Here is a 55,485-nt window from a genome sequence, read left to right on the forward strand (position 1 = left end):
GCTTAAAGCTAATCTGAGCAGGGTTAGCCGGCCCCTAAGACGAGGCGGAAACGCGTAGTCGATGGGAACCACGTTAATATTCGTGGGCTTGGAGGTAGTGACGGATCATTGAGGTAGTCCAATCTTATCGGATTGAACGGGCTGCTGCGTGGTTCCAGGAAATAGCTCCTCCTTATAAACCGTACCCGAAACCGACACTGGTGGTCTGGTAGAGTATACCAAGGCGCTTGAGAGAACTATGCTGAAGGAACTCGGCAAATTGCACGCGTAACTTCGGAAGAAGCGTGACCCTTTTCCACGCAAGTGGAGGAGGGTGGCACAGACCAGGGGGTAGCGACTGTTTATCAAAAACACAGGGCTCTGCGAAGTCGCAAGACGACGTATAGGGTCTGACGCCTGCCCGGTGCTGGAAGGTTAAGAGGAGGGGTGCAAGCTCTGAATCGAAGCCCCAGTAAACGGCGGCCGTAACTATAACGGTCCTAAGGTAGCGAAATTCCTTGTCGGGTAAGTTCCGACCTGCACGAATGGCGTAACGACTTCCCCGCTGTCTCCAGCATAGACTCAGTGAAATTGAATTCCCCGTGAAGATGCGGGGTTCCTGCGGTTAGACGGAAAGACCCCGTGCACCTTTACTATAGCTTTACATTGGCATTCGTAGTGGCATGTGTAGGATAGGTGGTAGGCTTTGAAACCTGGGCGCCAGCTCAGGTGGAGCCACCCTTGAAATACCACCCTTATTACTATGGATGTCTAACCGCGGCCCGTTATCCGGGTCCGGGACAATGTATGGTGGGTAGTTTGACTGGGGCGGTCGCCTCCTAAAGAGTAACGGAGGCGCGCGATGGTGGGCTCAGAACGGTCGGAAATCGTTCGCTGAGTGCAATGGCATAAGCCTGCCTGACTGCGAGACTGACAAGTCGAGCAGAGACGAAAGTCGGTCATAGTGATCCGGTGGTCCCGCGTGGAAGGGCCATCGCTCAACGGATAAAAGGTACGCCGGGGATAACAGGCTGATGACCCCCAAGAGTCCATATCGACGGGGTTGTTTGGCACCTCGATGTCGACTCATCGCATCCTGGGGCTGGAGCAGGTCCCAAGGGTATGGCTGTTCGCCATTTAAAGCGGTACGTGAGTTGGGTTCAGAACGTCGTGAGACAGTTCGGTCCCTATCTGCCGTGGGTGTAGGAATATTGAAAGGATCTGTCCCTAGTACGAGAGGACCGGGATGGACGGATCTCTGGTGGACCTGTTGTGGCGCCAGCCGCATAGCAGGGTAGCTATATCCGGACGGGATAACCGCTGAAGGCATCTAAGCGGGAAACCCACCTTAAAACGAGTATTCCCTGAGAACCGTGGAAGACGACCACGTTGATAGGCCGGGTGTGGAAGAGCGGCAACGCTTGAAGCTTACCGGTACTAATAGTTCGATCGGCTTGATCGTTCTCATTCCTTATGCCCATCGTGTAACACGATGGTCTGACCAGCGCTCACGCATGAGCGGCCCTTACGGGCCTATGCTCCGCGAGGGCGCCGGAAAACCGGCGACGCGCAGTCGCGCTTGCGGGCTTACGCCCGAAAGCCACAAACGTCGCCTTGGCACAAAAAACAGCTTCTCGAACAACGTGCGTTTTGCCGACCTGGTGGTTATGGCGGAGCGGCTGCACCCGATCCCATTCCGAACTCGGCCGTGAAACGCTCCAGCGCTGATGGTACTTCGTCTCAAGACGCGGGAGAGTAGGTCGCTGCCAGGTCTGCTAAACGCACGTTGAACTCACATCCAACCGGATCGAGTGAAATCTTCTCTCTACGAAAATGGCCCGCCAAGGGACCACGGGCCGCGTAAGCGGCCCTTTCATTTGGTGAGCCATATACCTATCTGTAGGCCAGCCTAGTCGTAGGCTTGCGCTTACATCCTAAGCAAGCTCGCTTAGTGGTGACGCGGGGTGGAGCAGCCCGGTAGCTCGTCAGGCTCATAACCTGAAGGTCACAGGTTCAAATCCTGTCCCCGCAACCAAATCACAAAACGGCCCGCCTGGCTCAAACCAGCGGGCCGTTTTTGGTTTTTAGGGCAACGATCGCCGACGACTGCCTCCCGCCCAGCGGTCCGCAAGCAGGCAAAGCCGAGGCGCCCCGATGTAAGTCTCCACTGACATTGCGAGCTGTGTGCCGCGTCACCCCCTGGCCTTGCCGCGTGCTCGCTTTCTCTCGGCGGCGACGAGCAATTCGACGAAGGCGCGCACCTTGGCAGGCCGGAAGCGGGCCGGCGGGAACACCGCGTGGATGCCGCCGGTCGGCAAGGCCCACTGCGCGAATATCCGCACAAGCCGACCCCCGACGATATCCTCATCGACCGCATAGTCGGGAAATATACCCAGACCGATACCTGCAAGCACGCAGGCATAGGCCGCCGGGCTTTTGTCGCAGACGACGACGGGATTGAGTTCGGTCAGCACCGTCTCGCCTTCTCTGGAAAACAGCCATTGGCCGACGCCGCGCAGCTGGGCATTGCCGACCCAGGCCAGCGATCGTGCCTGGTTCGGGTTCGCATCCGCGGGCAGGCTTGCCGCGAAGGCCGGGCTCGCAACGACGATCTGCCTAATCGTGCCCAGTCGCCGCGCCTGGTTGGAGGAATCGGTAAGCCAGCCAACGCGGATGCCGAGATCGATCTGCTCATCGACCAGATTGCTCACCGCGTCGTCGAAGATCGCTTCGACGCGCATTTGCGGATAGGCCTTCAGATATGCCGCCATGACCGGCGCCACCACTCTGGTGCCGTAGTCGAGCGGCGCGGTCAGCTTCAGAGTTCCGCTCGGCTCGACCGCGCCGTGCGAGATCTCGCCATAGGCCGCCTCCGCCTCGCGCAGGATGATCATCGCGCGATCATAAAAGAGGCGACCGTCTTCCGTCGGGGTGACGCGTCGTGTCGTGCGCTGCAGCAGCGTTGCGCCCAGTTCCTCCTCGAGCCTCCCGACCTGATGGCTGACCACGGCCTTGGCGACGCCAAGCCGGTCCGCGGCTGATGTGAACGAGCCGGTTTCCATCACGGTGGTGAAGTAGACGAGCCGATTGAGGTTCAGAAGGTCGGCCATGGCGACTGCTTTTGTCTGATCTGATCGGACAGTTTGTATTATTGGGTGGCATTTATCGCAAGGCCTCCGTCTGCCACATACGGCCAAGACTTTTGGCGGCTCGTCAGCCGACAATCCGTACCGAGGATGGCAGCGATCGTGAGCAATTCAGATGTAACTTACCTTTTCGATCCGCTCTGCGGCTGGTGTTACGGCGCCACGCCGATGCTGGACAGGCTCTTGGCCAGCGGCTCGCGCATCGAGCTGCTGCCGACCGGCCTGTTCTCCGGTGCCGGGGCGCGGCCGATGGATGAAGGCTTTGCCGCCCATGCCTGGGCGAATGACCAGCGCATCGAGCGTCTGACCGGACAGAAGTTCACGCAGGCGTACCGAAACAATGTCCTCAATATTCGTGGCACCTTGCTCGACTCGCATGCCGCCACGCTCGGCATCAGCGCTGCCGGCCTCGAGGACCCCAACCGTCGGCTGAGCGCTCTGAAGGCTATCCAGCGCGCGCGTTATGTCGATGGCCGGGATATCGTGACTGTCGGAGGCGTGGCCGCCGTGCTCGCCGATGCCGGCATGGCCGATGCAGCAGCAATGTTGAAGGCGCCGACCGAAACCTTGCTGACGGCTCACGGCGAGCTGGTTGGTCGAGGCCGCACGCTGTTCCAGCGCCTGCACGCCAATGGCGTGCCTTCCCTCGCAATTATCCGCAACGATGCACCGCGCCTCATCGGCTCGAACGCGCTGTTCGGCAGCTTCGACAATCTCGTCGCCCATATCGCGGCGGCGTGATCCCCCAACTGACCCCAACAAGGACTGGAAAAGGACATGGCAAAAGTCGCTCTCATCGGTGCATCAGGCGCCGTCGGTTCGCGCCTGCTCAAGGAACTCTCCGACCGTGGCCATACTGTCACCGGTATTGCCCGCAACCCCGAAAAGATTGCCGCGCTGCCCGGCGTGACTGCGAGGAAGGGCGATGTCTTCGACAGGCAAGGTCTCGCCGACCTGATCCGTGGCCATGATTTGGTGATCAGCGCAGTGCATTTCCTGGACAGCGATTCCGACACGCTGATTGCCGCAGTGCGCGCTTCCGGCGTGAAGCGCTACCTCATCGTCGGCGGCGCCGGCAGCCTTGAGGTCGCGCCCGGTAAAAGGCTGGTCGACACCCCCGAATTCCCCGCCATCTACAAGGCCGAGGCACAGAAGGGCGCCGACTTCCTCGACAGGCTGAAAGCCGTCGGCGACCTCGATTGGACGTTCCTGTCGCCCTCCGCCATGTTCGTCCCGGGCGAGCGCACCGGCAAATTCCGCCTGGGCAAGGACACGCTACTGGCCTCTGACAAGGGCAGCAGCATCTCTTTCGAGGACTACGCCATCGTCATGGTCGACGAGATCGAGAAGCCTGCCCACATCAGGCAGCGTTTTACCGTCGGCTATTGATCAACCGGCGGCGGCCGTGTCTCGATCGAGGCCGGCCGACGCCAGCCGCATCAGGGCCAGCCGGCATCCCCGCTTCAATCGTTCGAATCAAGGCAGCCCAGCCGGGTCTTGCGAGACTCCTTCCCCACCAGCGTCGGCATGGATAATACTGTCGGCTTCGCGGAGGGCAGATCATGGAACAGAGCCGGCTGTCGAAGAAGGAGCGGCATGAGCTCATCCTGTCGGAAGTGCGCCGCTCGGCCTCGATCCGTGTTTCCAGGCTCGCTTTGCGCCTGGGTGTCGCCGGCGAAACGATCCGGCGCGACCTTATCGAGCTTGGCGATGCGGGGTTGCTCAACCGAACCTATGGCGGCGCGACGATCTCGCTGGTGACATCCGAGCCGGTGATCGCCGAGCGTAGCCAGACCATGATCGAGGAGCGGGCGCAGATCGGGCGCGGCGCGGCCGGACTGGTCGAGAAAGGCCAGATCGTGATGATCGATGGCGGCTCGACGACCTATGAGGTGGCGCGCAGTCTCTCGCAGCTGAAGCGGGAGCTGACCATCATCACCAACTCTATCGGCGTGGCCTCGGTGGCCGGCGCCAATCCGAGCTTTCGGGTTATCCTGTGCCCCGGCACCTATGACAGCCGAGAAGCCAGCGTGGTCGGTGAGGATACGGTGGAATTCGTCAGGCGCTACAATGCCGACATTGCCATCATCGGAGCGTCGAGCCTGTCCGCGGACGGACCCAGCGACATGATCTCGGGAGCGGCGGCGGTCAAGCGGGCCATGATCGCTCGCGCGCTGTCCACAGCGCTTGTGGTGACCAACGACAAGTTCGGCCGCAACAGCCTCGAACGGATCTGCACGCTCAGCGCGCTTTCCGACATCGTCACGGATCGTGCACCGCAACCGGCACTACGCGCGGTCATCGAAGCGGCCGGAACGGAACTTCACGTCTGTAGCGGCGACTGAACGGGTCTTCCGACTGTCTATGCGCCGCCGGCCATCGTCGCCCGCAACCAGGCCGTGATGGCATCGAAGTCGATGAGCTTCGTCGTGTCGACGTCGAAGAGCGGCCCGCGCCGCAGCGGTTCGGCGCGCTTGGCGAGCTCGATCAGTTCGGGAACATAGGCGGCACCGGGATGGCCGGCGGGGCGCTGGTCGAGGCGGGCGCTATAGCGCTCGGCAAGGACCTCGCCGGGCGCGTGGCACCAGATTTCGAAAGTCTGCTCGACGCCGGCCTTTCGCAGATGATCCTCGAGGACCTCGCGCGGCTGGAAGCCGAACCAGGCATCGACGATGAAGGTGGTGCCGGCAGGCGCTTCGCCGACCACCGACCAGATCGCCTGGTAGCTGGCGCGGCCGAGCGTGCGGTTGAACAGGCGGTCGCCGCCACCGAGCACTTCGAGAAAAGGGTTTTTGATCGTGTCGAGCGCCAGCAGCGGCCAGCCCATGCGATCAGCGATACCGCGCGAGACGCTGCTCTTGCCGCTGGCGGGGATGCCGTTGACGAGCACAGCGCGCCGCGAGCGGCTGGGCTGGGTCGAGGGCGACGTGTGCAACTCCCCCGCCAGCGCCTGGAGGCCGGCGCCGATCACCCCGGCGTCGTCGCCGAGTTGTGCCGGTTCGACCTGGCATTGATACCAGGGCGCCAGAGCCGGCGCGCGGCCGAGTGCTGCGTGGGCCGCCCGGCCAAGCCCGCCGCCAAGCAGCACCAGGTCGGGAGCGAGCATGGCAACGGCGGTGTCGATGGCGGCCCGCAGCGGTTTCACCCAGGCGTCCAGTATGCCGCGCGCCTGGATATCGCCGGCCGTATCGCGGGCAAAGAGTTGATCGACTGAAATGTCGGCGCCGAGGCCGGCGCGCGCAATGTGACGGCCGAGCGCGGTGCCCGAACTGGTGGTTTCGACGCAGCCGCGCCGGCCGCAGGCGCAGACCTCGCCATTGACGTCGACGGTGATGTGGCCGAGCTGACCCGCCGTTGCCGAACCTCGCGTAATCCGCCGATCCTGGGCGACGGCGCCGCCAATGCCGGTGCCGATGGTGAACATGACGATGTTGCCGCCGCCGCGCCCGGCGCCGAGCGCCATCTCGGCGGCCAGCGCCATGTTGCAGTCATTGTCGATGACGACAGGCTTGCCTGTCATGTCTTGCAGGCGCTGGGCGAGCGCAACCGAGGCGAGGTTGACATAGCCGCCAGACAACACCGCGCCGCGCCGCGCATCGACGCGGCCCGGCACGCCGACACCGATGGCCTTCACATCCGGCGTGTCGAGAAGGCGCACCATGTCGGCGATGCGGCCGAGCACCAGCTCCGGGTCGGGCGCGCTCTTTTCGGAAACACGCTTGAGGATTTCACCGGTACCGGAAATGCGGGCGGCACGCAGATTGGTGCCGCCGATATCTATTCCTATGCTCTGAGGCATGGCGTCCCGCATCTGTTTTCGCGCAATTCCGGACGCAAAGCCGCTTCACACTTTCGCCGGAACAGCTCTCGTCCAACGCAGCTGTCAGGCAGCGGCTTTCTGCCGGTAGTGCCCGATCACGGCCTGGATTTCACGCAATCGCGGCACTGCGATGGTCTTAAGCCTTTCGCGCTGGATGTCACGGTCGAGCGAGATGCAATCCTTCCACAGCGAGCGGCCGGCGATGACGCCCGAGGCGCCATTCTGCATGGCGATCTCGACCTGGCCGAGAAAGGTCGCGTGGTTGACGCCGGCCGAAAGCACCGCCCAGGGCACGTCGCCGGCCATTTTGGTGATGTTGGCGCAGGCTTGCGGCGTCCCGGGGTAGGGAAGCTTCAGCACCTTGGCGCCACACTCCAGCGAAATCCTGGTGCCTTCCTCGACAAGCCATGGCGTGTTGGCCGCATAGTCCTCGGGGCTTTCCCCGTCGAGCTGGTAGGTCAGGAACTCGACGACCAGCAGCAGGTCTTCCTGCCCGAAATCGGCGATGCACTGGCGCAGGATGGCGATGTTGTGCTCATTCGCCTCAGGCTTGTCGGCCCGCAGATACACCATGATCTTGCCGCCTGTGCCGCCGAGTGCGCGGACGCGGCGCGCGTCGATGCCGGGAACCAGGCGCGAAAGGCGGTAGCCTTCGGGAGAGATATCGAAACCGGAAGCGTCGAGGCCGATGAGCAGCGCCGTATCGCGGTTCAGGACGCCTTCGTCGACAATGCGCGGCACCGCGCAGAGCGGGTCGAGCAGCACGCAGGACGCCGCACTGGCGAGGTAGCGCGTGATGTCGGCCTTGGTGTCGCCGAGCATGTCATTGGTGATCTTGGCCTGTTGGTCCGGGTCCGACGCCAGCAGGGTCCGCATGCCGCCGCGCTGGTCGCAGGCGATGGCCACCATGGCCCCGTCCTTGCCACATATCTGCTGATAGCCGCGCAGTTCCGCGGTGGTCATCTTGGTCATGGTCTCAATCCGATGTTGGCGCTCTCCAGACGAAGGGCGCGGATCCCGTGGAAACAACGATGTTCAGTTCTGGCCGGCAGTGAGCCGTGACGCGCCATCGCCTTTGAAGAAAGCGCCTCGCCGGGCTCGCGGCCCGCCGCACGTTGCGAGTTGGCTGGATTTGCGCGATAACTCCCGTCGGCCTATGTGTATGTAACACGTTGCTGAAAGGAATTGCAAGCTGTCTTCCCCTCCCATCCAGGATGCGACCGCATCGCGGACGATGCTGCATACGGTGGCCAAGCTGCATTATGTGGAGGAGATGTCGCAGGTCGATATCGCTCGCCGGCTCGGAGTGTCCACCGCGACGATTTCGCGCTTGCTGCAGCGGGCGCGGGCCGAGGGCATTGTCCGCATCGAGGTTCTAGACCTGGCAACGCCGGAGGACATCACCAGGCAACTGATCGATGGCTTGAAATTGCGCGATGCCGCGGTGGTCGAGACGCCGGCGGCGGGCACGCTGGCGGCGCTCGCGGCACCCCTTGGCGGGCTGCTCCGGCAGGCGCAGCTGGTGGCGGGCTCCGTCGTCGCCATCGGCTGGGGGCGCGCCGTGCGCGAGGTCATCCGGGCCGGACTGCCGCGCATGCCCGGCGTGCTGACCGTGGCCGCCACTGGCGGCATGCAGCAGCAGGCGGCGCATTTTCAGGTCAATGAATTCGTGCGGCTCGCCGCCGAGGAGTTCGGCGGCACCCCGCATTTCATCCATGCCCCCTATCTGCCTTCCAGCGAATTGCGAGAGGTCTTCCTGCGCGACACCGCCATCCGCGATGCCGTCGCTTTGTGGGAGAGGACCGATGTCGCGATCGTCGGCATCGGCCTGCCGCATGCCATCAACGCCCCCGAGGCGAGCGCCGCCACGCCGAGCGAGCAGGCGCTGGTTCATGCCGCCGGCGACGTGCTTCGCCATTACTTCGATGCCGAAGGCACGCTGATTGCCTGGGAAGGGGAGAGCCGGATGATCGCCATGTCGCCGGCGCAGTTGCGCGCGGTGCCGCTGGTCATTGGCCTCGCCGCGTCGCCGGAAAAGGCGACGGCGATTATCGCCGCCGTTCGCGCCGGTCTCATCAACACGTTGGTGACCGATACCAAGACGGCGCAGGCCATCCTCGCGGCGTTCGCTTAACGGAATAATCCAGGCAGGACGCCGTCACGAAACCAGTTGTGCCGCCGAAAGCCGCGGGTGATAGTTGACCGGGGCTCTGCGGAGCAGTCGGATGTCGTTCGGTGTGAAAAGCCCGGCACTGCCAACTCGGAAAAACCGAGTTGCAATTTATTTCTGCAAAGTGTTACAAGTTCGAACGCCCGCCGGCAAGGCGAGGCGTGGGACACGGTTTGCCGGACCTCGCGGAGGCTAGGGAACGGGGCTGTGGCCCGGTGCGCCGGCGACTGACCGGCCGACATATCGACTGGAGGGCGCTTGGGAGGAGCTGCCCGCGAAAGGCAAACAGGCGTTCCCGGCCGTCGGCATCCGAACGGATGACGGCCATTCCAATGTCACTTGCAACGGCAGATCTGCCAACAATGAGGAGGATGTCATGAAAAAGATCGTTGCCGCGCTCGCGGCGCTCGCCGTCAGTGCCACGGTGCTGATCGCGCCCGCGCAGGCGCAGGACAAAAAATACACCATTGCGCTCATTCCGGGCCTGACCACGGACGGCTTCTACATCACCATGCGCAAGGGCGCCCAGGCGGCGGCCGACGCGCTTGGCGTCAATCTGGTCTTCCAGGGTGCGCCGGACTTCAACCCCGTCACCCAGGTGCCGGTGCTCGACGCGGTCATCGCCAAGAAGCCGGATGCGATCCTGATCGCGCCGACCGACAAGGTTCAGCTGGTCGAGCCGCTGCGCAAGGCCAATGACGCCGGCGTTCCGGTCATCACCGTCGACACTTTCATCGGCAGCGGCGTCTACCAGACCGGCGCCGGCGATGCCGATTTCCCGCTGTCCTACATCGCGTCGGACAATGTGCTGGGCGGCGAGATCGCGGCGCGGGCTTTGGCCACGTCCATTGGCGACAAGGGCAAGGTCTACGTCTCGAACGTCAAGCCCGGCATCTCGACCACCGACCAGCGTGAAGAAGGCTTCAAGAAGGAGATGGCCAAGCATCCGGGCATCACCGTGCTGGAAACCCAGTTCAATGATGACGACGCCAACAAGGCGGCTTCGCAGTTGCAGGCGGTGTTCGCGCGCAATCCCGACCTGGTCGGCGTCTTCGGCGCCAATCTGTTCTCGGCGCTGGGTGCCGCCAACGGCGTCAAGCAGGCGGGACAGACCGGCACGGTCAAGGTCGTCGCCTTCGATGCGCCGACCAGCATCGTCGACAACATCAACACCGGCCTGGTCGACGTGGCGATCGCCCAACATCCAGCCGAGATCGGCTATTACGGCGTCGTCTCGGCCTATGCCCACCTGACCGGCCATTCGATCCCGGTCACCATCGGCACCGGCTTCACGATCATGGACAAGTCCAACATCGCGGATCCGAACATCTCGAAGTATCTCTACTCCGAGTAAGTCCAGCACAGTCTGGCTCTTCCCGGCCCGCCGGGAGGAGCCTGCACCGGGTCCCTCGCCAATCGAGACCTGTTTGAAGGCGCCGCGGAGTATCCATGACCTCGACATCACCAGCCCAGCCTGCCGAGAAGCATGTCGCCCCTCAGGCCGACCATGGCGATCCGGCCCGAAGCCTGGTCGCACGCATCGCCGAAGCGCGCGCCTGGTTGTTCCTGGCCGGACTGCTCATCTGTTTCGAGGTCTGGTCGCGGCTCGCCTTCGGCGCGACCTTCGTCCTCAACCCGTTCAACCTGCAGTCCATCGCCATCTTCGCCGTGGCGCCGCTGCTGCTGGCGACCGGCCAGACCTTCGTCATCATTTCCGGCGGCATCGATCTGTCGCTCGGCTTCATCATGGGGCTGGCCGCCGTCATCGCCGCGCATGCCACCAATATAGCGGGCGCAGCTATTCCCCTGCCGCTGGCCATGCTGGCCGGCATCCTTGCCTCGGTGATCGTCGCCGGCGTGCCGGGCGTCATCAACGGCCTGCTGATCTCGCGGCTCAAGGTGCCGCCCTTCATCGGCACGCTCGGCATGTTCGGCGTCGCGCGCGGCGCCGCCTTCCTGCTTGCCGGCGGCACCACCGTGCCAGTGCAGAACTCCTGGTTCGCGCTGCTCGGCAACGGCAAGTTCTATGGCATCCCTTATCTGGTGCTGATCACCGCCATCTTCGTCATCGTCATGCACTACCTGCTCAGCCAGACCCGGTTCGGCCAGCACAATTACGCCATCGGCGCCAATGTGCAGGCGGCGCGGCGGGCCGGCATCGACATCAGGGGCCACATATTGCGGCTCTATGTGCTGTCGGCGATGTGCGCCGGCCTTGGCGGCGCGCTCTATGCCGCGCGCTTCACGGCGGGCGCCGCACAGGCCGGCGAACCCCTGCTGCTCGACAGCGTCGCGGCGGTGGTGATCGGCGGCGCCAGCCTGTTCGGCGGCTCCGGCACCATCTTCGGCACCGTCGCCGGGGCGCTGGTGATCGCGGTCATCCAGTACGGGCTGGTCTTCGTCAATGTCGAGCCGTTCTGGCAGTTCATCGCCGTCGGCGTCGTCATCATCATTTCCGTCCTTATCGACCAGGCGCAGCGCCGGTTCAGTGGAGCCCGTCAGGATGAATAGCACCAACCAGAACGCGCCCCTGCTGGAAGTCCGCAACCTGTCGAAGCACTTCGGCGCCGTGCGTGCGCTCAACGACTTCTCCATGGCCGTGCGGCCGGGCGAAGTGGTGGCGCTGGCCGGTGACAACGGTGCCGGCAAGACGACGCTGATCAAGGCGATATCGGGGGTGTTTCAGCCGACGGGTGGCGAGATACTGCTGCGGGGTCAGCCGGTGACGTTCGCGACGCCGCAAGAGGCGCGCGAAAAGGGCATCGAAACGATCTACCAGGATCTGGCGCTCGCCGACAATCTGTCGATCGGCGCCAACATCTTCCTCGGCCGCGAACCGATGCGCAAGGCGTTCGGCTTCCTGCCAGTGCTCGACCGCAAGGCGATGGCCGAAGCGGCCAAGGCAACGATGGGGCGGCTGGATTTCCATGTCAGCCGGCTCGAGGCTCCGGTCAGCAATTTCTCCGGCGGCCAGCGCCAGGCCGTCGCCATTGGCCGCGCCGTCTACTGGGATGCGCAGATCCTGATCATGGACGAACCGACCGCCGCACTTGGCGTGCCGGAGCAGCGCAAGGTGATCTCGCTGATCCACCAGCTCAAGGCGCAAGGACGCGGCGTGATCTTCATCTCGCACAATCTGCAGGACATCTTTGCGGTGTCGGACCGTATCGTCGTGCTGCGGCGCGGCGTCCAGGCCGGCGAGCGCAAGATTTCCGAGACCAACCATGATGAGGTCGTCAAGCTGATGGTCGGCGGTTAGGTGCATTGATATTCAGGTGATGCCGGTCTGCAAACGGTGGTTTCCTGCGCTTCCGGCCTTCGCCGGCCGAAGCACTCGTGAACGGCGTGGCAGGCTAAGGCTACGGCTGGGCGTAGGCCGGTGCTCACCTATCTCAACACACCTTAGAACTGCTTAGCCGGCATCGCGATTGGTCAGCGCGATGTGGCAGCAGCCGGAGCCGTGGCCGGGCGTCCAGGTGAGATTGTCGAAGCGCACGCCGGTCGCCTCGAACAGGCCGCGGTCGAAGGCGCCGGCGATGCGGCAGAGCGTGGCGAGCCTTTCGTCCCCAACGCCAGCCTCGACCCAGGCGTCTTTCAGCGGGCAGCGTTTGACCTTGAAGGCGATGCGGTCATCGCCGCGTTCGACATCGGTCGGATACATCAGGCCGCCATCCGGGCTGACCGCCAGGAAGGCTTCGCCGATGGCGCGTGCATCGTTGGCGCCGAAGCTGGCGAAGGCAGCCGCCGCCACTTCCTTGCCGCGCTGCTCGATAGCGCGGATCATGATCGCCTCCGCCTTGTCAGAACCCAGCTCTCCGGTCAGTTCTTCGAGGAACAGTCGGTAGAGGTCGGCGCGGTTGCGGAAGGCGGAATCGAGTTCACGCGACAGCTTTTCGGCTCTGGCTTCGGGAGCGGTCATGATGCGTCCTGTGTGGTTCCTTTGAGCCTTGGTGCTGCCGCCACCAACGCCTTGCCGATGGCCGATTGCGGGGCGTCGATGACGGCGCGGGCATCGCCGCTCTCGGCGATCCGTCCGGCATCGAGAAGGATGACGCGGTGGGCGACGGCGCGCACGACGCCGAGATCATGGGAAATGAAGAGATAGGCGATCCGTTCCTTCCTTTGCAGGTCCAGCAAAAGGTCGAGGATCTGGCCGCGCACCGAGACGTCGAGTGCCGAGACTGCCTCGTCGAGCACGATCAGCGATGGTCTTGTGGCAATGGCGCGGGCGATGGCGACGCGCTGCCGCTGACCGCCGGAGATTTCGTGGATGGCTCGCGGCGCGAGATCGGCCGCCAGCCCGACACGCTCGAGCAAGGCGGCGATGCGGCGCGGCCGCTCGGTGCGGGAGGCGATGCCGTGGATGCGCAAGGGATCCTCGAGGACACGCGCCACGGTGGCGCGGGGGTTGAAGGCGGCAAGCGGATCCTGGAACACCATTTGCAGACGCGCGCGGCGCGCTCTGAGCGTTGCGCCGCGCAAGGCCAGGAAGTCGTCGCTCTCGAATTCAATGGCGCCGGCGTCCGGCTCGATCAGGCGCAGCACCAGCCGGGCGATCGTCGACTTGCCGCTGCCGGAAGGGCCGGCCAGCGCCAGTGTTTCGCCGGGTTCGATGTGAAAAGAGACGTCGTCGACCGCGATGACGGTCTTGCCGCCGCGACGGTAGCGTTTGGTGAGGCTGGACACGGCGAGCAGGCTCATGCGGACAGCCCGGCTCGGTTCAGCAGCGGTGCGGCGTCGAGGCCGATATGGGCGTCGAGCAAGGTGCGGGTGTAGGCTTGAGTTGGCGCGTCGACAATCCGTGCCGTCGTGCCAAGTTCGACGAGTTGGCCATGGCGGAACACGGCAATGCGCTCGGCGAGTTGGGCCGCCAGCGCAATGTCATGGCTGATGAACAGAAGCGTCATGCCGTCTTCAGCCACCAGATGGCGGATCAAGGCGACGATCTCTGCCTGCACGATGGTGTCGAGCGCGCTGGTCGCCTCGTCGGCGATCAGCAGTTTCGGCCCGGCCGCGATTGCGGCGGCAATCGCCACGCGCTGCTTCTGGCCGCCGGAGAGCTGGTGGGGGAAGGCGTGCAGGGCCGAGTCCGGGTCGGGCAGGCGGACGCGTTCGAGCAGGGTTTTGGCCTTGGCGTATGCCTGGGACCAGGTGAGGCCGAGATGGGTGCGGGCGACTTCGGCGATCTGTTTGCCGATGGTCATCACGGGATCGAGGCTCGCGGACGGATCCTGGAAGACGAAACCGATGTCGCGGCCAAGGAGGGGTGCGCGACCAAGGCCAGGCCATTCAATTCTTCCGCCAACCGCTGATGAAGCCGGCAGCAATCCCGCAATCGCCAGCGCCAGCGTGCTCTTGCCGGAGCCGCTTTCGCCGATGATGGCCAGGCGCTCGCCAGCCACGATGTCGAGGCTGATGTTCTTCAGCGCCGCCACAACGTTGCCGTCGCGGCGATAGGTCACCGTCAGGTCGCGGATCGAAACGAGCGCGCTCACGACAGACCTCTCCTGACCGCTGTCGTCTCGACAATGCCTTCACCGGCGAGATAGACGCCGAGCACTGTCAGCACCAGCGCAATACCTGGGATGATCGACAGGAAGGGCGCGGTGCGCAGCACGGCGCGGCCCTCGGCGATCATCCCGCCCCAGGTGACACGGTTAGGGTCGCCGAGGCCGAGGAAGGATAGCGCCGCCTCGGTGAGGATGGCGGCTGCGACGATCACCGAGGACATTGCCAGCCCTGGCGGCAGGGCGTTGGGCAACACCTCGCGAAAGGCGATTTCGAGCGGATGCATGCCGATGGCACGCGCGCTGGCAACATAGTCGCGTTCGCGAATGGAGAGGACTTCCGCGCGGGCGATACGGGCCGGGCCGGGCCAGGTGCCGAGCGCGATGGCGATCACGACAATGCCGAGCGATGGGCCAACGACGCTGACGAAAGCCAGCGCCAGCAGGAAGCTCGGCACGGTCTGGAAGGCATCGGTGATGCGCATCAGCACCTCGTCGACGACGCCGCCGGCAAAGCCGGCAAGCGTGCCGACCACCGAGCCGATGGCAAGTGCCGCCGCGGCAGCCGCAAGGCCGACAGCGAGCGAGGTGCGGGCGCCGTGAAAGAGTTCGGCCAGCACGTCGCGGCCGAGCCGATCGGTGCCGAGCGGCAGCGACCAGTCCTGGAAGGGCGGCAGCAGCGCCGGGCCGGCGATGGCTTGAGGATCGCCGGGAAACAGCAGCGGTGCGATGAGCGCCATCGCAATCAGTGCGGCCAGCAGGATGGCGCCGGCGACCGCCTCGGGCGTGCGCAGGAAACGGCGGATCGGGCTCATGCGCCGGCCTCGCCGGCGCCGACGCGCGGATCGAGGAAGGCATAGGCGATGTCGACCAGCAGGTTGATGACGACGACCAGGACGGCGCTGGTGAGGATGATGCCGAGCAGCAGGGGTGTGTCGCGCGAAGCCACCGCTTCCTGTGCCAGCCGGCCGAGACCCGGTACGGAAAAGACGCTCTCGATGACGACGCTGCCGCCCAGCATCTGCGCCGACTGCAGGCCGAGCATGGTGATGAGCGGCAGCAGCGCATTGCGGGCGACGTGGGCGAGCACGACGCGGCGGCGCGACAGTCCCCTGGCGCGGGCGGCGAGGACAAAATCCTGCCGCCAGGCTTCGGCCATCCCGGCGCGCATCATGCGCAGATAGAGCGCGAGGTAGATGAAGCCGAGTGCGGCCACCGGCAGGATGAGATGGATGGCGATGTCGGAGGCGCGGTCGAGGCCGGTCTTGTCCGAGGCGACCGTCTCGATGCCGCCGATCGGCAGCCAGCGCAGGTCGACGGCGAAGACGACGATCAGCACCAGGCCGAGCCAGAAACCCGGCACCGCATAGAGCGCCAACGAGCCGATCGACAGGACGCGGTCGCGGGCGCTGCCGGGCCTTGCGCCGGCATAGATGCCCAGCGCAGAGCCCAGCCCGAAGGACAGCGCGGTGGCGCTGACCATCAGCAGCAGTGTGTTGGGCAACCGTTCGAGGATCACGTCGCGGATCGGCCTGGAGAAGGTCACCGACTGGCCGAGATCGAGATGCAGCAGCGCCCAGAGATAATTGGCGAGCCGCGTCAGTTCCGATTGGTCGAGGCCCCAGCGATGGCGCAGCAATTCGATCATGCCGGCGTCGCCGCCGGTCGAGACGATGTAGGCGTCAACGGCATCGCCGGGGGCTGCTTCGAGCAGCAGGAACGTGCCGATGACGACGAGCAGCAGCACGAAGACGCTGCCGACGAGACGGCGGCGGAGAAGGATGAGGGCGCGGGTCACGTTGGCTTACCCTCCCCCTTATGGAGAGGGTCGATCCGCGAAGCGGAGCGGGGTGGGGTCTTCCGGTTCGCGCCAGTACCCCCACCCCGCCGACTGGCTGCCGCTTCGCAGCATCCACTCGTCGACCCTCCCCACAAGGGGGAGGGTAAGGCGGGTGCTTTCCGGCAGGACAAGAGGGAGCGTGAGGGAACTCTCATCGCCGATGATGAGCACTCACTCAAACGATGCGCAAGCATCCGCGATGATACCGCTAGTCCGCCAGATACGTGTCCGCCCAGTTCGAGACCGCCCAGCGCGGATTGTTGGCAATATTGCCGACCGTGTCTCGCGCGACGCTGATGAAACTCCATTCAGCAACGTTGATCAGCGGCAGGTCGGCGGCCACCTCTTTCTGGAACTCCTTGTAGAGGTCCGTGCGGGCCGTCGTGTCGAGCGTTTCCGAGGCCTTGGCGATCAGCGCGTCGAGAGCGTCGTTCTTGTAGCCGCCCTGGTTGGAGAACGGCACGCCGTCGGGAATGCCGCTCTGGACCAGGATGGTGGTCGAGATCGCCGGGTCGCCACGGAACACCGGCGGGCCGACGGCGAGGTCGAAGGCGTGGTCGGTGTAGACGGCCTTGATATGCGCGGCGGAGTCGTTGTTGACCAGCTGCGCGTCGATGCCGACGGCCGCGAGCGCCTGACGCAGATAGTCGCCGAACTGCTTGGTCTCGTTGAAATAGGGCGCCGGCAAAAGTTTGAGCGAGAAGCGGTTGCCGTCAGCGCCCTTCTTGTAGCCGGCCTCGTCGAGCAGCGCGTTGGCCTTGGCGACGTCGAAGGCATAGGTCGGGACATCGGCGGTGTAGAATTGCGGATCGTTCTTCGGCACCGGGCCGGTGGCGGTCACGGCATAGCCGAGGAATACCGTCTTGACGACGAAGTCCTTGTCGATGGCGTGCGCGATCGCCTGGCGCACTTTCAAATCGGCCAATTCCTTGCGGCGATGGTTGATCTCGACGACGAGCTGGTAGGTCAGCCCCTCATAGCCTTTGGTGATCACCTTCAGGCCGGGCACCTTGGAGATGCGGTCGAGGTCGGCCAGCGGCACGGCGGAGAAGGCGGCGAGCTGGATCTCCTCGGCTTCCAGCGCGCTGGCGGCCGAGGTGCGGTCGGGCAGCACCTGGTAGATGATCTCGTCGAGATAGGGTTCGTCCTTGCCCCAGTAGTCGGTGTTCTTCGTCAGCCGGTAATACTGGCCGGCCTTGTACTCGCCGAACTTGAACGGGCCGGTGCCGATCGGCGCGGTGTTGGCCGGGTTGTCCTCGATCTTGCCGACCTCGTAGATGTGTTTCGGCACGACGCTGCTCAGCGCCGGCAGTGCGTTGCGGATCAGTTGGAACGGCGTCGGCTTGGCGAATTTGAACACCGCGGTGAGATCGTCAGGCGTCTCGACGCTGGCCAGATCCTTGAACACGGTGCGGCCGAGATTCTGCAGCGGTTTCCAGATCTGCAGCGCCGAGAAGGCGACATCGGCCGAGGTGAACGGCTTGCCGTCATGCCATTTGACGCCGTCGCGCAGCTTGAACGTCGCCGACAACCCGTCGGCGGCACCTTCCCAGCTCAGCGCCAGGCGTGGCGCGAGCCCGTCCTTGCCGTCGAAGGAGGCTTCGGCCAGCGTCTCGACGATCTTGCTGGAGATGAAGAAGACGCCGTTGGAGGCGACGATCGCCGGGTTGAGGTTGCGCGGCTCGGAATCGGCGGCGAGCACCAGCCGGCCGCCCTTCTTGGGCGTCTGCGCCCAGCCCAATGTCGGCATGGCCGTGGAGGCCAGCAGCATCGCCGAGCCGGCAAGCATCTTGCGTCTCGAAATCGTGAAACCTGACATGATCGAACTCCGTCCTCTCCGCGACCCGATCGGCGCGACAACACCCCTCGGATGCCGGCGCGTGCATCGACATCCTTGCGAGAGCGATTATGGGCCTTGCCGAGGGTTTCGCCAGAGACGGAATTGGCGCATCCTTGCTTGGCTTTGAAATTTTCGTCCGCTGGACCAGTTCAAGAGAACGGGTTCGATTCGATCTATCTGGTATGACCAGATTTGGCGAATATGCGACAGATGGCGAGTTGGTGACCGTTTGGCTGCGCCGCTGGCGTATTTCTGGCTAGACCAGAGCGGGCAAAATGGTGCAGATTTGATCCACAGCCAGAGGATTGGCAGCGGAACAGCGTCGATCCCAGGCAAATTCAGGGAGAGAGAGATGAACATTGCGCCGGGCAAGAATGCCGTCAGCAATATTCCGTTCGACCAGGCCAGGGTCGACCGGCTGATGGAGGAGGCCGGTATCGATGTGCTGCTCGCGACCTCCAAGCACAACACGCAATATCTGCTGGGCGGCTACAAATTCATCTTCTTCGCAGCCATGGATGCGATCGGCCATAGCCGTTACCTGCCGATCGTCGTGTACGAAAAAGGCGGACCGGATCATGCGGCCTATATCGGCAACCGCATGGAAGGCGGCGAGCATCAGAACAACCCGTTCTGGACACCGACGCTGCATGCCGCTTGCTGGGGCACGCTCGATGCCGCCAACCTAGCCGTCGAACATCTGCAAAAAATCGGCAAGGTTGCTGCGCGCATCGGCATCGAGCCCGGCTTCCTGCCGTCGGACGCCTACGCGCTGATCCGCAAGGCATTGCCGGAAGCGAAGCTGATCGACGCCACCGACATGCTGGAGCGCATGCGCGCCATCAAGACCGATGCGGAGCTGGAGAAGCTGCGCACGGCCTCCGAACTGATCACCGATTCCATGCTGGCAACCATCGCCTGGGCGCGCGAAGGCACGACCAAGGCCGAGATGATCGAACAGCTGCGGCGCGAGGAGACCAATCGCGGCGCGCATTTCGAATATTGCCTGCTGACGCTAGGCTCCAGCCACAACCGCGCCGCCTCGCCGCAGGCATGGAAGAAGGGCGAGGTGCTGTCGATCGATTCCGGCGGCAATTATCACGGCTATATCGGCGACCTCTGCCGCATGGGCATTCTGGGCGAGCCAGATGCCGAACTCGAGGACCTGCTGGCCGAGGTCGAAACCGTGCAGCAGGCGGCGTTCTCCAAGGTGAAAGCCGGCACGCTGGGCGGCGACATGATTTCTCACGCCGAGGGTGTGCTGAAGGCATCGAAGGTTGCGTCCTATACGGATTTCTTCGCCCATGGCATGGGGCTGATCACGCATGAAGCGCCGTTCCTGATGACCAACCACCCGGTGGCCTATGAAGGCACCTATGCGGCAAAGCCGCTGGAAAAGAACATGGTGCTGTCGGTCGAGACGACCATGCTTCATCCGACGCGCGGCTTCATCAAGCTGGAGGACACGCTAGCGGTGACTGACACCGGCTATGTGATGTTCGGCGACCGGGGTCGGGGGTGGAACAGGGGTGGGACCTTTTAAGACCAAGGCCGGCGCCTCTCATCTGCCTGCCGGCACCTTCTTCCCGTAGAACGGGGAGAAGGGAGCAGTCGTCGATGACAGCGTCTTTCTCCCCGTTCTACGGGGAGAAATGTCCGGCAGGACAATGAGGGGCGGCGCCGCCCTATAAAACTTTATCACTGCCCCACGGGAATCAGCCGGAAATCCGGCAGTTCGCGCAACACCAGTTCCGGCCCAGCCGGCGAGTAAACAACGAACAGCTGCATCGGCCCGTCGCCCGTATTCAGCGTCGAATGGAAACGGCTCTCCGGCACATAGATGGTGCAGCCGGGGCCGACCTTCGCGACCACCGGATTGCCCTTCTCGTCCTCGACCATCTGCTCGCCATGGCCGGAGATGACGAAGATGATTTCCTCGGCGCCCGGATGGTTGTGGCGGGTGTGGCCCTTGCCGGAGGGCAGATCGACGACGCCGCCGGAAAAGCGCTCAGCGCCATTCACTTCCGGAGCGACTGTCAGGGCCAGTCGGCCCCAATCGAAGCCGAAGGCGCCGACGTCCTTCGGATAGACAAACAGCTTGCTCTTGTCGGTCATGATCTCATCCCTTCTTTTTCTTTGCGGTCGTTTTGTCGCCGCCAAGCGTCACCGCCTTGAAATCGGCCGTCTGCCGGGCAATCGCGGCTTCCGCCGGCAGCCTCTCCATGGAGCTCGCGCCATAGAAGCCATGCAGGCCCTTGGCGCGAGACAGAATGTAACGGGCATCGTCCGGCATGGAGATCGGCCCGCCATGGCAAAGCAAGATGACGTCCTTGCGCACCGAGCGGGCGGCGTCGGCGATGGCGTCGATCGCGACGACGCAATCGTCGAGCGACTTGGCCGAGGTGGCGCCGATCGAGCCGCCAGTCGTCACGCCCATATGGGCGACGACGATGTCGGCCCCGGCCTTGGTCATGGCGCGCGCCTCGTCCGGGTTGAAGACATAGGGCGTGGTCAAGAGGTCGAGCTTGTGCGCCTCGGCGATCATGTCGACCTCGAGCCCGAAGCCCATGCCGGTCTCCTCGAAACTCTGCCGCATGCTACCGTCGAACAGGCCGATGGTCGGGAAATTCTGCACGCCGGAAAAGCCCATCGTCTTCAGCTCGGCCAGAAGCAGCGGCATGATGACGAACGGGTCGGTGCCGTTGACGCCGGCCAGCACCGGCGTGTGCCTGACCACCGGCAGCACCTCATAGGCCATTTCCTTGACGATTTCGTTGGCATTGCCATAGGCGAGCAGGCCGGCGGCCGAGCCGCGTCCGGCCATGCGGTAGCGGCCGGAATTGTAGATGATGATCAGATCGATACCGCCGGCCTCCTCGGCCTTGGCCGACAGGCCGGTGCCGGCGCCCCCGCCGACAATCGGCACGCCCTTGTCGATCATTCCCCTGAATTTCTTCAGTATGTCCTTGCGCGGTATTGCGGGCATATTCTGGAACCTCAGTGTCTGGCGATTTCGAGAAAGGCCGCGACCGCGGCCCTGGCGAATTCGGGGTCGTTGATGTGCAGCGGCAAGCGCGTGACGCGGCGCGTCGCACTCGGCTTGATCGAGAGCTCGATGGCGTCGAACAGCACGGCGTCGGCCTGCGGATCGAAGAAGGCGCCGCCCTCGATGTCGAGCGCCGAGACGCCTTTCTCCGGGATGAGGAAACGCACCGGCCCCTCGCAGAGGGCGAGCCTGCCGCCGATCCACTCGCCGATCTTGCGACACTCGTCGGCAGTGGTGCGCATCAGCGTGACGTTGGGATTGTGCTCGTAGAACAGCCGTCCGCGATAGCGTTCCGGAATGGTCGAGGGCGCCCAGAAATTGACCATGTCGAGCGCGCCGACCGAGCCGACATAGGGCAGGCCGGTGCGGGCGATCGCGCCGAAGCGGTCTTCCGTCGCCGGCAAGACGCCGCCGAACAACAGGTCGCAGACCTCTGTCGTGGTGATGTCGATGACACCGGACAGCAGGCCGCTGTCGGCCAGCTTTTCCATGCTGCGGCCGCCGGTGCCGGTGGCGTGGAAGACCATGCAATCATACGCGGAGCGAAGCTGGTCGGCGATGGCGCTGACGCAAGGCGTGGTGACGCCGAACATGGTCAACCCTATCGACGGCCTGCCATCGGGCGGCGGCGCCGGCCTTGCCGCCATGCCCGCTATCGCCTGGGCGGCATTGTGCAGCACGACGCGGGAGAGCCGGTTCAGCCCGGCCATGTCGGTCACCGACGGCATCATGATGATGTCGGAGACATCGACATAGGGAGCCGTGTCGCCCGAGGCGAGCGTCGAGACCATGATTTTCGGCAGGCCGAGCGGCAGCGCGCGCATGCCCGCTGTGATGATCGACGTGCCGCCGCCGCCGCCAATGCCGATCATGGCGGCGATGTCGTTTCGCGACTGGACGAAGCGGGTGAAGGCGACGCCCATGCTGGCTACCGCGGCGCCACGATCATCGCCGCCGAGCACGGCGTCACTGCCGCCGGGGTGGTGGCCGGCAATGTCGTTCGCGCTGATGTCGACGGGTATTGTTGCGTCGCGCGTTCCGACATCGACGCGGGAAACGGCGGCACCCGTTGCAGCGATCGCATCGGCCAGGAAGGCGAGTTCCTCGCCCTTGGTGTCGGCGGTGCCCACCACATAGATGCGCTTCATTGCGTTCCCCAATCCAGGCAGGCGCGATGCGTCTGCCGCTCATTGCCCGGCCGTTCGACGATGCGAAGGTCATTGCAAATTTTTGAGACGCGCGTATCGTATTGATATGGATGTCTCACGTCAACAATCCACGGCGAGCGACGACGCCGAGCGGGGAAGCGGCCCAGCGCTGGAGCGAGGACCGCGCGCGCGTACGAAACGGCTGATGCTCGAGACAGCGACAAGACTGATGCAGGCGGGCGTCACGCCGTCGGTCAGCGAGGTTGCGGAGGCGGCCGAGGTTTCCCGCGCCACCGCCTATCGTTATTTTCCGAGCCAGGCCGCACTGGTGCAGGCCGTCGTCGACGAGGGGCTGGGGCCAATCCTCACCTGGCAATCGACCTCCGCCGATGCCGAGCGCCGGGTCATCGAATTGTTCGACACCGCCATGCCGCGCATCGAGGCGTTCGAAGCCACATTCAAGGCGGCATTGAAGCTGTCGCTCGATCAATGGGCGCGGCGCCAGGCCGGCACGCTGGGCGGCGAGCCACCCTTCACCCGTGGCCATCGCATGGACCTGCTGGAGGATGCGCTTGCGCCACTGAGGGGCGAGCTGCCGCCGCGCGAATTCGAGCGCCTGGCGCAGGCGCTGTCGCTGATTTTCGGCGTCGAACTGCTGATTGTGCTGAAGGACATCTGGGGCCTGGACAGCGGCAAGGCCCTGGCCGTCGCCCGGTGGGCGGCCTCAGCGCTGGTGCGCCAGGCGCGACTCCGGACGCCATCCTGACCAGTGGTGGTGGCGGCGTGAGTTGGGCATGGAGGAGGGTTGGACGAAGGCGGATGCAGGATATGAGACTTCTCCCGACGCGGACCGGATTGGGGGGGCGTCGAGGGCAATCCGGGGCGGTCGCCGCGGTAGCTCGGAGCGAATCTGGTTCGACCAGATTTGAAGGTCGGCGATTTCAGTGATTTTGGGGATTGGCGTTTTGCGAAGGGGATGAAGGTGGAGAATTGCCAAAAATGAAGGAAATACCCACATATAGCGGACGTGTTCAGCTTATTTTGGTGACGGCGAATTTCAAGAAAGCGCTTGACGAGCATCTTAAATTGGTAATACCAGATTAGGAAAGAAAAGGCGGATCGGGAATGACAGCCGCAGTCCATTTCGGCAGGGCGAGGAGGATCACACGGATGGCGCGTGTTCCGTCCGCACGAGGTGGCGCATCGTGACGCAGACGTCGCCTCGCGCCAGTGCCGGCAAAGGGATTGCGCTGCGCCTCGATGGGCTCAGCAAAGCCTATGGATCCGTGCGCGCCATCAACGACCTGAGCTTCGCCGTCGACGAAGGCCGCTTCTTCGTACTCTTCGGGCCGAGCTCGGTTGGCAAGACAACGACGCTGCGCACTATCGCCGGCCTCGTCCAGGCCGACTCCGGCAGGCTTGAGATCGGCGGCCGCGACATGACCCATGCGCCGATCGCCGGCCGCGGCATCTCGATGGTCTTCCAGTCTTTCGCGCTTTACCCCCACCTCACGGTCTACGACAATCTCGCCTATCCGCTGCGCGAGGAGAAAGCCGCGCGCGCCGAGATCGACAAGCGGGTGAAAGAGACCGCCGAGATCCTGAAGCTGACACACCGCCTGAAGGCCAAGCCGGCAACCCTGTCCGGCGGAGAGCAGCAGCGCGTCGCGCTCGGCCGCTCCCTGATCCGCCGGCCAAAGATTCTTCTCCTCGATGAGCCGCTCACCAATCTCGACGCCAAGCTTCGGCACGAGACGCGCGCCGAGCTGAAGCGGCTGCACCGCCAGTTCGGGATGACCGTGATCTATGCCACGCCCGACGAGCTCGAGGCTCTTTCGATGGGCGAGACGATCGCCGTCATGCGCGATGGCGGCATCGTCCAGATCGGCACGCCGGACGAGCTTTACGAGCACCCGATCCATACCTATGTCGCCAGCAAGATCGGCTCGCCGCACATGAATCTGTTCACGGCCTCGGTGCGCGCCGACACCAGGTCTTTCGACACGCCGCTCGGGACTCTGGTTCCGGCGACGGCGCCAAAGACTGCCGATGCCGGCGAGGCCGCGCTGATCGGCATTCGCCCGAGCGACATTCGGCTCGCCGCCAAGGGCGAAGCCGGGGTTGCCTCGAAGGTGCATCTGGTCGAACCGCTCGGCGACATCACGATCGTCTCGGTCGAGGCCGGGGGCGAGATGTTGCGCATGGTGCTGCCGGAAGCGATCGCCGCCAGCATCAGGACCGGCGATTCGGCATCGATCGCCATCGATAACAGGAAAATCCACGTCTTCCGCGCCGTGAGCGGCCAGGCAATGACCTGACGCGAACGGCGAGAAGCAATCCGGTTAACCAAGGGAGGAAACGCGAATGACGGCGATGACCAAAGTGAAAGGGCTAGCGACAGCCGCAAGCTTCGCTGCCACGCTACTGGTGGGAGGCGTGACCTATGCCTCTGCCGAAGAAGTGACGTTGACGATGGCGGTGCCGGATTGGCCCCCGACCCGCATTATGAAGAAGTTCTTCGACGAGCAGTACAAGCCCAAGTCTGGCAATACCGTGAAGCTCGATGTCGACTTCATTCCGTGGCCGGATTTCTACACCCGCGTCAACGCCTCGTTGACCTCGGGCGAAAAGAAGTACAACTTCATCGTGTCGGACTCGCAGTGGTTGGGCGCCTTCGTTGAAGGCGGCTACTTCCGCAAGATCAACGATCTCATTGATGCCGACCCGGAACTCAAGGCGGCGATGGAGTCGATGCATCCCGCCGTGCTCAACGCCTACTCGACCTATCCCAACAGCACGCCGAACTACTACGGCTTCCCGCAGTTCCCGGACGTGCTGGTCACCTACGGCCGCAAGGACGTGCTCTGCAACGACGACGAGCAGGCCGCCTTCAAGGCGAAGTACAATGAGAAGCTGCCCTGCACCGGCGAAGAAATCGACGCCATGGACTGGAACACGTTCGAGCATGTTGGCGAATTCTTCCAGCGCAAGAAGGGCGACAAGCTCGCCGGCCAGGTGCTGGATGACGATTTCTACGGCATCGCCTATCAGGCAGGCAAAGGCTACGACTTCTCGACGAGCTCGGTCCACACGTTCGTCTGGCAGCATGGCGGCGGCATCTGGGATGAAACCAAGGCCCCGACCGGACATGCCGAAGGCGTCGTAAACTCCCCGAAGTCCATCGAGGGCATGGAGCATTTCCTCAAATTGCTGAAGTACATGCCGCCGGTGGTCAAGACGGGCACCATGGACATCTTCGTCTCGGACCAGTTGTTCCGTGAAGGCAAGGTGGCCATGAACATCGACTGGATCGGTCTCGGCGAAGCCTCGCTCGATCCCAAGACGTCGAAGGTTGCCGACAAGCTGGTGTTCGGATTGGCGCCAGGCCTGCGCGGCCCCGACGGAAAGGTGAATCGTACGTCACAGATCGGCGGACAGCCTTTCGTCCTCACCACCTGGACGACGCCTGAGCAAATCAAGGAAGCGGTGGGCTTCGTGAAGTGGTGGCTCTCGCCCGATATCCAGCACCAGTTCGCCGCCGCCGGCGGCCAGTCCGCGATCAAGTCGGTCTACAGCGATCCGAAATACGTGACCTATCGTCCGTGGGACCGCGCCTGGGCGAACTCGCTCGACTGGCAGAAGGACATGTGGCACGTGCCGCAGTTCTTCGAACTGCTCACCCAGCAGCAGGACCAGTACGACCTAGCCATCACTGGCAAGCAGGACGCCAAGACCACCCTGGATAACATCGCCAAGTTCCAGGAGGACCTCCTGAAGAACGCTGGCCTTATCCAGTAACCTTCCGACATAGCTGCGGGGAGCGGGCAAAGCCGCTCCCCATCATTGCCACGCCAGGCGCTCCATATTTCGGACTCCCATGACCGCTGTTTCAAGCACGCTGCTGACACCACGCCTTACCGCGGTTGTTGCCCACAACTGGAAACTCGCCATCGCTGTCGCTGTCGTCGTGTCGGCCATATCAATGGCGGGCTTGCCGGCGGCTGTCTCCTTCTGGGTGGTGGGCGCCGCGGCGGCGTTGGTCGCGGCCGCATTTACCGTCAACGCGTATCGCCGCCACTACTTCGGCGCCCTGCTGGTCGCTCCGGCAATCGCCGTTCTGTTTGTGATGAATATCTTCCCCCTGCTGTGGTCGCTGGGCCTTTCGTTCTTCGCCTACCAGGCAAACCAGCAGACGATCCGCTTCGTCGGACTCGGGAACTACGTCCGGATCCTTACCAACGATCTCGCTGCTCACGCGACCTGGGGCGCGCTGATCAATACCGCCATGTTCGTCGTGTTCACCGTCTCCGCGCAGATGATCGTCGGCTTTCTGCTGGCCATCCTGTTCGCCAAGCAATTTCCGCTGCGCAAGTATTTGTTGATCCTGGTGCTGACACCGATGATGCTTTCGGTTGTCGCCTCTGGCGTGTTCTTCACCTACTACTATGACCCGACATTCGGGATTCTCAGCTACGTCATCAATTCCATCTCCGGCAACCAGTTCATCCTGATGAGCAACAAAGTCGGTGCCGTGGCGGGAATCGTTTTCGCCGACGCATGGATGTGGTCGCCCTTCGTCATGCTCCTTGTGCTGGCGGGCCTCGTCTCGGTGCCGAAATACCTTTACGAGGCCGCTGCCATCGACCGTATTTCCAGCTGGCGGCAATTCTGGATGATCACCTTCCCCTACATCCGCGGCCTTCTGATGTTGGCCCTTCTCTTCCGCACCATCGAGGCATTCAAGCTGGCGGATCTCGTCATCCTCCTCACCAAGGGCGGCAACGACACACTGACGATCTCCTATCACTTGATCCGCATCGCCAACGAGCAGAACAAGACGAGTGAGGGCGCGGCGATCTCCTATCTGATGCTGTTCATGGTGATCGTTCTCACCAACCTCTACCTGTACCTCGCAAACCGCCGTACGAAGGGAGCCTGACCCGTGGCCGAATCGATATTGGGAAAGCTCGGCTTCGGCAGGGCCAGCGGAGTAGACAAGGCCGGCTGGGGGCGGACGCTCGGCGTGGCCATCGTCGCCTTTATCTATTTTCTGCCGGTGCTGTTCATCATATTCACCGCCTTCAAACCGCAGGGCGACGCGCTCCTGGTGCCTCCAACGCTGTCGCCCACGTCGCTGTTCGGCTTGATTCCGGACCATTTTGTGTTCAAGCCCACGCTCGAAAATTTTGGGTCCGTCTTTTCCCGCTCGATGACGCCGGACGGTGCCCCGGAAGCGACAGGATTCGACCGTTATTTCTTCAACTCGATCTTCATCGCCTCGGCGTCGGTGCTGCTGGCGCTGGTCATCGGCACCCTGGCGGCCTTCGGCTTCTCGCGCTATCCGCTGAAAGGCAATGACACCTACCTGTTCATCATCCTGACCACGCGGATGCTGCCGGCGATTGTGGTGATCATTCCGGTGATCCTGATGTTCCGCGTAGTGGGCCTGTCGGGCTCGTATCTCGGCATCATCATGCTCTACACCGCCTTCAACCTGGCCTTCACCATCTGGATGATGAAGAGCTTCTTCGATGAATTGTCGCCAGACGTCGAGGATGCCGCCCGCATCGACGGATCGTCCGGAATGCGGGTGTTCTTCAAGATTTGCCTGCCCCAGGTCATTGCCGGGCTCGCCGCCACGTTCGTGTTCGGCCTGATCCTCACCTGGAACGAGTTCCTCTTCGCCCTGTTGCTCTCGGGGCCCGACACGAGAACGGTCCCGGTCGCCATGAACCAGGCCGTGTCGTCGGGTGGACGCGGCACCGACTGGACTTTGCTTGCCGCCATCGAAACCCTGTTCCTCGTCCCAGTCTTCCTGGTCACCTTCTTCTTGCAAAACCATCTGTTGCGCGGCGTTACCTTCGGCACCGTGAAGCGCTGAGATGTCAACCATCGAACTCCGCAAAGTCACCAAGCGTTTCGGCTCTTTCACCGCAGTCAAGGACGTTGACCTGTCGGTGGCCGCCGGTGAGGTCGTCTGCCTTCTCGGCCCGTCCGGATGTGGCAAGACGACGACCCTGCGCGTCATCGCCGGGCTGGAAAGCGTCACTGACGGCGAGGTCGTCATCGCCGGCAAGGTGATGAACAACCTGCCGCCCGAAAAGCGCGACATCGCCATGGTGTTCCAGTTCTACGCGCTCTACCCGTCGGCATCGGTCGGCGAGAACATCGCCTTCCCGCTCTATCATGACGGCATTTCCAGGGCTGAGCGGACTGCCCGCGTCAACCGCGTCGCCGCGATCCTCCACTTGGAGCACGTTCTCGACCGGCTGCCGAACCAGATATCCGAGGGCGAAAAGCAGCGCGCCGCCATGGCCCGCGCCATCGTCCGCGACCCCAATTGCTTCCTCTTCGACGAGCCCTTGTCGCGTCTCGATGTCGAACTGCGCCAGAGCATGCGTGGCCAGATCAAGGAAGTGCTGCAGGGCCTCTCCAAAGCGACCGTGATCGTGACCCATGACCAGCTCGAAGCGCTCACCATGGCCGACCGCATCGCCATCATGAAGGACGGCCTGATCGAGCAAGTCGGCTCACCGCACGAGGTTTTTGCCAAGCCCGCCAATGCTTTCGTGGCGAGCTTCATCGGCACGCCGCAGATGAATCTTCTCGAGGCCGACCTCAAGACCTTCGCCGATGGCACGGCGGAGATGGCCGTGGCCGGCATTAATCTGGCGATCCGCACGGACGCGGCGGTCGGGCGCCTGCAGCCCGGCAGGGTGACGATCGGTGTCCGCCCCCGCGCCTTCACCGCGACCGATACGGGGGACCGTGGCACCATCTCCGCCCGGGCCGAGCTCATCGAGCCCATGGGCGCCGAAACCCTTATTCATGCCCGCACGGCGGCAGGCGCCGACATCCGCGTCGTGGTGACGAGAAGCCAGCGGGTCAAGGTCGGCGAGGCGCTGAATCTACGCCCCGATCCCAGGCAAACCCATGTCTTCGATGGCGCTGGAAAGGCGGTGCGGTCATGAGCGACAGTTCTTCCGGCATGAGCCGCGCCGGCGCGTTCTGCCTCGAGGTCTTCATCATTGGCCTCGGCGTCATGGCGCTGATGCTGATCTTCCAACCCTTTTCCATCGGCCTGTACGCGGTCGGCAGCGGTCTCGTGGTGCTTGCCGGACTCATCAACAACCTGCTGCCGTTGGCCCAGCCGGGCGTCAAGGTGCGCAGTGTGGTGACCGTAGCGCTGGTCGTGGCGCTGGTGTTCTGCATTGCGCTGCTGGTTTCGATCACGGCGGCGCATCTCTACGGCGTCTTCTTCCTCAATCCACCGGACCCCAACACTCTCGCCGGCAAGGCGCAGCTCGCCACGCCGCCTTTCTACAAGCAGGCTTTCGTGTGGGAAATCGCCGCCGCGGCGGTGATTCTCGCGCTGGTCGTCACCGCTCTCAACAAGACAGCGCGATGATCAGCAGCTGACGCTATCCGGCAGGTCGCGCTCGCGCCGGTCCGCGCCGGTCGGTGTGCGTCGCCCTCTCAACTCTCACGCCGTCATCCTCCGGCTTGACCGGAGGACCCGATGCCGAGATCAAGGACCGAGTCGACCGCGCGGCCCGTACGCTGCGGATCGAACATCTGCTTGACCGCAAGACCGATCGCCTGTCCGGTGGCGAGATGCAGCGGGTCTCGATCGGCCGCGCCATCGTGCGCAAGCCGCGCGTGTTCCTGATGGACGAACCGCTGTCGGCACTCGACGCCAAGCTGGGCGAGGCGCTGCGCACGGAACTGAAGAACCTGCAGATACAGCTCGGCGCCACCTTCCTGTTCGTTACCCATGACCAGATCGAGGCGATGTCGATGGGCGACAAGGTCGGCGTCTTGAACCACGGCCGCATCGTCCAGACCGGCACCCCGCACGAGATCTACAACAATCCGCGCGACACTTATGTGGCGAGCTTTGTCGGCTCGCCGCCGATGACCCTCATCGAGGGCAAGCTGGTAAACGGCCGCGCGGTGATGGCGCCGTTGAAGTTCGAACTGCCATTTTCAGGGGGCCAAGGCGAGTGGAGCGACCGACGGTCGCCCGCTCGTCTTCGGCATCCGTCCGGAAGACGTCTATCTCGAGAGCGGCGTTCCGGTCGAAGCGCGCGTCCATGATGTCGAGAACCATGGCGTCGAAAAGATCCTGACGCTGCGCGTCGGCGATACGACGCTGCGCGCCACGGTGCCGGCAAAGACCGATGTCGCTATCGAGCAGCCCGTGCGCTTTGCCTGGAACCCGGACAAGGTGGTGCTTGTCGACAAGGGCAGTGGCGTCAGCTTGCGTCACGCCGGATAGAGCGTCCGGTTACTTCGCCAGGTAGGTCTCGTAGGGCGTCTCGTTGATCAGCAAGATCACGCACGCCGGCAAACCCGCCGACGCAACCGGCTACCGGTAAGGCAATCCGGAATCGCTTCACGCCGAGCGTCCGTCGAAGTCGAAGATCGACAAGGTGGATGGGTCGACATCGGCGACGCAGTTGAGGTTGATATAGGCGCTGCGCTCAGTGCCTTCACGGACGTCCTCCGCGAAAGGGTGGATGCCGCAGGCGCGGCAGAAGCGGTGCGCCATGGCGTGGTTGCCGAATGTATAGGTGCCAAGGTCATCGCCCCAGGCCAGGACCGTCAGGCTCTCATGCGGGATGGCGCATAAGAGCGCGCCCTTGCGCGAGCAGATCGAACAATTGCACCTGATGGCGCCGGTCAGTTCCGCCTTGAATTCGAAGGCGATCTTGCCGCAATGACAGCTGCCTTTGTAGAGCATCAGTATCTTCCTATCGCTGGCAGGTGCAAAGGTATGCGGGCGGGTCATCCCTTTCGCAGGCCCAACCGGCTGCCTGCCTTAAAGACGTTGCATCCTGACGGAGTCCGACATCGACATGCAATCCATCCGCGACCGTCTCGAAATCATCCTGTCACGTCTTGCCAATCGTGCGGCCGACGAAAAGGTCTTCACCAAGCTCTATATCGACGCCGCGCGGGCGGCGGCTGATGCCAGCGACGCCCGTAGCCGAGCCGGCGTGACCCTCGGACCGCTCGACGGCACGATCGTCTCGGTCAAGGATCTGTTCGATGTCGCCGGCGAGGCGACCACGGCCGGCTCGCTGATGCGAAAGACCGCTGCGCCCGCCGCGCGCGACGCCGCCATCGTCAGCCGGCTTCGGCAAGCCGGTGCGGTCATCATCGGCAAGACCAACATGACCGAATTCGCCTTCACGGCGATTGGCGACAACATGCACTACGGCACGCCAGGCAATGCCGTCGATGCCAGCCGTATTCCCGGTGGTTCGTCCTCAGGCGCCGGCGTTTCCGTCGGCGAGGGGACGAGCGATATCTCCATCGGTTACGATACCGGCGGCTCGATCCGCATTCCGGCGGCGCTCAATGGTGTGGTTGGTTTCAAGCCGACGGCGCGGCGGGTGCCGCTGACCGGCGCCTTTCCGCTGTCCGGCACCCTGGACTCGATCGGGCCGCTTGCCCCAACCGTTGCGCAATGTGCCGCCGCGGACGCGGTGATGGCCGGCGAGGTGCCGACCGAACTGGCGGCCGTATCGCTCGCGGGACTTCGGGTCGGTGTGCCGCGCGGCGTTCTTTTTGGCGACACCGAAGGTGAAGTTGCCGCGGCGTTCGAGCATTGCCTCGGCAAGATCGAACAGGCCGGCGCGCGCATGGCCGATCTGGTGATCGACGACATGATCGCGGAATTCAGGACCGCCACCAAGCGGGGCTCGATCGCTGCCATGGAAGGGGCCGAAGTGCATGCCGACTGGTTGGCGACAGGGGCGTCGGTGCCGGTCGATCCGCATGTCAGCGGGCCTTTGTCGCGGGCGGCGATGCTGCCGGCGCCGGTCTATATCAGGGCGTTGCGCCGCCGCGCCGCGCTTATCGCTGCCATGGATGAGCGATTGGCCTCGGTGGATGTGCTGGCCTTGCCGACCACGCCGTTGATGGCGCCGACCATCGTTTCCATGGCCAAGGATGCCGAGTTGCGCGACCGCATCGAAGGCCTGCTGCTGCGCAACACGCAGGTCGCCAACCAGTTCGATCTCTGCGCGATCTCGCTGCCCATGCCCGACATGGCGCTACCGGCTGGGCTGATGCTGGTTGCGCGCAACGGCCATGACCGGCGTCTGCTGCGGATAGCCGCCGAAGTGGAGAGGCTGCTTGGCGGCTGACCGGTCGTGAATCTCAGTTGCGGATCAGGGCGATGAACAATGCTTGCGTTCGCTGTCCTTGGCGGTGCGCACGATGCGCGTCGCGACCAGCCATGGCCGGCTGTAATCCTTGCCGGTGATGGTCTGGGTGCGGTGCTCGATCGAACCCCTGACGACGATCTTCCCGTTGTAAAGCACGTCGGACTGATCCGTTATCGCCTTGTCGGCCTGCGGCAATCCGCTGGCGTCGATCGACACACCCTTGATGATGTTGCCGGTGGCAAGGTCGAGAGCGCTGTTCGACGGGCAGGGCGCCTTGAAGCAGCGCAACCCATTGTCGCAATAGACATAGCTGCTCTGAGCCGCGGCGAATGCCGGCAGGGCGCCGATGGGCGAGGCTGCGGCAATCAGGAATGCGAGGCGAAGACCGGACATGGCCGCACCGTCGCGGAGAATTGGGGCGAAACCGCGATTGCTATAGGTCGAGCGGAAAACGCCGCCGGTAGTGATCGGCCGCTTCCGGATTGCGCAGATTGAACGGCAGCTTGCCGTCTAGCACCAGCAACGCTTCGCCCGCCGCGCCGATGCCCATGCGCATCATCGATTCCTCGGTAATGCCTGCCATATGCGGGGTGATGATGACGTTGTCGAAGCCGAAATAGGGATGATTGGACGGCAGCGGCTGCGTCGAAAACACGTCGAGTGCCGCACCGCCGATGCGGCGCTCCCGCAGGGCCTCGATCAGGGCGTCGTCATCGACGACCGGCCCACGCGAAACGTTGATCAAAAGCGCATTGGGTTTCATGCGGGCGATGCGCTCGCGGCTGATCAGACCGCGCGTCTCCGGCGTCAGCGGACAGCAGAGCACGATGATGTCGCTTTGCTCGACCAGCGCGTCGATCGACAGGAAGCCGACTTTCTCGGGCGCCGGCTGCATGCTGCGCGTCGTTGCCACCACCTTGAGGTCGAAACCGTGCGCAGCGATATGGCCGACGGCCTGGCCGACGGCGCCGAGGCCGACAATGCCGATGGTCTTGCCGGCGAGCTCGATGTTGGCGTTGGCATGCTCGCGCCCGGCGAGCCAGCCCTTGGCGCGCAGGTCGCGGTCGACCCTGCGGAATTGCCGCAGCAGCGCAAGTGCGGCAAACATGACGTGTTCCGCAACCGAACGGGCATTGACCGCCGGCACATTGGCCACCAGCACGCCGGCGGCGGTCGCCGCCTCCATAGGGATCATGTCGAGCCCGGCGCCATGGCGGATGGCTGCCCTCAGCCTCCAGGCGCCCTCGAACAGCGCCGGCGGCAGCGGCGCGCGTACGATGACGATATCGGCGTCCTTGGCCTCCCGGGTCAAGGTGGCGGGATCGAGGGCCGATGCGATGACGAGCTGGCCGGCGCCGGCGAGCTTGGCCGAGGCGCGCGGGTGCAGCGGATGGGTCGACAGGATCTTCGGCAAGGTCTGGGCCATTCTCAGGCCTTTTCGAGCGTCGGGCTCGCGGGCGCAGCCGCCATGCCGCCCTCGATCAGGCCCTTCCAGTAGCTCTCCGCCCCTTGCAGGTGGGCGCTCATCAGCGCCTGGGCGAGATTGCCGTCGCGGCGCAGCAGCGCCTCGTAGATCTGCACATGCTCGGCATGCGAACGCACGCTTCGTTCGGGGTCATTGAAGTAGATCGGCAGGCGCTGTTCGCCCATCAGATAGTAGACGCTGCAGATGTTGTGGAAGACGCTGTTCTTGGTGGCGCGCACGATCTCGAGGTGGAATTCGCGGTCCTCCTTGGCCAGACCTTCGCCGGCGGCGATGCGTTCCTCGGAAGCCTTGAGGATCTCGCGCAGCCGCTCGAAATTCTCCTCGGTGGCGCGCGAGCAGGCAAGCTCGGCGGCCTTGATCTCGTGGATCTTGCGCAACTCGACCGTCTCGTAAATCTGCAAGGGATCGAGCGGCAGGCCTGCGCGCGCGAACAGCGCCAGCGCCTCGACGCTCGCCTGCTTGGTGTCGATGTAGATGCCGGATTTGGCGCGCCGCTCGACGATGCGCATGGCTTCGAGGATGGCCAGCGCCTCGCGGATCTGGCCGCGGCTGACGGCGAAATGCTCCGCCAGTTCACGTTCGGATGGGGTGCGGCCGCTCTCCTTGTCCGAGTGGGAGAACAGATAGGCTGCGAGTTCCGCGAGAAGGTTCTTTTCTTTCATCGTCAATTGCGTTGCGCGTGCGCCTCCAGGAATCGCTCAGAAACGGTGAATCCCAATCCGGGCTTTTCCGGGATCGCTATCATACCGTCCTGTGCTTCGACAGTCTCTTCGATCAGATCGTGGATCATCGGGTTGGCGCCGAGCGAATATTCGACGGTGAAACTCGACGGCGAGGCGGCGCAGACATGCAGCCCGGCGAAGAAACAGGGCGCGCCGGCCCACAGATGCGGCGCAAAGCGCAGATTGAAGGCGCTGGCGATGGTGCCGATCTTCATCGCCTCGCTGATGCCGCCGCAAAAGGCGGGATCGGGCTGGAAGATGTCGGCGGCCTTGAGCACGGCAAGGTCGCGGAAGGCATAGCGCGTCGCCTCGCTTTCGCCAGTGGCGATCGGCACGGCGCCGGAGGCACGCACTTCCGCCATGCCCGGCTTGTCGTCGGCGATCACCGGTTCCTCGAACCAGGCGAGGTCGAGGTCGTTGACGAGGTGGATGAAGCGCTTGGCCTCCGCCACCGTATAGGTGCCGTGGGCGTCGACCATCAGCTCGACATCGGGGCCGAGCGCCCGGCGCGCGGCGCGGACGCGGGCCGCCGAGACGTGGGCGGCGCCATCCATGGCGCCGACCCGCATCTTCAGCGCCTTGAAGCCGCCCCGGGCGATGTAGGATTTCAACTGTTCACCGATAGCATCGGCGGACGCCCAGCCGCCCGAGGCATAGGCCTGCATGCGGTCGATCTTGCGGCCGCCGAGCAGCCGCCAGACCGGCTGGCCGAGCGACTTGCCGAGGATATCCCAAAGCGCGATGTCGACGGCGCTGATGGCGGCGATGCTCACGCCGCGCCGCGCCAGTTGCGGCATGGCGTGGCCGGCGCGGGCGGCACTGTCGTGGCGCACGCCATTGTAGAGCATTTCCCAGATGATGCCGATGTCGGCCGGATGGCGGCCGATCAGCTGCGGCCCGACCTCCTGGTTCAGCATATGGACGAGGGCGCCGTAGCTGCCGGCGCTGCCGGCTGCGTTCTTGCCTTCGCCCCAGCCGACCAGTCCGTCATCGGTTTCGATGCGCAGGATGGCGGCGTCGAAGGTCGTCACCTGGCCGAAGTCGCTGCGGTGCTGCCGAGCGGCTTCGATCGGGATGCGGACCCACCAGGCTTGGACGGTCTTGATGCGCATGTCTTTCCCCAGCCCCGCCGCCGGTCAGGGCGAAAGGGCAAATTTCCCAACAGTCGTCGACTACTTGATCAGCGGCAGCAGCGTTTCGGCGGTGATGCGCATCTGGTCGGTGTAGAATTTCTCGGTCAGCACGCTGGAGCCGTGGTCCTGGATGAACTTCAGCTGCTCAGGCGAGATATCGACCGGGTGGCGCTCGACCATTTCGGGATAGGGTGCCGCCGGCGTGCGGTCGACCGGGGCGACGAATTCATTGGTCAGCGCGCCGTCGTAGCCGACTTCCTTCAAGGTGGCGACGATCTTCGCCCAATCGATCTGGCCGAGGCCGGCTGCGAAGCGGTTGTTGTCGGCGACATGGAAGTCGAACAAGCGCTTTCCGACCTTACGGATGGCGTCGTAGACGTTAAATTCCTCCATATGGATGTGGTAGGCGTCGAGGCATACGCCGCATTCGGGGCTGACCGCGTCGGCTAGCGCCAGCGCCTGGGCGCCGCGATTGAACAGGTAGGTCTCGAAGCGGTTGAGCGGCTCGACGGCGATCTTGACGCCGACCTTCTTGGCATGGGTGAAGCATTCGCGGGTCGCGTCGACCACCCATTTCCATTCCTCTTCCTCGGTGCCGTCCGGCACGACCTTGCCGACCGTCGCGGGGACGAGCGTGATGATCTCGCCATCGAGCTCGCTGACCATGGTCAGCACGTCCTTGACGTACTGCACGGAGCGCTCGCGCTGGCCCTGGTTCTTGGCGGCAAGGTTGCGTTCGCCCAGCATCAAGGTCACCGCGCCCCAGCAGCGAATGCCATGCTCCTTCAACAGCGCCCGCGTCTCCTTGGTCTTGTACTGCTCGGGCTCGCCGGAAATCTCGATCGACTCATAGCCGAACTTCTTGATGCGCTTGAGCGTCGTCTCCAATGGTTCCGCCCGCATCCAGTTGTGCGTCGAAAGATGCATGGTCTGTCCTTCCCAAATTCGTCCGTATCGTTTGCCTTCGGCATGCGTCGCCGAAAGACGGCGCAAGGGTTCCTCCCCAAGGCATCCCCAGCCTTTTCCTGCAAACTGGTTCGACCAATTGGGCCTTAAGCGAGGTCTACAGCAAATTGCCTGGAACGGCAAGAAGCGTGGAGGCGCAACTCGCCGCGTGAATTATTACATTGATTATATTGTGATATATGCCAATGCTTCGGGCATCCGATTGGCTCGGCCGATGCATTGTCAGGCTTGACCAAATTCCCCTATTTGGTAATACCAGAATGGCAGTGCCTGCAAAGCGCCCGATGCAAAAAGACCAAAATGGCTGGCCCTGCTTCCAATCGGCGCTATGCTTGGTCGCGACACAATGAGGGAGGATGCCGATGCCGACGACAATGAAGGGCCCTGGACTGTTTCTGGCGCAGTTCGCGGGTGACGCAGCGCCGTTCAATTCGCTGGCCGCGATCACCAAATGGGCCGCCGGTCTCGGCTATAAGGGCGTGCAGATCCCGACCTGGGACGCGCGCCTGTTCGACCTCGAGAAAGCGGCGTCTTCCAAGGCCTATTGCGACGAGGTGAAGGGTATTTGCGCCGATGCCGGCGTCGAGATCACCGAATTGTCGACGCATCTGCAGGGACAGTTGGTGGCGGTGCATCCTGCCTATGACGCGCAGTTCGACGGCTTTGCGCCGGCTTCGGTCCACAACAATCCCAAGGCGCGGCAGAAATGGGCGGTCGAACAGATGAAGTTCGGCGCCAAAGCCTCGAAGAATCTCGGCCTCAAGGCTTCGGTGTCCTTCTCCGGCGCGCTGGCCTTTCCCTACCTCTACCCCTGGCCGCAGCGGCCGGCCGGTCTGATCGAGGAGGCCTTCGCCGAACTCGGCAAGCGCTGGAAGCCGATCCTCGACGTCTATGAGGACAATGGCGTCGATGTCGGCTACGAAATCCATCCCGGCGAGGACGTGTTCGACGGTGCCACCTTCGAGATGTTCCTCGACGCGGTCGGTGGCCACAAGCGCTGCAACATCAACTACGACCCGTCGCACTTCCTGCTGCAGCAGCTCGACTATCTCGAATTCATCGACATCTACCACGAGCGCATAAAGGCCTTCCACGTCAAGGACGCCGAGTTCAACCCGACCGGCCGGCAAGGCGTCTATTCCGGCTATCAGAGCTGGACCAACCGCGCAGGACGCTTCCGCTCGCTCGGCGACGGGCAGGTGGATTTCGGCGGCATCTTCTCCAAGCTGACGCAGTACAATTATGATTCCTGGGCGGTGCTGGAATGGGAGTGCTGCCTGAAGCACCCCGAGGACGGAGCGGCCGAAGGGGCGCCTTTCATCCAGCACCACATCATCCGCGTGACGGAGAAGGCATTCGACGACTTCGCCGGTGGCGCGACGGACAAGAAAGTGCTGCGCGCGATGATGGGAATTTGAAGCGACTTGCTCCCCCCGCGAGGGGGGCATCCAAGACACGAGGGAGAAAACATGGTCGGCGCATCGAAATCGGAAACGGGAGGCGGCCCGATCCGCTATGGTATGATCGGCGGCGGGCAAGGCGCCTTCATCGGCGCGGTGCACCGCATCGCGGCGCGCCTGGACAATGAGTTCGTGCTGGTGGCTGGTGCGCTGTCGGCGAACCCCGAGCGCGCCAAGGCTTCGGCCGCCGAACTCGGGCTCGATCCGGACCGCAGCTACGCTTCCTATGCCGAGATGGCCAAGGCCGAGGCCAAGCGCCCCGACGGCATCGAGGCGGTGGCCATCGTCACGCCCAACAATGTCCATGTGCCGGCGGCCAAGGCCTTCCTCGAGGCCGGCATCCACGTGATCTGCGACAAGCCGCTGGCGACGACACTGGCCGAGGCGAAAAAGCTCGCCGCGGTGGTCGAGAAGACCGGCAAGGTGTTCGTGCTTACCCACAACTACACCGCCTATCCAATGGTGCGGCAGGCACGCGAAATGGTGGCCAAGGGTATCCTTGGCGACATCCGCATCGTGCAGTCGGAATATCCGCAGGACTGGCTGACCGAGGATCTCGCCGCCACCGGCCAGAAGCAGGCCTCATGGCGCGGCGATCCCAAGCAGGCGGGCGCCGGCGGCGCGCTGGGCGACATCGGCACCCATGCCTACAATCTCGCCCGCTTCGTCTCCGGGCTGGAGCTGGATTCGCTGTCGGCCGATCTCGATGCGTTCGTGCCGGGGCGGCTGCTCGACGACAATGTCAACGTCATGCTGCGCTTCAAGTCCACCGGCAAGACGCATCCGGCCAAGGGCATGATTTGGGCCAGCCAGGTGGCGCCGGGCCACGAGAACGGGCTGAAGCTGCGCATCTATGGCTCGAAGGGCGGGCTGGAATGGGTGCAGGCCGATCCGAACTACCTCTGGTACACGCCGTTCGGCCAGCCCAAGCAGTTGATCACCCGCAACGGCGCCGGCGCGCTGCCGGTGGCGGGCCGTGTGAGCCGCGTACCGTCAGGCCATCCCGAGGGCTACCTCGAAGGCTTCGCCAATATCTATCAGGAGGCTGCACGCGCCATCCGCGCGGCGCGCAAGAAGGGTGGCAAGCCGGCCAAGGACGTCGTCTTCCCGACCATCCAGGATGGCGTCGAAGGCATGGCCTTCATCGAGGCCTGCGTGAAATCGTCGAAGAAGAATGGGGCGTGGACGAAGCTCTAAAACAAGAATGATCCGGGGGGATCGAACGGGGGAGGGCTGTCGATGAAAATCGGCATGTGCATGTTCTTGTGGACGACCAGCGTCTCGAAAAAACACGAGCCGCTGCTTCGCGACATCAAGGCGACAGGCTTTGACGGTGTCGAGATACCGATTTTCGCCGGTACGCCTGACGACTACAAAAAGCTCGGCGACCTGCTCGATCGCATCGGGCTGGAGCGCACCGCGGTCTCGGCGATGGGCGATCCGGCAATGAACCTGATTTCGCCGGATGCGGCAACGCGCAAGGCCGGTATCGCTTACATGAAATGGGCTGTTGATTGCGCCGACGCGCTCGGCGCCAGGACGCTCAGCGGGCCGCTGCACTCGACGCTCGGCGCCTTTTCCGGCAGAGGGCCGACACCCGCCGAGAAGAACCGTTCCATCGCCTCGCAGCGCGCCATCGGCGACCATGCCGGCACGCGGAACGTGACCATCGGGCTGGAGGCGCTGAACCGCTTCGAATGTTATCTTTTCAACACGATGGCGGATCTGTCGGAGCACATCGATGCCGTCGGCCGACCGCATATCAAGGCGATGTACGACACCTTTCATGCCAATATCGAGGAGGCCGACCCGATCGGCGCCTATACGAAGCATCGCAGGAATGTCGTGCACATCCACATATCGGAGAACGATCGCGGCGTGCCGGGGCGCGGTAACATCCCGTGGAAAGAGACGTTCGCGGCGATCCGCAAGAGCGGCTATGACGACTGGCTGACGATCGAGGCCTTCGGACGGTCGCTGAAGGATCTGGCGGCGGCGACAAAGGTGTGGCGCGATTTTTCCGAAACGCCGGAAGCAGTTTATCGCGAGGGCTATAAGCATATCAGGAATGGGTGGAGGAAAGCCGCTTAGAACCACGAAGGCGCTTTGAGCCGCTGTCGATCCTGGAGCCGAGGGCATCACCCCTGCTCGGCCTGGAGTCTGTTGTAGTCGTGAATCGTCCGGCTCAGCCGGCGGCGCAGGAAGTTCGAGATGTTGTCGAAGATGAAGACGACCAGCAGGATCAGCAGCACCATGTAGAAGACGTTGGCCCAGTTGGAGTTGGTGCGCATCGCTTCCCACAATTTCAGGCCGATGCCGCCGGCGCCGACGGCGCCGATGATGGTGGCACCGCGGGTGTTGGACTCCCACTGGTAGAGCGTCTGGCTGATGAAGACCGGGATGACTTCAGGCATCACGCCGTAGCGCTGCACCAGAAGGCCGTTGGCGCCGGTCGACAACACACCTTCGCGCGGCTTGTCGTCGATGTTCTCAAGCGCCTCGGAGTAGGTTTTGCCGAGCGTGCCGATCTCGGTGAAGAAGATCGCGGCACTGCCCGCAAGCGGGCCGGGGCCGAACGCACGGGTGAAGAACAGTGCCCAGATCAGCATGTCGACCGAGCGCATGAAGTCGAAGAAGCGTTTCAGGACCTGGCTGAGGACGCCGCTCGGCGTGATGTTGCGGGCGGCGAAGAAGGCGAGCGGGAAGGCGACGATGCCGCCAAGCAGCGTGCCCAGGAACGCCATGACGATGGTCTGCAGCAGCTTCGTCCAAACGTCGCCATGCTGCCACTGGGCGTTGTTCCAGATGTTGTCGCCTGCCAGCGTCAGGTTCGACGTGCCCGGCTTCAGTTCGGGCCCGGACACGATCAGCGAGATCACCTCTCCCGTTGATTTGCCGAAGAAGGGCGAGCGCGTATCGAAGACGAAATTCGCCCAGCCGAGGAAGCGCTTGCGCACCTTGACGCGGTCGACGGTGACGCGCACCTCGCCGACGAAGCCCATCTTGGCAACCACCTCGTCGTCGTGCGCGGTGATCCAGTCCGGCATCGGGCCTGATATCACCGGCTTGCCGCTTGTCAGCGAAACCGGCACGGTCTGGCCGTTGGCCACGATCGTTGCCTGCGCCTTGTCGAAGGTGACGGATTTCGCCGGACCATCGATCAGCACGGTGAAGGTGCCGTCTCGATTCCTGATCACCCAGTCGGGGTTGGGGTTCTCGCCAAGCGCGGAAAAGCGCGGGTATTTTGGCGTGATCTCAGGCTGGTCGAGGCGGAATTCCGGTTGCAGGTCGTAGCTGATCCATTGTGTCAGGAACAGCGGCAGACGTTCCCAGTGCGATTCCCGCAGCACTTGCGGCAGGCTGAAGAACCACAGGACATAGACCAGATAGGTCAGGATGCCGATGAACAGGAACAGCGGAGCGAAGCGTTTGTACAGCGGCCGCCGGAACACTTGCGGATATCGCTCCTCGATCGACAATATCTCCTCGGCGGTCATTGTCGCCATGGTTTATGCGCCCATCATAAAGGCCTGTTCGCCGACCAGCTTGCGGCGTAGCCAGGCGGAGAACTGGTCGATGATGAAGATGGTCGTGAACAAGAGCAGCACCAGCGCCAGCGTCTTGGCGCCGAAGCCGCGAGAGATGGAGAGCTTCAATTCCTCGCCGATGCCGCCGCCGCCGACGGCGCCGATGATGGTCGAGGCGCGGACATTGATCTCGACGCGCAGCAGCGTGTAGGACATGAAATTGGGCAGCACCTGCGGCAGGTCGGCGAAGCGCACGCGCTCGAACCAGTTGGCGCCGACCGCGCGCAGGCCTTCCTCGGCGCGCATGTCGATGTTTTCGTTGATCTCATAGAACAGCTTGCCGAGCGCGCCGATCGAATGCAGGCCGATGGCGATGATGGCGGCGATCGGGCCAATGGAGACGATGGCCGCGAACAGGCCGGCAATGACGATCTCAGGGAACGCGCGCAGCAGCTCCATGAAGCGCTTGACGATCAGCCGCAGGGCCGGATGAGGTGTCAGATTGCGCGCCGCGATGAAGGAAAACGGCACCGCGAAGACAAAGCCGATGAAGGTCGAGACCAGCGCCACGTTCACCGTGGTCAGCATCAGCTCGAAATATTCGGGAATGTAGAATCCGCCCCAGACAAAGATCCGTCCGAGCGGGAAATTGTATTCCTGGGTGCCGGTGTCATGCGGCGAGGCAATGTCGAACAGTGCCCGCCAGACGTCGTTCCAGTCCTTGGGGACCAGCCAGCTTAGGAAATCCAGAATATGCGGCAGCCTGTCGAAGAAGTGCCCGGCATTTGCTTCGTCGGCGAACCACATGCTGGCGAACATCGCGGCCAGCAGCAGGCCGACGCCGAGCACTGTATAGAACCGGCGCAGCGACGTCTGGCGTCGCCAGGCATCGGCCATCTGCTGGGGCGCGCCAAAAGGGGTTGTCAAAGAAGGGGCTGTCACGGAAAGGGTCATGATCGGAGATGCAAAAAGGGCGGTGTTTGACACCGCCCTTTTCGATTTCGCCGTTAGCCGCCGATGGCTGCCTTACGAGCTTCGACGATGACGTTGTAGAAGTCCGGCTTGACCGGAACGTAGCCGGTGAAATCGCCACCTTCGACGCCCTCGAAGCAAGCCTTGTCCTTCTTCGGCAACTCGGTGAAGAAGGCAGCGAGCTTGGCGGTCATCTCCTCGCCGAGCGCGGTGCGCACGACCAGCGGGCCGTTCGGGATCAGGCCCGAGCGCCAGACTTCGACGAAGTCGTTCGGGTCGACGGCGCCCTTGGCGACGACCTTGTGGAAAGTGCCGGAGGTGAAGCCGTTCTTGAAGTCGCCGATGCCGGAGGAATCATCGACCGCGACATCGACCTTGCCGTCGCGCACGGCCAGGATGTTGTTCTCATGGCCGCCGTTGAACTGGGTCGAAGCGAAGAAGGCCTCGTTCGAGGCGCCGGTTTCCTTCGGAATCTGGGTCAGCGGGATCAGGTAGCCCGAGGTGGAGTCCGGATCGGCGTAGCCGAGCTTCTTGCCCTTGGCCGACTTGATGTCGGTGATGCCCGAGGTCTTCAGAGCCAGGCCGATCGAATGATAACCGGTGGAACCGTCGGTCTGCTTGGTGGTGAGGATCGGGGTCACCGCCTTCGGGTCCTTGAGATAGACGCTGGCGTAGCCGGATGCGCCGAGTTCGGCGAAGTCGAGCGTGCCGCCGAGCAGGCCCTGGATGACGCCGTCATAGTCGGCGGCAGGAAACAGCGAGACCTTCTCGAAGCCGAATTCGGCCTTCAGATGATCGGCCAGGCACTGGTAGTTGCGCAGCCGGTCGGTCTCGTTTTCACCGCCCAGAATGCCGACGCGGAATTCCTTCATGTCGGCGGCGTGGGCCATGCTGGTTGCCATGGCGAGCACCGAAACGGCGCTGAAAACCATCTTCCTGAACATTTGATGTCTCTCCTGTAAGTTCCGGCCCCGCGCCGGCAGCGTTCTTGATCTTGACAAGTGCCCTTGACGCGGGCGGACGATCCCAACCGCCCTTTCTCGGCCCATGATCTTTCCCGAAAACCGGATTCCACTTTTCGGGATCATGGGCTCAGTAACCCGGGAATGCGGGTTCGAGCGGTCCGGCGGATGCTGCGATCTTCTGCTTGAAGGCAACGCTGGTGGAGGTGATGGCCTCCGATATCTCTGCGCCATTGCTGTCGGCGCCATAGACGACGCGCACGGCCTCACGGTTGAGCTCTTCCGGCGGGCCGTCGAAGACGACCTTGCCGGCGGCCATGCCGATAATGCGGTTGCAATAGGCGCGGGCGGTGTCGAGCGTGTGCAGGTTGGTGACGACGGTGATGCCCTCGCGCAGATTGATGTCCTGCAGCGAATCCATCACCACCTTGGCGTTGAGCGGGTCGAGCGAGGCGATCGGCTCGTCGGCGAGGATCACTTTGGGCTGCTGCATCATGGCGCGGGCGATGGCGACACGCTGCTGCTGTCCGCCAGACAAGGTGCCGGCGGGCTGAAGCGCGGTGCGGGCTATGTCGAGCCGCTCGAGCGCGGCGACCGCCTCGGCGCATTCGGCACGCGAGAACATGCCGAGAAGGTTGGACAGGGTCGAACGGTGGTTCAATTTGCCGAGTAGGACGTTGGTCAGCACGTCGAGGCGCGGCACCAGGTTGAACTGCTGGAAGATCATGGCGCAATCGCGCTGCCAGCGCCGCAGCGGCGAGCCGTGCAGCCGGGAGACCTCGGCGCCGTCAAAAAAAATCGACCCCTGGCTGGGGTCGACAAGACGGTTGATCATGCGAAGAAGGGTCGATTTGCCGGCGCCCGAACGGCCGATGACGCCAACCATCTGACCTTGCGGGATCGAGATATTGACGTCGCTGACGGCTGTGTTCTTGCCAAATCGTCGGCTGACGCCGCGGATTTCGAGCGTGGCAGAGCTTGCTGACATGAGCAGGTTCCAGTCCCGACCTTGTTGATCGTCAGGCACTCGCCTAACGCAGCCACATGAACCTGCCATGTCGCCAGCATGTCAGTTTTGTTACGCTCCACAGGCGCGACGGCCGAAGCGCGTCGCTGAAACGAATTCATGCGACGCGCTCCAGGTCTTTGGCTTTATGCATGTCGTTCTCCCGGGGCCACTTTCGGGCGACTGCATTGGCGCCTTGTCGGCGATCAGCCGAGCACCAGCAATTCCTCGAAGTGCTTCATGTCGCGGAAGGCGCAGAAGGCGGGCGCCTTGATCTCGATTGTCGGAGCCTGCCTTGCGAAAAGCGCCAGGCAATCGTCGAACAGAGCCTGCCACGCGGCGGCGCGATCGGAGGCGAGGCGCTGGATCTGATAGGCAAAGGTGATGTGGAAGACGTAGGCGTCATGATCGGGGTGCCGATAGCCGAACGGCACCGCCAACGCATCGCGCCATTGACGCATGATGCGCACGTCCTCGTCGGTCGCGCCGGCCACGGTGAGACCGGTGGGCACGATTTCGATCACCTTGATGTTGAAAGGACCGAAGCCCTCGAAGCCCTTAAGGCGCTCCAGATAGAGGCGGGTCATGGCGTCAATGCTGGTGTCGAGCGGTACGTCCTGCGGCCAGTAAGGCAAGCGGCGACGATATTCGATGATGCCCTGGAACAGCGTCATATGCAGGCTGGAAATGGGCGTGAAGGCGAGCCGGTCGGCGTCGGGCATCGCCAGCATCTTCTCGCGCACCGCAAGCACCACGGCCTCGGAGGGCGAGCCGCTGACGAGATGGCTGACAACGGTGTTGCCGGGCTCGGTCAGGAAATTGCCCGAGGTGTCGTAGCGCGTGCCGAGATGCGCCGGCGGGGTCGGGTTGGAGCCGGCAAAGAATCCGGCGAGCGAGGGTCTGACGGTGTCGAGCATGGCAATCTCCTTGGGAGATGGCGTCCTGTCCGAGTCCTGTGTCAGGGATATGAACAAGCCCCTTAATGACGATGATGTGAGGAGCTATCCCTCGTATTTCTCCAGGAAGGCCTCCGCCGACAGTTCGCGAAAATCATCGAGCGAAGCGCGCAGCCGCACGTGGTCCCAGTCCCACCAGGCAAGCGCCTGGTAGCGTTCGGCGGTGCGGCGGTCGAAGCGCTCGCGGATCGGCTTGGCCGGCACGCCGGCGACGATGGTGTAGGGCGCGACATCCTTCGAGACAACCGCCCCGGCGCCAACCGCCGCGCCATCGCCGACGGTGACGCCCGGCAGGACGGTCGAACCATGACCGAGCCAGGTGTCGTGACCAACGGTGACGCGCTTGGCGCGGCGCTGGGCGAAGAACTCGCTCTCATGCTCGGCGTCGTCCCAATAGTCCGAGGCGCGGTAGGTGAAGTGATGCAGCGTCGGCCGCCAGGTCGGGTGGTTGGTGGCGTTGAGGCGCACGCTTGCCGCGATATTGGCGAACTTGCCGATCGTCGCGCACCAGACAGAGCAATCCTGCATCATGTAGGAATAGTCGCCGAGTTCGCTTTCCGAAACCCGGCTGCGGTCGGCGATCTCGGTCCAGCGGCCAAGCGTCGAATTGTGCACCTCCGCCGTCGGATGGACCAGCGGCGTCTCCGACAATTTCCTGGTCATGCGGCGAGTTTTCCTGGAGCAAAAGCGGTGACGTCGATGATGCGGTCGGCAACGGCCTCGCGCACATCATGATCGTGGAAGATACCGAGCAGGGCGACGCCCGCCGCCTTCTTGGCGGCGATGAGTTCGATCACCACGTCGCGGTTGGTGGCATCGAGCGAGGCGGTCGGCTCGTCGAGCAGCAGGATAGGATGCTCGGTGATGAAGCCGCGCGCGATGTTGACGCGCTGCTGCTCGCCGCCGGAGAAGGTCGCCGGCGGCAGCGCCCAGAGTTTTTCCGGCAGGTTAAGCTGCGACAGCAGGGCGCGCGCCTTGCCTCTGGCGGCCTCGCGGTCCTCGCCGCGCTCGACCAGCGGCTCGGCGACGACATCGAGCGCCGAGACGCGCGGCACGGTGCGCAGGAACTGGCTGACATAGCCGATCGTTTGCCGGCGAACGGCAAGCACGGTGCGTGGGCTGGCGTTGGCAAGATCGATCAGTCCGCCCTCGTGGCTGACGATGATCTGCCCCTCGTCGACGGCATAGTTGCCGTAGAGCATTTTCAGGATCGAGCTCTTGCCGGCCCCGGACGGGCCGCCGAGCACGGTGCATTCTCCTGCCTTGATCGAGAACGAGACACCGGCGATAACGGGCAGTTTGATGCCGTCGCGCAGATGCATGGTGAAGCTTTTTGCGACGTCGGAAACAACGAGCGGGGTTGGCATCGTTACACCTGCAAAATGGAAGAAACGAGAAGCTGCGTGTAGGGCGCGCGCGGATCGTCCAGCACGCGGTCGGTGAGGCCGCTTTCGACGACGCGGCCGTCCTTCATCACCATCATGCGCTGCGACAGCAGGCGCGCCACCGCGAGATCGTGGGTGACGACGATGGCCGCGAGGCCGAGATCGGTGACCAGCCCGCGCAAGAGATCAAGCAAGCGCGCCTGCACCGAGACGTCGAGACCGCCGGTCGGCTCGTCCATGAACACCAGCCTTGGGCCGGTGACGAGGTTGCGGGCGATCTGCAGGCGCTGGCGCATGCCACCGGAAAAGGCACGTGGCTCGTCGTCGATACGGTCTTGCTCGATCTCGACGCGCGACAGCCAGTCGACGGCCGTGGCGCGGATCTTGCCATAATGGCGGTCGCCGACCGCCATCAGCCGTTCGCCGACATTGGCGCCGGCAGACACCGTCATGCGCAGGCCGTCGGCCGGGTTCTGGTGGACAAAGCCCCAGTCGGTGCGCATCAGGAAGCGACGCTCGGCCTCGCTCATGCGGTAGAGCTCGCGGAACTGGCCGTCGCGCATGCGGTAGCTGGCGGTGCCCGACGACGGTAAGAGCCGCGTCGACAGGCAATTGAGCAGCGTCGTCTTGCCGGAGCCGGATTCGCCGACGACCGCCAGGACCTCGCCCGGCCACAGGTCGAAGGAGACGTTGTCGCAGCCGACGCGCGAACCGTAGAATTTGGAGAGCGCCGAGACGCGCAGCAGCGGTTCGTCGGTCATTGTGCGGGCTCCATTTTTTCGGAAGCGAGATGGATTTCCGGAGCAAGATGGCCGCGATGGCCCTCTTCACGCCGCTTCTCGCAATGGTCGGTGTCGGAGCAGACAAACATGTGGCCGCCATGATCGTCGAGGATGACCTCGTCGAGATAGACATTCTCGGCCGCGCAAAGTGCGCAGGGTTGGTCGAAGGTCTGCACCTCGAACGGATGGTCCTCGAAGTCGAGGCTGACGACATCGGTGAAGGGCGGCACCGCATAGATGCGCTTCTCGCGGCCGGCGCCGAACAGCTGCAAGGCCGGCGAGCGGTGCATTTTGGGATTGTCGAATTTCGGCGTCGGCGAGGGGTCCATCACATAGCGGCCCTCGACCTTGACCGGATAGGCATAGGTGGTGGCGATGCGGCCGTGTTTGGCGATGTCCTCGTAGAGCTTCACATGCATGAGGCCATACTCCTCCAGCGCATGCATCTTGCGCGTTTCCGTCTCGCGCGGTTCGAGGAAGCGCAGCGGCTCGGGGATCGGCACCTGATAGACCAGCACCTGGCCCGCGGTCAGCGGATGTTCGGGGATGCGGTGGCGGGTCTGGATGATGGTGGCGCTGGCTGTGTCGGTGGTGACAGCGACATTGGCGACTTTCTTGAAGAAGGCGCGGATCGACACCGCATTGGTGGTGTCGTCGGCGCCCTGGTCGATGACCTTCAGCACGTCATCGGGGCCGATGATCGAGGCGGTGACCTGGACGCCGCCGGTGCCCCAGCCATAGGGCATCGGCATTTCGCGCGAGGCGAACGGCACCTGATAGCCTGGGATGGCGATGCCCTTGAGGATCGCCCGGCGGATCATCCTTTTGGTCTGCTCGTCGAGATAGGCGAAGTTGTAGGTGGCGATATCGGTCATGATGCGACCTCAAGTCCTTTGGCATAGCGCGCCAGCCGCTCGGTGAGCGTGCCGGTGTGCAGTTCGAACATGTGGTTGTCGTCGTCGTAGAAATAGATCGAGCGGCCTTCGCCCTCGACGCGTGGGCGCGGCGGGCGCATGTCGAGGCCTAGCTTGCCGACGCGCTCGGCGTAGCGGTCGAAATCGGCGTCATCGATCTTGAAGGCAATGTGGTTGTAGCTGCGTTCGTTAAGCTTCTCGCCTTGCATGATGGCGATCCAGATGTCGCCGATCAGGAAGAATTTTTCGCGTGACAGCGAGAACTGCTCGGTGTCGCTGGCATAGACCTCGCGCGCGTCGAAGACGCCCTCGAGTATCCTTGTCATCCGCTCGAGGTCGCGAGCGATGAAGGTCATGTGGGACAGGCCTTCGATCATTCCGCGGCCTCCCGCTTCTCGTCGACCCTCGCGGGGTTTTCGCGGGCCTCATATTCGGCGCGCATGCGGCGCACGAGGTCGAGTTCGGCCTGGAAGTCGACATAGTGCGGCAGCTTCAGGTGTTCGACGAAGCCGGTTGCCTGGACGTTGTCGGAATGGGAGATGACGAACTCCTCGTCCTGGGCGGCGGCGATGATGTCCTCGCCGAGCTCGGAGGCGCGCAGGGCGCGGTCGCAGAGCGCCATGGCCATCGCCTTGCGCTCGCTCTGGCCGAAGACCAGGCCGTAGCCCCGGGTGAACTGCGGCGGCGCCTTGGCCGAGCCCTTGAACTGGTTGACCATCTGGCACTCCGTGACCCGCACCGTGCCGAGCGGTGCTGCGAAGGGCAGTTCGGGGACATCGAGTTCCAGCTCGACCTCGCCGATGCGGATTTCGCCGACGAAGGGATGGTTGCGGGCATAGCCGCGCTGGGTGGAATAGCCGAGCGCCAGGAGAAAACCCTCGTCGCCACGCGACAGCGCCTGCAGGCGGATGTCGCGCGCCATCGGGAATTCCAGCGGCTCGCGGGTGATGTCGCCGGGCACATGGTCCTGCGGCATCTGGCCATCCGGTTCGATCAGGCCTTCGCGGGCGAGGATCGCCGAGACGCGCGGCATGGCCTGCGCTTCCGTCTCGCGCCGCAAGGGTTCGGCGACACCGGCGCCGGCGGCAAGTTCGGGGTCGAGCAGCCGGTGCGTGTAGTCGAAGGTCGGCCCGAGCAACTGGCCGCCTGGCAGATCCTTGTAGGTCGCCGAGACGCGCCGTTCGACCAGCATGGCGCCGGTGTCGATCGGCTTGGTGTAGCCGAAGCGCGGCAGCGTGGTGCGATAGGCGCGCACCAGGAAGATCGCCTCGATCATGTCGCCGCGCGCCTGGACGATGGCGAGTGCCGCGAGTTCACGGTCGTAGAGCGAGCCTTCGCTCATCACCCGGTCGACGCCGAGCGCCAGCTGTTCGACAATCTGGTCGAGGCGCAGTGCCGGCACCGAACGGTCGCCGCGCCGGCGATCGGCGAGCAGGCTGTGGGCATTGGCGATTGCGGCTTCACCGCCTTTTACCGCGACATACATCTTCAAGCCTCCATCGTCTTGATGCGCGTCGTGCGCGGCAGGCAGGCTACGCCTTCTGATGTGGCGAGGATGATGTCGACGCCGCGCGGAAAGCGCTGGATATTCTGCTTCCACTGCTCGATGAAATGACGCGGCATCTGCGCCGGCGCGATCGTGGCGCTGATTTCGATGCCGGGACCCTCCAGCAGCAACGGAGTGCCTGAAACGAGGTCGCTGACCTGCAGGATCAGGGTGGTCGACCTGTCGGGATAATCCTGCGTTCCCTGCGCAAAGCCGTCGAGCGCCATCATCTCGGCCGGCGTGGCGACAAAGGCGAAATGCGCGTCGGCAGGCGTGTTGGCCAGCGGCGCGCCGGTGTGGAAACCAAGCCAGGAGCCGATCGCGGCGGAGGCGTGCAGGGCCGGGTCGAGCCAGAGCGGCGTGTCGTTGTCGCACAGCGCCAGTGCCACGGCGCCAGCGGTTGGCGAGAGCGGCGCCGGCGGGCGGGCCAGGGCCGACAGAGGCTGCACGCTGCCCGGCCGCGCCATCGCGTCCATGACCGCGCGAAACACCGTCTGGGCGTTGAACACCGGATCGGCAAAGCCGCCCTCGATCGATTGTGCTGCGATATCCATCAGTCTTCTCCGCGAACCATGGTGAAGAAATCCACTTTCGTTGCCGCTGTCTCGGCGCGGCGTTTTTCCTGGGCAGCGGCGAGCGCCGACCTCAAAGGCGCGATCAGCCTGGTCTCGACCTCGGCGCGGCGGGCAGGGTCCTGCCAGAGCGCGTCGGCGATCGCCGCCAGCTTCGCCTTCTGCTTGTCGCGGCCAAGCGCGTAGCAATGGCCCACCTGTCCGGACGGCAGCCGGACAGTGGCGCGGGTGACGGTCGCCTCGCCGACATTGAACGGCGCGCCGCCGCCGCCGATGCGACCGCGCAGCGTCACCAGCCCGGTCTCGGGACCGCGCAGCAGTTCGGCCTGCGACGGCAGGCCGGCTCCGTTCCAGAGCCGGACGATATCGTCGCCGCTCGATTGCGCCAGGGTCGCCATCGCGGCTTTGCGTCCGGCCTGGTCGCGGGCTTCCTGTCCTCGCATCGGCAGCATTCCTCTTCGCTAATTTGTCTATTGATATAGACAACTATACAAATTATACATATTACCTAGCGCGAGTCCATGACGAGTGGATGACAGGGGACGGAAGGCAGGGGCCAACTCATGATCGGGCGACAGGAAGCCGACAGTATTGAACGGCGCAGCGGCGTCTCGCTGTGGCGGCAGATCGCCGACAAGATCCTGCAGGCGATCGCCACCGGCGATTTCGCCGAGAATGCCGCGCTGCCGCCGGAGGTGGCGCTCGCCGAGCGCTATGGCGTCAATCGCCACACGGTGCGCAGCGCCATATCGGCGCTTGTGCAGGAAGGTGTGCTGCGGGCCGAGCAGGGGCGTGGCACCTTCGTATTGTCTCGCAAGCGGCTGTCCTATCCGATCGGGGCGCGCACACGCTTTTCAACGGGCCTGCAGGGACAAACCTCGGAACGGCACATCGTGCTGCTTGCCTCGTCGGTCGAGCCGGCCAGCCCGCGTGTCGCCGAAGGGCTTGGCCTTGCCAAGGGCGCCGAGGTGATCCGGCTGGAGACACGCGGTGAGGCCGATGGACGGCCTGTGTCACGCGCTGCTGGCTGGTTCGATGCCAGGCGCTTTGCCGGCATCGACAAGGCGATGGCTGAGACTGGCTCGATCACCGCGTCGCTGGCCCGCTTCGGCATAGACGATTATCTCAGGCAATCGACCGTGCTGTCGGCACGCCATGCCGATGCGGCCGATCTCGCCGACCTCGACCTGCAGCCAGGCGCCATCGTGCTGGTCACGGTGGCCGTCAACATCACGCCGGACGGTCAGCCGATCCAGTTCTCCGAGTCGCGCTTTCCGGCGGAGCGGGTCGAGCTCAAACTGTCGGCGCTGTGAGCCGAACCCTGCCGACTATCCGATCTCGATCACGGCCTTGATCAGGCCGGATTTCTCATGCGCCCAGCGGGCGAGATCGCTCGGCGTATCGGCCAGCGTCGTGCGGTGGGTGACCAGCTTGGCCAAGGGCACGGCGCCGTTGCGGATCGAGTCTGCGACATGATCGAAATCGGCACGCAGTGCATTGCGGCTGCCGACCAGCGTCATTTCGCGTTTGTGGAATTCAGGGTCGGAGAAGACGATGTCGTCCTTGACGACGCTGACCAGCACCAGTGTGCCGCCATGCGCGACGTGGGCGAAAGCCGACTGCACCGACCGGGTGTTGCCGGTGGCGTCGAAGACCAGGTCGAAGCCTTCGCCCGATGTCGCTTCCTTGACCAGATCCGGCACCGCTCCGCGCGAGCCGTCGAGGATCCTGAAGCCAAGTTCGTTTTCGGCGAAAACGAGACGTTCACTGCTCATGTCGAGCAGCGTCACGTCGAGCCCGGCAATGCGGGCGAAGATGGCGTTGCCGAGCCCGATCGGGCCGGCGCCGATGACCAGAGCGCGAGCGCCGGGATCGGCACGGGCGCGACGTACCGCGTGCGCGCCGATGGCCAGGAATTCGACGGCGGCTGCGTCGGCCAGCGACAGGCCATTGGCCGGATAGAGATTCTGCGCCGGGACAAGAATGCGTTCGCACATGGCGCCGTCGCGATGGACGCCCAAGACCTCGATCTTGACGCAGCAATTCGGTTTGCCGTGCCGGCAGGCGATGCACTTGCCGCAGGAGAGGTAAGGGTTGATGACGACCGGTTCGCCGACGGCAAGATCGACGCCCTCGCCGGTCTCGATGACGGTGCCGGAGACTTCATGGCCCATGATGCGGGGGTAGGCGAGGAACGGGTGCTTGCCTTCGAAAATGTGGTAGTCGGTGCCACAGATGCCGACATGGCTGACCGCGACCAGCGCCCAGCCGGCAGGGGGCGCGCCGGGCGCGGGGCGGTCTTCCAGGATGAGTTCCCCGGGCGAGCGGCAGATAACGGCTTTCATGTCTCAGTCCGATTGGCTTTCCGACCTGTCTTCACGCCGGGCCGGAGATCGATTTCAGCAATGGTCACTTGCCGCCGCGGCGGCGCAGACCGTCGAAATAGACGATGACGATGATCAGCACGCCAGTGATGATGCGCTGCCAGAAGGCGTTGACGTTGAGCAGGTTGGCGCCGTTGTTGATGGTGGCGAGAATGAAGGCGCCGAGCAGCGGGCCATGCACCGAGCCGACCGCACCGAACAGCGAGGTGCCGCCGATGACCGAGGACGCGATCGCCTGCAGTTCCCAGCCCTCGGCCTGGGTCGGGTTGCCGATGCCGATGCGCGAGGCCAGGAGCACGCCGACAAAAGCCGCGCACAGGCCCGACAGCGTGTAGGCCATGTAGATGGTGCGCTGGACATTGACGCCGGAGAGGCGCGAGGCCTCGGCATTCGAGCCGACCGAGAAGAGGTAGCGGCCCCAGCGGCTGTGATGCAGGAAAATGTAGGCCGGAATGCCGACCAGGATAACCATCCAGAACAGATTGGGCACGCCGAGGAAGGAGTTGCGCGAGAATTCCTGGAAGGCGTCATTGTTGATGGAGATCGAGTTGCCGTTGGTCATCAGAAGGCCGATGCCGCGCAGCGAGGTCAGCGTCGCCAGCGTGATGATGAAGGGCGGCAGGCCCATCTTGACGATGCCGAAGCCGTGGAACAGGCCGATGGCAACGCCGACCAGCAGCGTGATCGCGATGGCGAGGAAGACCGGTATGCCGGCGTTGATCAGCATCGCGGCAATGACGGTGGCAAAGCCGACCACAGCGCCGACGGACAGATCGATGCCGCCGGTGATGATGACGAAGGTCTGGCCGACCGCCAGGATGGCGATCATTGAACCCTGACGCAAAAGGTTCGAGATGTTGTTGGCCGAGGCGAAGCTCGATGTCGACAGCGACAGGATGACCCAGAGCAGCACCAGCAGCGCCAGCAGCGTCAGCCCGAACAGGGCGTTGTAATTGCGCTTGGATTTTTCGGCAGGGATCGCCTCGGTGCTCATATCTTTCCTCCCAGCTTTTCTTGTTTCTCGGCGAGCGCCTGTGTGAGAATTTCCTCGTGATCGGCGGTGCGGAATCCGTGTGTCGCCACCAGCTTGCCGCGGCGGAACACATGCAGCGTGTCGGCCAGCTCATAGACTTCCGGCAGGTAGGACGAGATCAGGATGATGCCGGCGCCCTTCGACAAGAGCGCGCCGAACAGGCGGTAGATTTCGGCCTTGGTGCCGACATCGACGCCGACTGTCGGCTCGTCGAAAATGAACAGCTTGGCGCCATGCGCCAGCCATTTGCCGATGACGATCTTCTGCTGGTTGCCGCCCGACAGGCTGGAGGCCAGCGCATGGCGTGTCGGCGTCTTGATGCGGAGATCGGCGATCTGGCGGTCGGCCTGGGCCTTCTCCTGCGCGCCGGAGATCAACAGGTTTTTGGAGATGCGCTTGTAGATCGGCAGGTTGAGATTGAGGCCAACCGGCAAATTGAGGCAAAGGCCCTGGTCGCGGCGGCTTTCCGGCGCCAGCGCCATGCCGAGCCTGATCGCATCGTGCTCCGAATTGACCTGAACCGGCTTGCCTTCCCACAGGATCTGGCCGGCCGATTTGCGATGGCGGCCGTAGAGCGTGGTGACGAATTCGCTGCGCCCGGCGCCGATCAGCCCGTAGAGCCCGACGATCTCGCCGGCGCGGACGGTCATCGAGACATTTTCGAAGCCCTTGCCCGACAGGTTCCTGGTCTCCACGATCGCGGCACCCGGCGTGAAGTGCTCCTTGTGATAGACCTGCTCGATCGAGCGGTTGATCATCAGCTTGACCAGTTCGGCATCGTTGGTCTCGGCGATGTTTCTGGTGCCGACCAGCGTGCCGTCGCGCAGCACGGAGACGCGATCGGCGAGCTCGAAGACCTCCTCCATGCGGTGGCTGATGTAGATGATGGTCACGCCCTCGGACTTCAGCCGACGGATCAGCGTGAAGAGCTGGTCGGCCTCCTTGCGGGTCAGGTAGGCGGTCGGCTCATCGAAGATCAGGAATTTGGTGCCGCGCACGGTGGCGCGG

Annotated in this window: 55 protein-coding genes, 1 tRNA gene, 2 rRNA genes and 1 pseudogene (2 of these 59 running past the window's edge); 25 read left to right on the forward strand and 34 right to left on the reverse strand. The window is 63.9% G+C overall.

The window, feature by feature from the left end:
• The 3 genes from CK226_RS17035 to CK226_RS17045 form a co-directional block, all read left to right on the forward strand.
• Positions 1-1,441 (forward strand): 23S ribosomal RNA (locus CK226_RS17035) (it extends 1,359 nt beyond the left edge of the window).
• Positions 1,442-1,636: 195 nt separating this feature from the next.
• A 5S ribosomal RNA gene (rrf, locus tag CK226_RS17040) occupies positions 1,637-1,751 on the forward strand.
• Positions 1,752-1,937: 186 nt separating this feature from the next.
• Positions 1,938-2,014: transfer RNA gene (locus CK226_RS17045), tRNA-Met, on the forward strand.
• Between the two features lie 157 nt (positions 2,015-2,171).
• Here the strand turns inward: CK226_RS17045 and CK226_RS17050 are convergent.
• Positions 2,172-3,089, reverse strand: coding sequence for a LysR family transcriptional regulator (locus tag CK226_RS17050; RefSeq protein WP_095772381.1), 918 nt, complete (start codon positions 3,087-3,089; stop codon positions 2,172-2,174).
• 138 nt (positions 3,090-3,227) lie between these two features.
• Between CK226_RS17050 and CK226_RS17055 the strand changes: the two genes are divergently transcribed.
• The 3 genes from CK226_RS17055 (at position 3,228) to CK226_RS17065 (ending at position 5,470) form a co-directional block, all read left to right on the forward strand.
• Positions 3,228-3,866 carry a DsbA family protein gene (locus CK226_RS17055; protein WP_095792718.1) on the forward strand — a complete coding sequence of 213 codons (639 nt, stop codon included), beginning with the start codon at positions 3,228-3,230 and terminating at the stop codon, positions 3,864-3,866.
• 36 nt (positions 3,867-3,902) lie between these two features.
• Complete coding sequence (locus CK226_RS17060) at positions 3,903-4,514, forward strand: NAD(P)-dependent oxidoreductase (RefSeq protein ID WP_095792542.1); 612 nt, start codon at positions 3,903-3,905, stop codon at positions 4,512-4,514.
• Positions 4,515-4,687: 173 nt separating this feature from the next.
• Positions 4,688-5,470, forward strand: coding sequence for a DeoR/GlpR family DNA-binding transcription regulator (locus CK226_RS17065; RefSeq protein ID WP_095792543.1), 783 nt, complete (start codon positions 4,688-4,690; stop codon positions 5,468-5,470).
• Between the two features lie 17 nt (positions 5,471-5,487).
• Here the strand turns inward: CK226_RS17065 and CK226_RS17070 are convergent, their stop codons facing one another.
• Together CK226_RS17070 and CK226_RS17075 are read right to left on the reverse strand one after the other, a co-directional pair.
• Positions 5,488-6,924, reverse strand: a complete 1,437-nt coding sequence (locus CK226_RS17070; protein WP_245437767.1) for an ROK family protein — start codon at positions 6,922-6,924, stop codon at positions 5,488-5,490.
• A gap of 84 nt (positions 6,925-7,008) precedes the next feature.
• Complete coding sequence (locus CK226_RS17075) at positions 7,009-7,917, reverse strand: tagatose-bisphosphate aldolase (RefSeq protein WP_095792545.1); 909 nt, start codon at positions 7,915-7,917, stop codon at positions 7,009-7,011.
• Positions 7,918-8,179: 262 nt separating this feature from the next.
• On the opposite strand from CK226_RS17075, the gene CK226_RS17080 reads away from it, so the two are divergent.
• From CK226_RS17080 to CK226_RS17095, 4 genes are all read left to right on the forward strand, one after another.
• Positions 8,180-9,079: a sugar-binding domain-containing protein gene (locus CK226_RS17080; RefSeq protein WP_095772386.1), complete on the forward strand. Its 900-nt coding sequence runs from the start codon at positions 8,180-8,182 to the stop codon at positions 9,077-9,079.
• A gap of 412 nt (positions 9,080-9,491) precedes the next feature.
• Positions 9,492-10,469 carry an ABC transporter substrate-binding protein gene (locus CK226_RS17085; protein ID WP_095772387.1) on the forward strand — a complete coding sequence of 326 codons (978 nt, stop codon included), beginning with the start codon at positions 9,492-9,494 and terminating at the stop codon, positions 10,467-10,469.
• A 95-nt stretch (positions 10,470-10,564) separates the two neighbouring features.
• Positions 10,565-11,626 carry a ribose ABC transporter gene (locus tag CK226_RS17090; RefSeq protein WP_095792546.1) on the forward strand — a complete coding sequence of 354 codons (1,062 nt, stop codon included), beginning with the start codon at positions 10,565-10,567 and terminating at the stop codon, positions 11,624-11,626.
• Entirely contained in the window at positions 11,619-12,374 is a 756-nt protein-coding gene (locus CK226_RS17095; protein WP_095772389.1) for an ATP-binding cassette domain-containing protein, read from the forward strand. Before CK226_RS17090 ends, CK226_RS17095 begins: the two co-directional genes overlap by 8 nt.
• A 153-nt stretch (positions 12,375-12,527) precedes the next feature.
• On the opposite strand, the gene CK226_RS17100 is transcribed toward CK226_RS17095, so the two are convergent.
• The 6 genes from CK226_RS17100 to CK226_RS17130 all read right to left on the reverse strand — a co-directional run bounded on the left by CK226_RS17100 (position 12,528) and on the right by CK226_RS17130 (position 18,281).
• Positions 12,528-13,034, reverse strand: a complete 507-nt coding sequence (locus CK226_RS17100) for an L-2-amino-thiazoline-4-carboxylic acid hydrolase (protein WP_095792547.1) — start codon at positions 13,032-13,034, stop codon at positions 12,528-12,530.
• Positions 13,031-13,816, reverse strand: a complete 786-nt coding sequence (locus CK226_RS17105; protein ID WP_095792548.1) for an ATP-binding cassette domain-containing protein — start codon at positions 13,814-13,816, stop codon at positions 13,031-13,033. Before CK226_RS17105 ends, CK226_RS17100 begins: the two co-directional genes overlap by 4 nt.
• A complete protein-coding gene (locus CK226_RS17110; RefSeq protein ID WP_179301073.1) occupies positions 13,813-14,610 on the reverse strand; it encodes an ABC transporter ATP-binding protein in 798 nt (265 codons plus the stop codon). The genes CK226_RS17105 and CK226_RS17110 overlap by 4 nt, the downstream gene beginning before the upstream one ends.
• Positions 14,607-15,437, reverse strand: coding sequence for an ABC transporter permease (locus CK226_RS17115; protein WP_095792549.1), 831 nt, complete (start codon positions 15,435-15,437; stop codon positions 14,607-14,609). The genes CK226_RS17110 and CK226_RS17115 overlap by 4 nt, the downstream gene beginning before the upstream one ends.
• The gene (locus CK226_RS17120) at positions 15,434-16,420 is read right to left on the reverse strand and encodes an ABC transporter permease (protein ID WP_095792550.1); all 987 of its coding nucleotides are present in this window, start codon (positions 16,418-16,420) and stop codon (positions 15,434-15,436) included. The genes CK226_RS17115 and CK226_RS17120 overlap by 4 nt, the downstream gene beginning before the upstream one ends.
• A gap of 250 nt (positions 16,421-16,670) precedes the next feature.
• Positions 16,671-18,281: an ABC transporter substrate-binding protein gene (locus CK226_RS17130; protein WP_095792551.1), complete on the reverse strand. Its 1,611-nt coding sequence runs from the start codon at positions 18,279-18,281 to the stop codon at positions 16,671-16,673.
• An 89-nt stretch (positions 18,282-18,370) separates the two neighbouring features.
• On the opposite strand from CK226_RS17130, the gene CK226_RS34440 reads away from it, so the two are divergent.
• Together CK226_RS34440 and CK226_RS17135 are read left to right on the forward strand one after the other, a co-directional pair.
• Positions 18,371-18,562 (forward strand): hypothetical protein, encoded by a 192-nt coding sequence (locus CK226_RS34440; protein WP_142887708.1) that lies wholly within the window; start codon positions 18,371-18,373, stop codon positions 18,560-18,562.
• 92 nt (positions 18,563-18,654) lie between these two features.
• Entirely contained in the window at positions 18,655-19,845 is a 1,191-nt protein-coding gene (locus CK226_RS17135; RefSeq protein ID WP_095772397.1) for a Xaa-Pro peptidase family protein, read from the forward strand.
• Positions 19,846-20,000: 155 nt separating this feature from the next.
• Here CK226_RS17135 and CK226_RS17140 read toward each other — a convergent pair whose 3' ends face one another.
• Genes CK226_RS17140 through CK226_RS17150 form a run of 3 tightly spaced genes read right to left on the reverse strand, consistent with a single transcriptional unit; the run spans position 20,001 to position 22,496 of the window.
• Positions 20,001-20,417, reverse strand: coding sequence for a cupin domain-containing protein (locus CK226_RS17140; RefSeq protein WP_095792552.1), 417 nt, complete (start codon positions 20,415-20,417; stop codon positions 20,001-20,003).
• 4 nt (positions 20,418-20,421) lie between these two features.
• Entirely contained in the window at positions 20,422-21,288 is an 867-nt protein-coding gene (locus CK226_RS17145; RefSeq protein WP_095792553.1) for a phosphoenolpyruvate hydrolase family protein, read from the reverse strand.
• Positions 21,289-21,299: 11 nt separating this feature from the next.
• Positions 21,300-22,496 carry a Tm-1-like ATP-binding domain-containing protein gene (locus CK226_RS17150; RefSeq protein ID WP_095792554.1) on the reverse strand — a complete coding sequence of 399 codons (1,197 nt, stop codon included), beginning with the start codon at positions 22,494-22,496 and terminating at the stop codon, positions 21,300-21,302.
• A 106-nt stretch (positions 22,497-22,602) separates the two neighbouring features.
• On the opposite strand from CK226_RS17150, the gene CK226_RS17155 reads away from it, so the two are divergent.
• The 8 genes and pseudogenes from CK226_RS17155 to CK226_RS17190 all read left to right on the forward strand — a co-directional run.
• Entirely contained in the window at positions 22,603-23,262 is a 660-nt protein-coding gene (locus CK226_RS17155; RefSeq protein WP_095792555.1) for a TetR/AcrR family transcriptional regulator, read from the forward strand.
• Between the two features lie 439 nt (positions 23,263-23,701).
• Positions 23,702-24,814 (forward strand): ABC transporter ATP-binding protein, encoded by a 1,113-nt coding sequence (locus CK226_RS17160; protein ID WP_095792556.1) that lies wholly within the window; start codon positions 23,702-23,704, stop codon positions 24,812-24,814.
• A 46-nt stretch (positions 24,815-24,860) separates the two neighbouring features.
• Positions 24,861-26,294, forward strand: a complete 1,434-nt coding sequence (locus tag CK226_RS17165; RefSeq protein ID WP_095772403.1) for an ABC transporter substrate-binding protein — start codon at positions 24,861-24,863, stop codon at positions 26,292-26,294.
• Between the two features lie 184 nt (positions 26,295-26,478).
• The gene (locus CK226_RS17170; protein ID WP_244604648.1) at positions 26,479-27,435 is read left to right on the forward strand and encodes a sugar ABC transporter permease; all 957 of its coding nucleotides are present in this window, start codon (positions 26,479-26,481) and stop codon (positions 27,433-27,435) included.
• A gap of 3 nt (positions 27,436-27,438) precedes the next feature.
• Entirely contained in the window at positions 27,439-28,377 is a 939-nt protein-coding gene (locus CK226_RS17175; RefSeq protein WP_095792557.1) for a carbohydrate ABC transporter permease, read from the forward strand.
• 1 nt (position 28,378) lies between these two features.
• Positions 28,379-29,467 (forward strand): ABC transporter ATP-binding protein, encoded by a 1,089-nt coding sequence (locus CK226_RS17180; protein ID WP_095792558.1) that lies wholly within the window; start codon positions 28,379-28,381, stop codon positions 29,465-29,467.
• Complete coding sequence (locus tag CK226_RS17185) at positions 29,464-29,904, forward strand: hypothetical protein (RefSeq protein WP_095792559.1); 441 nt, start codon at positions 29,464-29,466, stop codon at positions 29,902-29,904. Before CK226_RS17180 ends, CK226_RS17185 begins: the two co-directional genes overlap by 4 nt.
• 116 nt (positions 29,905-30,020) lie before the next feature.
• Positions 30,021-30,774: pseudogene (locus CK226_RS17190) on the forward strand (ABC transporter ATP-binding protein); the annotation flags it as partial.
• A gap of 117 nt (positions 30,775-30,891) precedes the next feature.
• Here CK226_RS17190 and CK226_RS17195 read toward each other — a convergent pair.
• On the reverse strand, positions 30,892-31,239 hold the full coding sequence (locus CK226_RS17195) for a GFA family protein (protein ID WP_095792560.1): 348 nt from the start codon (positions 31,237-31,239) through the stop codon (positions 30,892-30,894).
• Positions 31,240-31,354: 115 nt separating this feature from the next.
• On the opposite strand from CK226_RS17195, the gene CK226_RS17200 reads away from it, so the two are divergent.
• Positions 31,355-32,650, forward strand: a complete 1,296-nt coding sequence (locus tag CK226_RS17200; protein ID WP_095792561.1) for an amidase — start codon at positions 31,355-31,357, stop codon at positions 32,648-32,650.
• 24 nt (positions 32,651-32,674) lie between these two features.
• Here CK226_RS17200 and CK226_RS17205 read toward each other — a convergent pair whose 3' ends face one another.
• Genes CK226_RS17205 through CK226_RS17225 form a run of 5 tightly spaced genes read right to left on the reverse strand, consistent with a single transcriptional unit; the run spans position 32,675 to position 36,939 of the window.
• Positions 32,675-33,064, reverse strand: a complete 390-nt coding sequence (locus CK226_RS17205; protein ID WP_095772409.1) for a hypothetical protein — start codon at positions 33,062-33,064, stop codon at positions 32,675-32,677.
• A 40-nt stretch (positions 33,065-33,104) separates the two neighbouring features.
• Positions 33,105-34,097, reverse strand: a complete 993-nt coding sequence (locus CK226_RS17210; protein ID WP_179296404.1) for a hydroxyacid dehydrogenase — start codon at positions 34,095-34,097, stop codon at positions 33,105-33,107.
• Between the two features lie 2 nt (positions 34,098-34,099).
• The gene (locus CK226_RS17215; RefSeq protein ID WP_095772410.1) at positions 34,100-34,819 is read right to left on the reverse strand and encodes a FadR/GntR family transcriptional regulator; all 720 of its coding nucleotides are present in this window, start codon (positions 34,817-34,819) and stop codon (positions 34,100-34,102) included.
• A gap of 2 nt (positions 34,820-34,821) precedes the next feature.
• A complete protein-coding gene (locus CK226_RS17220) occupies positions 34,822-35,991 on the reverse strand; it encodes a mandelate racemase/muconate lactonizing enzyme family protein (RefSeq protein ID WP_095792562.1) in 1,170 nt (389 codons plus the stop codon).
• Positions 35,992-36,051: 60 nt separating this feature from the next.
• Positions 36,052-36,939: a sugar phosphate isomerase/epimerase gene (locus CK226_RS17225; protein WP_095792563.1), complete on the reverse strand. Its 888-nt coding sequence runs from the start codon at positions 36,937-36,939 to the stop codon at positions 36,052-36,054.
• Between the two features lie 401 nt (positions 36,940-37,340).
• Here CK226_RS17225 and CK226_RS17230 point away from each other — a divergent pair, with 401 nt between their 5' ends.
• The 3 genes from CK226_RS17230 to CK226_RS17240 are packed head-to-tail and all read left to right on the forward strand — an operon-like array spanning position 37,341 to position 40,529.
• On the forward strand, positions 37,341-38,396 hold the full coding sequence (locus CK226_RS17230) for a sugar phosphate isomerase/epimerase (RefSeq protein WP_095772715.1): 1,056 nt from the start codon (positions 37,341-37,343) through the stop codon (positions 38,394-38,396).
• Positions 38,397-38,447: 51 nt separating this feature from the next.
• Complete coding sequence (locus CK226_RS17235; protein ID WP_095772412.1) at positions 38,448-39,635, forward strand: Gfo/Idh/MocA family oxidoreductase; 1,188 nt, start codon at positions 38,448-38,450, stop codon at positions 39,633-39,635.
• A 42-nt stretch (positions 39,636-39,677) separates the two neighbouring features.
• A complete protein-coding gene (locus CK226_RS17240) occupies positions 39,678-40,529 on the forward strand; it encodes a sugar phosphate isomerase/epimerase (RefSeq protein WP_095772413.1) in 852 nt (283 codons plus the stop codon).
• Between the two features lie 47 nt (positions 40,530-40,576).
• Here the strand turns inward: CK226_RS17240 and phnE (CK226_RS17245) are convergent, their stop codons facing one another.
• The 13 genes from phnE (CK226_RS17245) to phnG all read right to left on the reverse strand — a co-directional run bounded on the left by phnE (CK226_RS17245) (position 40,577) and on the right by phnG (position 51,503).
• Complete coding sequence (gene phnE, locus CK226_RS17245) at positions 40,577-41,944, reverse strand: phosphonate ABC transporter, permease protein PhnE (RefSeq protein ID WP_095792564.1); 1,368 nt, start codon at positions 41,942-41,944, stop codon at positions 40,577-40,579.
• 3 nt (positions 41,945-41,947) lie between these two features.
• On the reverse strand, positions 41,948-42,919 hold the full coding sequence (phnE, locus tag CK226_RS17250) for a phosphonate ABC transporter, permease protein PhnE (protein WP_095792565.1): 972 nt from the start codon (positions 42,917-42,919) through the stop codon (positions 41,948-41,950).
• 53 nt (positions 42,920-42,972) lie between these two features.
• Positions 42,973-43,881: a phosphonate ABC transporter substrate-binding protein gene (gene phnD, locus CK226_RS17255; protein WP_095792566.1), complete on the reverse strand. Its 909-nt coding sequence runs from the start codon at positions 43,879-43,881 to the stop codon at positions 42,973-42,975.
• Positions 43,882-44,029: 148 nt separating this feature from the next.
• Complete coding sequence (gene phnC / locus CK226_RS17260) at positions 44,030-44,887, reverse strand: phosphonate ABC transporter ATP-binding protein (protein ID WP_095792567.1); 858 nt, start codon at positions 44,885-44,887, stop codon at positions 44,030-44,032.
• Between the two features lie 224 nt (positions 44,888-45,111).
• Positions 45,112-45,822 (reverse strand): DUF1868 domain-containing protein, encoded by a 711-nt coding sequence (locus CK226_RS17265; RefSeq protein WP_095772418.1) that lies wholly within the window; start codon positions 45,820-45,822, stop codon positions 45,112-45,114.
• An 84-nt stretch (positions 45,823-45,906) separates the two neighbouring features.
• Positions 45,907-46,524, reverse strand: a complete 618-nt coding sequence (locus CK226_RS17270) for a DapH/DapD/GlmU-related protein (RefSeq protein ID WP_095787107.1) — start codon at positions 46,522-46,524, stop codon at positions 45,907-45,909.
• Positions 46,521-47,228, reverse strand: a complete 708-nt coding sequence (gene phnL / locus CK226_RS17275; RefSeq protein WP_095787106.1) for a phosphonate C-P lyase system protein PhnL — start codon at positions 47,226-47,228, stop codon at positions 46,521-46,523. The genes CK226_RS17270 and phnL overlap by 4 nt, the downstream gene beginning before the upstream one ends.
• A 2-nt stretch (positions 47,229-47,230) precedes the next feature.
• A complete protein-coding gene (gene phnK / locus CK226_RS17280; protein ID WP_013892928.1) occupies positions 47,231-48,007 on the reverse strand; it encodes a phosphonate C-P lyase system protein PhnK in 777 nt (258 codons plus the stop codon).
• Positions 48,004-48,903, reverse strand: a complete 900-nt coding sequence (locus tag CK226_RS17285) for an alpha-D-ribose 1-methylphosphonate 5-phosphate C-P-lyase PhnJ (RefSeq protein WP_095772422.1) — start codon at positions 48,901-48,903, stop codon at positions 48,004-48,006. Before CK226_RS17285 ends, phnK begins: the two co-directional genes overlap by 4 nt.
• The gene (fosX, locus tag CK226_RS17290) at positions 48,900-49,319 is read right to left on the reverse strand and encodes a FosX/FosE/FosI family fosfomycin resistance hydrolase (RefSeq protein ID WP_095792568.1); all 420 of its coding nucleotides are present in this window, start codon (positions 49,317-49,319) and stop codon (positions 48,900-48,902) included. The genes CK226_RS17285 and fosX overlap by 4 nt, the downstream gene beginning before the upstream one ends.
• Complete coding sequence (locus tag CK226_RS17295) at positions 49,316-50,428, reverse strand: carbon-phosphorus lyase complex subunit PhnI (RefSeq protein WP_095792569.1); 1,113 nt, start codon at positions 50,426-50,428, stop codon at positions 49,316-49,318. Before CK226_RS17295 ends, fosX begins: the two co-directional genes overlap by 4 nt.
• A 2-nt stretch (positions 50,429-50,430) precedes the next feature.
• Entirely contained in the window at positions 50,431-51,042 is a 612-nt protein-coding gene (gene phnH, locus CK226_RS17300; protein WP_095787104.1) for a phosphonate C-P lyase system protein PhnH, read from the reverse strand.
• Positions 51,042-51,503 (reverse strand): phosphonate C-P lyase system protein PhnG, encoded by a 462-nt coding sequence (gene phnG, locus CK226_RS17305; protein WP_095792720.1) that lies wholly within the window; start codon positions 51,501-51,503, stop codon positions 51,042-51,044. Before phnG ends, phnH begins: the two co-directional genes overlap by 1 nt.
• Positions 51,504-51,623: 120 nt before the next feature.
• On the opposite strand from phnG, the gene phnF reads away from it, so the two are divergent.
• Positions 51,624-52,373, forward strand: coding sequence for a phosphonate metabolism transcriptional regulator PhnF (phnF, locus tag CK226_RS17310; protein ID WP_095792570.1), 750 nt, complete (start codon positions 51,624-51,626; stop codon positions 52,371-52,373).
• A 15-nt stretch (positions 52,374-52,388) separates the two neighbouring features.
• Here phnF and CK226_RS17315 read toward each other — a convergent pair whose 3' ends face one another.
• The 3 genes from CK226_RS17315 to CK226_RS17325 form a co-directional block, all read right to left on the reverse strand.
• On the reverse strand, positions 52,389-53,405 hold the full coding sequence (locus CK226_RS17315) for a zinc-binding alcohol dehydrogenase family protein (RefSeq protein WP_095792571.1): 1,017 nt from the start codon (positions 53,403-53,405) through the stop codon (positions 52,389-52,391).
• 64 nt (positions 53,406-53,469) lie between these two features.
• Positions 53,470-54,438 carry an ABC transporter permease gene (locus tag CK226_RS17320; protein WP_095772428.1) on the reverse strand — a complete coding sequence of 323 codons (969 nt, stop codon included), beginning with the start codon at positions 54,436-54,438 and terminating at the stop codon, positions 53,470-53,472.
• Positions 54,435-55,485 carry the 3' portion of a sugar ABC transporter ATP-binding protein gene (locus tag CK226_RS17325; protein WP_095772429.1) on the reverse strand. The gene runs 503 nt beyond the window's last position, so only the last 1,051 of its 1,554 coding nucleotides appear in the window; its start codon lies beyond the right edge, outside the window; its stop codon occupies positions 54,435-54,437. The genes CK226_RS17320 and CK226_RS17325 overlap by 4 nt, the downstream gene beginning before the upstream one ends.

This window comes from Mesorhizobium sp. WSM4311 (assembly GCF_002295115.1).
GTDB lineage: Bacteria > Pseudomonadota > Alphaproteobacteria > Rhizobiales > Rhizobiaceae > Mesorhizobium.

Bases quoted from the DNA above. Each gene is read 5' to 3' on its own strand.
- CK226_RS17100 (WP_095792547.1), bottom strand. From the start codon at position 13,034: ATGACCGCTCCCGAAGCCAGAGCCGAAAAGCTGTCGCGTGAACTCGAT.
- CK226_RS34440 (WP_142887708.1), top strand. From the start codon at position 18,371: ATGGGCCTTGCCGAGGGTTTCGCCAGAGACGGAATTGGCGCATCCTTG.
- CK226_RS17200 (WP_095792561.1), top strand. From the start codon at position 31,355: ATGCAATCCATCCGCGACCGTCTCGAAATCATCCTGTCACGTCTTGCC.
- CK226_RS17265 (WP_095772418.1), bottom strand. From the start codon at position 45,822: ATGCTCGACACCGTCAGACCCTCGCTCGCCGGATTCTTTGCCGGCTCC.
- phnK (WP_013892928.1), bottom strand. From the start codon at position 48,007: ATGACCGACGAACCGCTGCTGCGCGTCTCGGCGCTCTCCAAATTCTAC.
- CK226_RS17085 (WP_095772387.1), top strand. From the start codon at position 9,492: ATGAAAAAGATCGTTGCCGCGCTCGCGGCGCTCGCCGTCAGTGCCACG.
- phnE (WP_095792565.1), bottom strand. From the start codon at position 42,919: ATGACCCTTTCCGTGACAGCCCCTTCTTTGACAACCCCTTTTGGCGCG.
- CK226_RS17220 (WP_095792562.1), bottom strand. From the start codon at position 35,991: ATGCGCATCAAGACCGTCCAAGCCTGGTGGGTCCGCATCCCGATCGAA.
- CK226_RS17230 (WP_095772715.1), top strand. From the start codon at position 37,341: ATGCCGACGACAATGAAGGGCCCTGGACTGTTTCTGGCGCAGTTCGCG.
- fosX (WP_095792568.1), bottom strand. From the start codon at position 49,319: ATGATCGAAGGCCTGTCCCACATGACCTTCATCGCTCGCGACCTCGAG.
- CK226_RS17205 (WP_095772409.1), bottom strand. From the start codon at position 33,064: ATGTCCGGTCTTCGCCTCGCATTCCTGATTGCCGCAGCCTCGCCCATC.
- CK226_RS17170 (WP_244604648.1), top strand. From the start codon at position 26,479: ATGGCGGGCTTGCCGGCGGCTGTCTCCTTCTGGGTGGTGGGCGCCGCG.
- phnH (WP_095787104.1), bottom strand. From the start codon at position 51,042: ATGGATATCGCAGCACAATCGATCGAGGGCGGCTTTGCCGATCCGGTG.
- CK226_RS17295 (WP_095792569.1), bottom strand. From the start codon at position 50,428: ATGTATGTCGCGGTAAAAGGCGGTGAAGCCGCAATCGCCAATGCCCAC.
- CK226_RS17210 (WP_179296404.1), bottom strand. From the start codon at position 34,097: ATGGCCCAGACCTTGCCGAAGATCCTGTCGACCCATCCGCTGCACCCG.
- CK226_RS17065 (WP_095792543.1), top strand. From the start codon at position 4,688: ATGGAACAGAGCCGGCTGTCGAAGAAGGAGCGGCATGAGCTCATCCTG.
- CK226_RS17145 (WP_095792553.1), bottom strand. From the start codon at position 21,288: ATGCCCGCAATACCGCGCAAGGACATACTGAAGAAATTCAGGGGAATG.
- CK226_RS17315 (WP_095792571.1), bottom strand. From the start codon at position 53,405: ATGAAAGCCGTTATCTGCCGCTCGCCCGGGGAACTCATCCTGGAAGAC.
- CK226_RS17135 (WP_095772397.1), top strand. From the start codon at position 18,655: ATGAACATTGCGCCGGGCAAGAATGCCGTCAGCAATATTCCGTTCGAC.
- CK226_RS17050 (WP_095772381.1), bottom strand. From the start codon at position 3,089: ATGGCCGACCTTCTGAACCTCAATCGGCTCGTCTACTTCACCACCGTG.
- CK226_RS17130 (WP_095792551.1), bottom strand. From the start codon at position 18,281: ATGTCAGGTTTCACGATTTCGAGACGCAAGATGCTTGCCGGCTCGGCG.
- CK226_RS17285 (WP_095772422.1), bottom strand. From the start codon at position 48,903: ATGACCGATATCGCCACCTACAACTTCGCCTATCTCGACGAGCAGACC.
- CK226_RS17240 (WP_095772413.1), top strand. From the start codon at position 39,678: ATGAAAATCGGCATGTGCATGTTCTTGTGGACGACCAGCGTCTCGAAA.
- CK226_RS17180 (WP_095792558.1), top strand. From the start codon at position 28,379: ATGTCAACCATCGAACTCCGCAAAGTCACCAAGCGTTTCGGCTCTTTC.
- phnD (WP_095792566.1), bottom strand. From the start codon at position 43,881: ATGTTCAGGAAGATGGTTTTCAGCGCCGTTTCGGTGCTCGCCATGGCA.
- CK226_RS17075 (WP_095792545.1), bottom strand. From the start codon at position 7,917: ATGACCAAGATGACCACCGCGGAACTGCGCGGCTATCAGCAGATATGT.
- CK226_RS17195 (WP_095792560.1), bottom strand. From the start codon at position 31,239: ATGCTCTACAAAGGCAGCTGTCATTGCGGCAAGATCGCCTTCGAATTC.
- phnG (WP_095792720.1), bottom strand. From the start codon at position 51,503: ATGCGAGGACAGGAAGCCCGCGACCAGGCCGGACGCAAAGCCGCGATG.
- CK226_RS17105 (WP_095792548.1), bottom strand. From the start codon at position 13,816: ATGAGCCTGCTCGCCGTGTCCAGCCTCACCAAACGCTACCGTCGCGGC.
- CK226_RS17115 (WP_095792549.1), bottom strand. From the start codon at position 15,437: ATGAGCCCGATCCGCCGTTTCCTGCGCACGCCCGAGGCGGTCGCCGGC.
- CK226_RS17095 (WP_095772389.1), top strand. From the start codon at position 11,619: ATGAATAGCACCAACCAGAACGCGCCCCTGCTGGAAGTCCGCAACCTG.
- CK226_RS17060 (WP_095792542.1), top strand. From the start codon at position 3,903: ATGGCAAAAGTCGCTCTCATCGGTGCATCAGGCGCCGTCGGTTCGCGC.
- phnE (WP_095792564.1), bottom strand. From the start codon at position 41,944: ATGGCGACAATGACCGCCGAGGAGATATTGTCGATCGAGGAGCGATAT.
- CK226_RS17090 (WP_095792546.1), top strand. From the start codon at position 10,565: ATGACCTCGACATCACCAGCCCAGCCTGCCGAGAAGCATGTCGCCCCT.
- CK226_RS17235 (WP_095772412.1), top strand. From the start codon at position 38,448: ATGGTCGGCGCATCGAAATCGGAAACGGGAGGCGGCCCGATCCGCTAT.
- CK226_RS17155 (WP_095792555.1), top strand. From the start codon at position 22,603: ATGGATGTCTCACGTCAACAATCCACGGCGAGCGACGACGCCGAGCGG.
- CK226_RS17225 (WP_095792563.1), bottom strand. From the start codon at position 36,939: ATGCATCTTTCGACGCACAACTGGATGCGGGCGGAACCATTGGAGACG.
- CK226_RS17270 (WP_095787107.1), bottom strand. From the start codon at position 46,524: ATGACCAGGAAATTGTCGGAGACGCCGCTGGTCCATCCGACGGCGGAG.
- CK226_RS17150 (WP_095792554.1), bottom strand. From the start codon at position 22,496: ATGAAGCGCATCTATGTGGTGGGCACCGCCGACACCAAGGGCGAGGAA.
- phnL (WP_095787106.1), bottom strand. From the start codon at position 47,228: ATGCCAACCCCGCTCGTTGTTTCCGACGTCGCAAAAAGCTTCACCATG.
- CK226_RS17185 (WP_095792559.1), top strand. From the start codon at position 29,464: ATGAGCGACAGTTCTTCCGGCATGAGCCGCGCCGGCGCGTTCTGCCTC.
- CK226_RS17080 (WP_095772386.1), top strand. From the start codon at position 8,180: ATGCTGCATACGGTGGCCAAGCTGCATTATGTGGAGGAGATGTCGCAG.
- phnC (WP_095792567.1), bottom strand. From the start codon at position 44,887: ATGTCAGCAAGCTCTGCCACGCTCGAAATCCGCGGCGTCAGCCGACGA.
- phnF (WP_095792570.1), top strand. From the start codon at position 51,624: ATGATCGGGCGACAGGAAGCCGACAGTATTGAACGGCGCAGCGGCGTC.
- CK226_RS17165 (WP_095772403.1), top strand. From the start codon at position 24,861: ATGACGGCGATGACCAAAGTGAAAGGGCTAGCGACAGCCGCAAGCTTC.
- CK226_RS17140 (WP_095792552.1), bottom strand. From the start codon at position 20,417: ATGACCGACAAGAGCAAGCTGTTTGTCTATCCGAAGGACGTCGGCGCC.
- CK226_RS17070 (WP_245437767.1), bottom strand. From the start codon at position 6,924: ATGCCTCAGAGCATAGGAATAGATATCGGCGGCACCAATCTGCGTGCC.
- CK226_RS17215 (WP_095772410.1), bottom strand. From the start codon at position 34,819: ATGAAAGAAAAGAACCTTCTCGCGGAACTCGCAGCCTATCTGTTCTCC.
- CK226_RS17320 (WP_095772428.1), bottom strand. From the start codon at position 54,438: ATGAGCACCGAGGCGATCCCTGCCGAAAAATCCAAGCGCAATTACAAC.